Source organism: Pseudomonas sp. NPDC088322 (assembly GCF_044740745.1).
GTDB lineage: Bacteria > Pseudomonadota > Gammaproteobacteria > Pseudomonadales > Pseudomonadaceae > Aquipseudomonas > Aquipseudomonas shirazensis.
In genome coordinates this window covers 57,672-112,464 of the sequence record NZ_JBIURK010000009.1, presented here as the reverse complement: position 1 = coordinate 112,464, position 54,793 = coordinate 57,672, and the positions used below count along the sequence as shown (strand labels likewise).

Genomic DNA, 54,793 nt, shown 5'->3' with positions numbered 1-54,793 from the left:
TGTTCGGCGAGCAGGGCCTCTGGGCTTGGCGCTTCATAGCGGCCCTGGTTGGCTACCTCCAGCACCACGCCGCCGGGGCGACCGGTGAGACGCGCCGCACCGCGGCCGAGCGGGCCAGCCAGACGGATGTCGTAGTAATCCTGGCGCTGCAGCCAGAACAAGGTGCCGCTACCGGAGTCCTTGGGCGCGCGGATGCCGACCTTGCCGTTGATCTGCCAGCCGTCGAGGCTGCTCAGCTGTTGTTTGTGTTGACGCCACAGTTGTGGGTCGCCCTGGCCCTGCACGGCTTCACGACTACCAAAGCTGCTGCAGCCAGCGAGCACGGCGATCAGGGTAAAGGTAAGGCAATGACGCAAAAACATGGCTTAGAGAGTCTCTGATCCGGTCAGGCGCAAGACGGTCTTGCGCAGGACACTACTGTCGGGTTGGGTTTCGAAGGCTTTGGCCCAGACCTGGCGCGCTTCGCGGCGCTTGCCATTGGCCCAGAGCACTTCGCCCAGGTGGGCTGCCACTTCGTGATCGGGGAAGCGCACCAACGCCTGGCGCAGGTAGCGCTCGGCCTCATCCAGATTGCCCAGGCGATAGTTCACCCAGCCAAGGCTGTCGAGCACGGCAGGGTCGTCCGGGGTCAGTTGGTGGGCTTTTTCGATCAGGGCTTTGGCTTCGGCATAGCGCGTGGTGCGGTCGGCCAGGGTGTAGCCGAGGGCATTCAGGGCCATGGCGTTTTCCGGCTCGCGGCTGATGATTGCGCGCAGGTCCTTTTCCATCTGGCCGAGGTCGTCACGCTTTTCGGCGAGCATGGCGCGGGTATAAAGCAGGTTGATGTCGTCCGGGTAGCGCTTGATAGCTTGCTGCAGGACCTGGTCGGCCTGCGCCGGCTTGTCGTTGTTGCCGTAGCTTTCGGCCTCGATCAGGTACAGCTGGATGGCGTAGTCGGGCTGTGCTTCGCGGGCTTCGGCGAGCAGGCGCGAGGCCTCGCGGCCGCGGCCGTTGGCGATGAGGATGTCGGCCTGGCGCAGTTGCGCCGGCAAGTAGTCAGCGCCTGGGCCCACCAGTGCGTATTCGCGCAGTGCCGCTTGCGGGTTGTTGCGCTGCTCGCGGATCCGGCCCAGGTTGAGGTGCGCGGCATCGACGTTGCTGTCGCGTTCGACCAGCTCTTGCAGATAGCCTTCGGCCTCGTCCCAGTCCTTGTTTTCCAGGCATACCAGCGCCAGGGAATAGCGCAGTTCGTCATCCTCCGGGTACTGCTGGAGCATGCTTTCGAACTCGGCCTTGGCGTCGCCGATGCGGTCCTGTTCGACCAAGGTGCGCGCATATGTCAGGCGCAGGCGCTTGTCTTCCGGGTTGTCGCGGATTGCTCGGCGCAGCAGTGGCAGTGCTTCAGGGCCGCGGTCGAGGGCTTGCAGCAGGCGTGCACGGAGCAGGATCGGAGCGATTTCGCCATTTTGCGGTGGGTGCTGCTCCAGCAGAGCCAGCGCTTGCTCCGGTTTGTCGTCCTGATTGAGCAGCAGCGCCTTGCCGAAGATCAGCTGGCCGTTCTCGGGGTACTTCACCAGCAGGCGCTCGAAGCTCTGCATCAAGCCATCCCGGGTGCTTTGATCGGTTTCGGCTGCAGACAGGGCGAGGAAGTCGAAATGGGTATCGCCCTGACCTTGCAGGACCTTTTCCATGAATACCATCGACTCGTCGTAGCGCCCGCCACGCGCCAGCTGGATCGCGGCGGCGCGTTGGGCGTCGAGGTTGTCCGGGTCGTTGCGGGCCCAGATCAGCGCGGTATCCAGCGCCGGTTCGTCGGCACCAAGGTACTCGGCAATGCGGAAGGCCCGCTCGGAGACGCCTGGGTCCTGGGTTTTCTCGGCCTGGTCCACGTAGTTGGCCAGGGCGATATCGAAACGGTTGCGCTGGCCGGCCAACTCGGCGACGAGCAGGCTGTAGAGGGTTTCCGGCTTGAACGATCCGTACACCACGGGCTTTTCCTGCGCAGCCTTGGCGGCCTCTGCAGCAGGCGGCTCGGCGGCGTTCTGCGGGGCCAGGCTTTGGCAGCCCTGCAGCAGGGCGAAGGTGAGCAGCAGTGCGTGGGATCTATTCATAGATAAGGTATAAAAGTGCTATCCGGCGGTCGCAGCATGATGACACAAGCGCAGTGGCAAACCCACCTGCGAAGCCATACCGCGTGATTAAGAATCAGGCGCGTGTAGTGGCCATCATGGCCACGATCTATTACGACAATAGTGAACGGTGGTTGTTCTGGAACCTGCGAAGTAGGACAATTATCGGCTTCACGTCACAACCAGCGACCTTGCATGGCCTTTCTTGCACTTGGTATCAACCATAAGACTGCCTCGGTAGACGTACGCGAGCGCGTGGCGTTTACGCCCGAGCAGCTGGTCGACGCCCTGCAGCAGCTCTGCCGACTGACCGCCAGCCGCGAGGCAGCGATCCTGTCGACCTGCAACCGCAGCGAGCTTTACATAGAGCAGGACCAGTTGACCGCCGACGCGGTGTTGCAATGGCTGGCCGACTACCACCAGCTCAGCGTAGATGAACTGCGCGCAAGCGCCTACGTGCATGAGGAACATGACGCCGTGCGGCACATGATGCGGGTCGCCTCCGGGCTGGACTCGCTGGTGCTGGGCGAGCCGCAGATCCTCGGCCAGATGAAGTCGGCCTACGCCGTGGCGCGTGAGGCCGGCACCATCGGGCCGCTGCTGGGGCGCCTGTTCCAGGCCACCTTCAGCGCCGCCAAACAGGTACGGACCGACACCGCGATCGGCGAAAACCCAGTGTCGGTGGCGTTTGCCGCGGTCAGCCTGGCCAAGCAGATCTTCAGTGACCTGGGCCGTAGCCAGGCGCTGCTGATCGGTGCTGGCGAAACCATCACCCTGGTTGCCCGCCATCTGCATGAGCAGGGCGTGCGCCGTATCGTCGTGGCCAACCGTACCCTGGAGCGGGCAAGCATGCTCGCCGAGCAGTTCGGCGCCCATGCCGTACTGCTGGCGGACATCCCTCAGGAGCTGGCACACAGCGATATCGTCATCAGTTCCACTGCCAGTCAGTTGCCTATTCTGGGCAAGGGCGCGGTCGAAAGCGCGCTGAAGCAACGCCGGCACAAGCCGATCTTCATGGTCGACATTGCCGTGCCGCGGGATATCGAAGCGCAGGTCGGCGAGCTGGATGACGTCTACCTGTATACCGTTGATGACCTGCACGATGTCGTCGCCGAAAACCTCAAGAGTCGCCAGGGCGCGGCGCAAGCTGCCGAAGAGCTGGTTGCGGCCGGCGCCGGCGACTTCATGGTTCGCCTGCGCGAGCTGGCTGCGGTCGACGTGCTCAAGGCCTACCGCCAGCAAAGTGAACGGCTACGCGATGAAGAGCTGCAGAAGGCCCAGCGGCTGCTGGCCAACGGCGGCAACCCGGAGGACGTGCTGGCCCAGCTGGCCCGAGGGCTGACCAACAAATTGCTGCACGCACCCAGCGTGCAGCTGAAAAAGCTCTCGGCCGAGGGCCGCGTCGATGCGCTGGCCATGGCCCAGGAACTCTTTGCCCTCAACGAGGGCTCCACGGACAAACCCCCGCAATGAAAGCGTCGCTGCTGAATAAACTGGATATCCTCCAGGACCGCTTCGAGGAACTGACTGCTCTGCTCGGTGACGGCGAGGTCATTGCCGACCAGACGCGCTTCCGGGCCTATTCCAGGGAATACGCCGAAGTCGAGCCGGTGATGAGCGCCTACCAGGAATGGCGCAAGGTCCAGGCTGACCTCGAGGGCGCGCAGGCGCTGCTCAAGGACAGCGACCCGGACATGCGCGAGATGGCCGTCGAGGAAGTCCGCGAAGCCAAGGAGCAGTTGGTCGAGCTGGAGTCGCAGCTGCAGCGCATGCTGCTGCCCAAGGACCCCAACGACGGTCGCAACGTGTTCCTGGAAATCCGTGCTGGCACCGGCGGCGACGAGGCGGCGATTTTCTCCGGCGACCTGTTCCGCATGTACTCGCGGTATGCCGAGAAGCGCGGCTGGCGCCTGGAGATTCTGTCCGAGAACGTCGGCGAGCACGGCGGCTATAAAGAGATCATCGCCCGCATCGAAGGTGATAACGTCTACGCCAAGCTCAAGTTCGAGTCCGGCGCGCACCGTGTGCAGCGGGTGCCGGAGACCGAATCGCAAGGGCGTATCCATACCTCCGCCTGCACCGTGGCAGTGCTGCCCGAGCCCGACGAGCAGGTGGCGATCGAGATCAATCCGGCTGACCTGCGTGTAGACACCTACCGGGCCTCCGGTGCTGGCGGTCAGCACATCAACAAGACCGACTCGGCGATCCGCATCACCCACTTGCCGACCGGCATCGTGGTCGAGTGCCAGGAAGAGCGTTCCCAGCACAAGAACCGCGCCCGCGCCATGTCCTGGCTGTCGGCCAAGCTCAACGACATCCAGACCAGCGCTGCGCAGAACGCCATTGCCAGCGAGCGCAAGCTGTTGGTCGGCTCGGGTGACCGCTCCGAGCGCATTCGCACCTATAACTATCCACAGGGACGGGTGACCGATCACCGCGTCAACCTGACCCTGTACTCCCTGGATGACATCCTCGCCGGCGGCGTCGATGCCGTGATCGAACCGTTGCTGGCCGAATACCAGGCCGATCAATTGGCTGCCCTGGGGGACTGATGACCATTATTGCCAGCCTGCTGCGCAACGCACAGTTGCCAGATTCGCCGACCGAACGGCTCGATGCCGAGTTGCTGCTGGCGGCTGCCCTGGGCAAGTCGCGCAGCTTTCTCCACACCTGGCCTGAGCGCATCGTCAGCAGTGAGGCCGCGCAGGTGTTTGCCGACTACCTCGCGCGCCGCCGTGACGGCGAGCCGGTGGCTTATATTCTCGGTCAGCAGGGGTTCTGGAAGCTCGACCTCGAGGTTGCGCCAGACACCCTGATCCCGCGGCCCGATACCGAGCTGTTGGTTGAAACCGCCCTCGAGCTGCAAGCCGGCGGCCCGGCGCGGTTGCTCGATCTGGGCACTGGCACCGGCGCGATCGCCTTGGCCCTGGCCAGCGAACGCCCGGTTTGGCAGGTGGTCGCCGTAGACCGGATCGACGCCGCCGTGGCGCTGGCCGAGCGTAATCGTCAGCGCTTGCAGTTGAGCAACGTCGAGGTGCGCAAGAGCCACTGGTTTGATGCCCTGGCTGGCGAGCGCTTCGCGATGATTCTGAGCAACCCGCCGTATATCCGTGCTGCCGATCCGCATCTGGTCGCTGGCGATGTGCGCTTCGAGCCGAGCAGTGCCCTGGTGGCAGGTGACGATGGCCTGGATGATCTGCGCGTGATCATCGCCCAGGCGCCTGAGCACCTCGTCGAAGGCGGCTGGTTGTTGCTTGAGCACGGCTACGATCAGGCTGATGCTGTGCGTGAACTGCTCAGCCAACAGGGCTTCACCGAGGTCGCCAGCCGGCGTGACCTGGGCGGCCACGAACGCATCTCGCTGGGGCGCCTGCCATGCTGAGTGATCAGGAACTGCTGCGCTACAGCCGGCAGGTCCTGCTGGCTCAAGTGGATATCGACGGCCAGTTGCGGCTCAAGCAGAGCAAGGCGCTGGTGGTCGGCGTCGGCGGCCTCGGCTCGCCGGTGGCGTTGTACCTGGCCGCGGCGGGGGTTGGCGAGCTGCATCTGGCCGACTTCGACACGGTCGACCTGACCAACCTGCAGCGGCAGATCATCCATGACACCGACAGTGTCGGCATGGGCAAGGTCGACTCGGCGATCAGGCGGCTGCAGGCGATCAACCCGGAGATCAAGCTGGTTGCGCACCGCTTGGCGCTGGACGAGGATTCCCTGGCAGCGGCTGTGTCAGCGGTCGATGTGGTGCTGGATTGCTCGGATAACTTCACCACTCGCGAGGCGGTCAATGCCGCGTGCGTAGCTGCGGCCAGGCCTCTGGTCAGCGGCGCGGCGATTCGCCTCGAAGGCCAGTTGTCGGTGTTCGACACCCGGCGCGATACCAGCCCTTGCTACCACTGCCTGTATGGCCACGGCAGCGAGGCCGAACTGACCTGCAGCGAAGCCGGTGTGATCGGCCCGCTGGTAGGCCTGGTCGGTAGCCTGCAGGCACTTGAAGCACTCAAGCTGCTGGCCGAATTCGGCGAGCCGCTGGTCGGTCGCCTGCTGCTGATCGATGCGCTGACTACGCGCATGCGCGAACTGCGGGTCAAGCGTGACCCGGCCTGCGCCGTGTGCGCTCAGCGCCATGGCTGAGCGCTCGGCGCCGGTCGGCGTGATGGACTCGGGGGTCGGCGGTTTGTCGGTGCTCGCCGAGATCCAGCGCCGACTGCCCAACGAATCACTGCTGTACGTGGCCGACAGTGGTCACGTGCCCTACGGCGAAAAATCCCCTGACTACATCCGCCAGCGCTTGCGCCATATCGCTGAGTTTTTTCAGCAGCAAGGTGCCAAGGCGATGGTGCTGGCCTGTAATACCGCGACCGTGGCCGCCGTAGCCGATCTGCGCGAGCAGTACCCGCAGTGGCCGTTGGTGGGGATGGAACCTGCGGTCAAACCGGCGGCGGCGGCGACTCGTTCAGGCGTAGTGGGAGTGCTGGCCACCACCGGTACTCTGCAAAGTGCCAAATTTGCCGCCTTGCTCGACCGCTTCGCCAGCGACGTCCGCGTCATCACCCAGCCCTGCCCGGGGTTGGTCGAGCGGATCGAGGCGGGTGACCTGATCAGCGCCGAGTTGCGCCAGTTGCTCGCAGGCTATGTTCAACCGCTGCTGCAGGCGGGTTGTGACACGCTGATTCTGGGCTGTACGCATTATCCCTTCTTGCGCCCGCTACTGGCCGAACTGGTTCCGGCAGATGTAGCGATCATCGATACCGGCGCTGCGGTGGCCCGGCAACTTCAGCGTTTGCTCGGCGAACGCGACCTGTTGGCAGAGGGGCCGGCGCAGCAGACCGCCTTCTGGACCAGCAGTGATCCGGACAATCTGAGAAAAATCCTACCTTTGTTGTGGAAGAAGTCCGACAGTGTGCGAAGCTTCCCACTGTAAAAAAAATGTGAAAAGCCACCTAGAAAGCTGAACTATCGTACAAGCTTTGATTTCTACTAGGTGCCGATGAGGCATAACACTTAAAACAGCAAATGAAAGGGATGTTTCTCATGAAGAAACTGCTTGGTTTGGCGGCGGCTGCCGCTTTGGCGATGGGGCAAATGACAACGGCGCAGGCGGCGGACGTGTCGCTGTCGGTAGGGCAGACCGGCGACTCCACCATGGTCTACCGCCTGGGCCTGCAATCGAACTGGGATGCCAGCTGGTGGCAAACCAGTGTTGGTCGGGTAACCGGCTACTGGGATGGCGCCTATACCTTCTGGGACGGCGACACCACTGCCAGCAACCACAGCCTGTCGTTCGCGCCGGTATTCGTCTATGAATTCGCCGGTGACAGCGTCAAGCCGTACATCGAAGCAGGTATCGGTGTCGCTGCGTTCTCGCGCACCAAGCTGGAAAGCAATGACCTGGGCTCTTCGTTCCAGTTCGAAGACCGCATCGGCTTCGGCCTGCGCTTTGCTGGCGGCCACGAGATCGGCGTGCGCGCGATCCACTACTCCAATGCCGGGATCAAGCAGCCCAATGATGGTGTAGAGAGCTACTCGCTGCATTACCGTATGGCGCTGTAAGCGCGCCGTCAGGTAGCCGGGGCCGCCAGGCGGCCCCGGAACCGCTCTAGCGCGGTAACGGCCACAGGCTGCTCAGGCTCCACACTTCCAACACCAGTTCCGACTCCCGTTCAGGCAGGCTGCTGACCAGCACTTGCGCTGCGGTTTCGGCTGTCCATTGTTCGGGAATGGCATGCGCGGCTGTGACCGGCGCCTGCAGCGATTGTGGTGCGACCACGGTCAAATCGATGCTATGCGCCTGCAGTGCCTGGCGCTGCTCGCGGAACCAGTGCGTCAGGCTGTTGCTGGCGTTGAGAGGCTGATTGGGATGGTGCAGCTGCATTGCAGAATAGCGGCTGAGAATGGCCATGACCTGAGGCGAATTGCCGTTGGCCAACAGAGGCGCAGCTGCCACCAGGCAATTGCTGCTGGCTTGCCGATTGCTGGTGACGATCGCCTCCAACACCTTGTCATCAGGAAGCTCGGGCGCGAGGTAATCAAAGGTTCCGGCATTGATGATCAGAGCATCCAGCGCGCCCCAGACCGCTTGCACCTGTGCAGCGGCCTCGGTGGCCTGGGCATGGTCATGCAGCTGCCACGGCAGCGGCAAAAAGCGCTCACCGTGGTCTTCTGTCAGCGTATCTAGCAGATGGCTGTCGTTGCAGCTGGCCGCAACCCGATGGCCTTGCTTGAGCAACTCAATCACCAGTGCCAGACCAAGCCCATTGGTAGCACCGGTGATCCAAAAACTGCCTGTGTGTGTCACACACTGCCCTCTAATCCTGCCGAGCGGGTAAGCCCTTGAAGGCCTCCAATGCGCGCTGGCGACTGCTTGCGAGATCCACAATTGGACTCTGATAAGAGGTTGTAGCAAAAAGATCAGCAGATTTCATGGGCAAATGAATGGATTTATCGTCGCGGGCCTTCAATTGGGGGAGCCACTGACGAATAAAGCGCCCTTTGGGATCAAAACGTTGCGATTGCGTCACCGGATTGAAGATGCGGAAGTACGGTACCGAGTCGGTGCCGGTCGATGAGCTCCACTGCCAGCCACCATTGTTGGCGGCCAGGTCGCCGTCGATCAGATGACGCATGAAGTGCCGCTCTCCGTGGCGCCAGTCGATCAGCAGGTTCTTGCTCAGAAACATCGCGACGATCATGCGCAGGCGGTTATGCATCCAGCCAGTTGCCAGCAGTTGCTGCATCGCTGCGTCGATGATGGGGAAGCCGGTGCGGCCTTGTTCCCAGGCCTTCAAATCTTCCGGTGCATTGCGCCAGGGCAGGGCAGCGGTGTGTGCGCGGAATGGTTGGTGGCGGGAGACCTGTGGATAACCGACCAGGATGTGTTTGTAGAATTCACGCCAGAGCAGTTCGTTGATCCAGGTCTGCACGCCGGCACTGCCGCTGTCGAACTCGCCGCGATTGGCCGACAACGCCGCATGCAGGCACTGCCGAGGGGAAATTACCCCCGCTGCCAGGTATGCGGACAACTGGCTGGTGCCGGGTTCGGCCGGTAAATCGCGCAGTTGCAGGTAATCATCGATGCTGTGTTCGGCAAACTCGGCGAGGCGCCGCTGCGCTTCTTTTTCACCGGCGGGCCACAATTCCCGCAACGCCTGAGTGGGCTCGGCAAATCCGTCGAAGCCAGATGGGATCGGGTCGCTGGCGATCTTCGTCGCAGCTTGTTTCGCAACTCTGCTGGCCATGACAGGCATGCCATGCTGCAGACGCTCGAGGCAGGCACGCTTGAACTGGCCGAACACCTGAAAATACTGGCCGGCCTTGGTCAGCACGGTGCCGGGGTTGAGCAGCAACTGATCAAGGTAGCGATGCACGCTGATGTCGCTGCTGCGCAGCAGGGCCTCTGCGCACTCATCGCGGAGTTGCTCGTTGACGCCATATTCGTCATTCCAGTGCACTGCTTCCACCGCGTGCTCCCGGCAGATATCGAGCAGCACTTGCGGCACCTGAGCCCAGTCGTCGGTGTGGCGAATCAGCAGCGGGATGTTCAGTTGCTGCAGTGATTGGCTTAACTCGCGCAGGTTGCGCAACCAGAAGTCGACCTTGCACGGGGCATCGTCATGCCTCAACCATTGCGCGGGGCTGGCTATCCACACGGCCACGGTGGGGCCGCGTTCACAGGCAGCGCTGAGGGCGCTGTTGTCATCGATGCGCAGGTCGCTGCGCAGCCACATCAATTGCATGAAGAAGTCGTCTCTGGCGGGGTGAGCGCAAGTTGCTGAAGCAGGCGCAAGGCGGCCTGCGGTGTGTCGAACAGGGACAGGCCGGGTCGCTGCATGGCTTCCAGTTGGGTCTGGTGCAGGGCAATTGTTTCGCCACCCAGTAGTTTTGCCGCATCGATGCCATGCAGTGCGCGCTCGAGGGCGGCATAGTCAACGCGCGGGCCGAGCAGCAGTACCAGTACCTGCGCTTGCAGCTCGCTCACGGCGCGTTGCAGCTGCGCGCCGGCGACCGCGAACTCGAGCACCTCGACGGCGCGGCCACTGCTGGTAAACAGCCAGGCGCACAGCCACAGATGCGCGTCGAAGCCGCGATCGCTGTCGACCACCAACAGCACCGGCGGCCCTGCAAGCTGCTGATTGTCGTGATACACCCGTGCGCCGAACTTGCTGCGCAGCCAGGTGTGAAAAAACGCCTGCTCGAGGCGGGCGTTGAAATGCGTTTGCCAGCGCCGGGCGAGGCTGTGCAGCAACGGCAGCAGCAGCTGTTCACAGAGCGTGACGGCTGGGTACAGCGCCATGGCCTGATTGAGCTGCTGGTCGAGGGTGCGCTGGGACAAGTTACCCACCGCTTCGATCAACGCCTGCTCGCGAAACTGCCAGTCCCCTTGTGGGGCAACGCTTGGGGCGTGTTCAAGCAGCTCACGGACCTGGCCGACCGAAGCACCACGCTCGAGCCAGCGCAGGATCGCCTGCACCTGCTCGACTTGGTCGGAGCCGTACAGACGATGCCCCTTGGCCGTGCGTTGCGGCTTGAGCAAACCATAGCGCCGCTCCCAGGCGCGCAAGGTGACCGGGTTTACCCCAGTGCGGCGAGCAAGCTCGCCGATGGGCATCAAATCTTCAGACTGCATTGCGTAAACCTAGGCTTTCGGGGTGGGGCTGCAGATAGGCCTGCTGGCTGAGGTAGGGGTCTGGATGTACCCGCAGGTGGTGTTTGAGCAGGGTCATCGGTACTACCAATGGCACGATCCCTTGCTGATATTGGCCGATCACCTGCTGCAGCTCGGCGCGGTCACCCTGGTCCAGCGCATCGCGCAGATAACCGCTCAGGTGCAGCAGCACGTTGCAATGCGTGCCACGGTTTGCCGGGCGGCGCAGTGCCTGCATCAGGAGGCTGAAGTACTGCGCGCCGACCTGCTGCGGGTCGGCATCCTTGCGCATGCTGCCCAACATCCGGCCAAGCTCGCGATAGGCTTTGGGGTTGTTGGCCATCAGCAGGTATTTGTACCGCGAATGGAAACTCACCAACGCACCCCGGCTCAGCCCCGCAGCCAGTTGCTGCTGCCAGTCGGCGTAGGCATACACGCGGCTGATGAAGTTCTCCCGCAGTACCGGATCATGCAGGCGGCCCTCCTCTTCGACCGGCAGATCGGGGCGGCGCGCACAGAAAGCGTCGGCGTAGGCACCGCGGCCACCTTTGAGCGCAGGGTGGCCGTTGTCCTGATAGACCTTGACCCGCTCCAAGCCGCATGAGGGCGACTTCTGCATGAAGATATAACCGCAGACATCACCGATTTCATCAGCCATCTGCTCGCCGTAGGCGCGCAGTGGGGCAGAGTAGTTGGCGCCGGGGTTGCGCGTGGCAACCACTTCGGGCTGCTGCGGATCACCTACCAGGCGGATAGGATCGCGCGGAATACCCAGGCCGATGGCGACCTCAGGGCACAACGGTACCCAGTCGAAGTGCGCTTCGAAAGCACTCAAGCAGAGTTCGGAAGCCTTGTGCCCGCCGTTGTAGCGCACGTTCTCGCCGAGTAGGCAGGCACTGATGCCAATGCGGGGTTTCGCCGACGCGTTCATCGCTGCCTCCAGAAAAACTTGTACAAGGTTGCTCCTTGTGTACAAGTCTATTCCAGCACAGCCACGCACTTATGCAAACAGTTTTTTCTGTACAGATTTACAGCCAGGTCTATTCCAGATGTTCGAGCAAGCGTCTTGCCGCTTCCTGGCCACTCAACCAAGCGCCTTCGACCCGGCCAGACAAGCACCAGTCGCCACAGGCGTACAAGCCAAGGTCAGCATCCGCGAGCGCCCCCCATTCATGGCCAGCGGCAGGGCGGGCATACAGCCAGCGGTGGGCCAGGGCAAAGGTTGGGGCCGGCACCGCGCAGCCAATCAGCTCGGCAAATTCACCGCTCAACTGCTCGATCACCAGTTCTTTGCTCAGGTCGATGTGCTGCTTGCTCCAGTCTGACGTGGCATGCAGCACCCAGGTGTCGAGCTGCTCGTCGCGCCCTGGTTTGCTGCGGTTGCGCGCCAGCCAGTCGAGTGGGTTGTCCTGCACGAAGCAACCTTGCATGGGTGTTTGCAGTGGCGTCTCGAAGGCTAGGGCGATGGCCCAGGTGGGTTCCATCTGCACGCCGGCGGCGACCGCTGCCAATTTTGGGGTTGCTGCCAGCAGTGGCGTGGCTTGCGGTGCGGGCACGGCAATCACGACCCGGCTGAAGGGGCCGTGGCTGCAGCCTTCGGTATCCTGCAGGTGCCAGTACTGCTTGCCGCGAAACACCTCGGCGATGCGGCAGCCGAAATTGACTGTGACGTCCTTGAGCAGGCCGCGAGTGATGGCGCTCATGCGCGGCACGCCGACCCAGCGCACTTGCTCATCTGGGGAAGGGCTGAGGACGCCATCGCGATAGTTGTACAGCTGCGGCTTCCATTGCGCGGCATGGCCAGCGGCTTCCCACTGTTGCACCTGCTCGACGAAGCGCCGGTCGCGGGCAGTGAAGTACTGCGCGCCCAGGTCGAGCGCACCGGCATCGCTGCGCTTGCTGGCCATCCGCCCACCACTGCCGTGGCCTTTGTCGAACAAGTGCACAGTCTGGCCGGCGGCCTGCAGGGCCTGGGCTGCGGAAAGGCCGGCAATGCCGGCACCAATGATGGCAATAGGTACTGTCATGATGGCCTCTTCTAACCTTGCTCGAAGCAGATTACGCGGTCTTGCAAACCTGTACAATGCGTAAAGTTTGTATAAGGTTATTCCGCTCTATAGGCTAGCTTGGCCTATGTTTATCCGAGAGCGTGCGGTCAAGAAAGTGCCTTGTTGTTAAAAATAGACCACCCCGACGATCTGCGAGGACACAGCCATGCATATATTGCTGACAGGCGGTACCGGTTTGCTCGGCAGGCATCTTTGCCGTCTGTGGACTGGCCAGGGCCATCGGTTGACGGTCTGGAGCCGGCGCCCGGAACAGGTGCCGATGCTTTGTGGCAGCGGCGTACGCGGTATCGCCCAGCTGGATGATCTGGATGGCGATGACCCAATCGACGCAGTGATCAATCTGGCCGGCGCACCGATTGCCGACCGGCACTGGACCGCAGCGCGGCGCAACCTGCTTTGGGCCAGCCGCATTACTTTGACCGAGCAGTTGCTGGCGTGGCTGCAAAAGCGCGAGCAGCGCCCTGAAGTGCTGGTGTCAGGCTCAGCAGTGGGCTGGTATGGCGATGGCGGTGAGCGCGAGCTGACCGAGGCTGCGCAACCGGTCAAGGAGGACTTCGCCAGCCAGCTGTGCATCGCCTGGGAAGAGACTGCGCAGCGTGCTCAAGCGCTTGGCATACGCGTGGTGCTGGTGCGGACCGGGTTGGTGCTGGCCAGCGATGGCGGCTTTTTGTCGCGCCTGCGCCTGCCGTTCAAACTCGGCCTGGGCGGGCCGCTGGGCAGTGGTCGGCAGTGGATGCCGTGGATCCATATAGATGATCAGATCGCTCTGATAGATTTTCTCATGCGCCACAACGACGCCAGCGGTCCTTATAATGCCTGCGCGCCAGAGCCTGTGCGCAACCGTACCTTTGCCAAATGCCTGGGCAAGGCGCTGCATCGACCGGCGTTGTTGCCCGTGCCGGCGTTGGTGTTGAAGGCCGGGCTGGGCGAGCTGTCGACTTTGCTTCTCGGTGGCCAGCGCGCGCGCCCGACGCGCTTGCTGGCGGCTGGCTTCACCTTCCGTTTCAACGATCTGCAATCGGCGCTGGACAACCTGTCCGGGCGCCTCTGACATAGGACGCTGCATGACCGATCATGCCCTGCTGCTGGTCAACCTGGGTTCGCCAGCCTCCACTTCGGTAGCCGACGTGCGCCGCTACCTCAACCAGTTTCTGATGGACCCGTACGTGATCGACCTGCCGTGGCCGGTGCGGCGCTTGCTGGTGTCGCTGATCCTGATCAAGCGCCCTGAGCAGTCGGCTCATGCCTACGCGTCGATCTGGTGGGATGAGGGCTCGCCACTGGTGGTGCTGACCCGTCGTCTGCAAGCCGCCATGCATGCGCATTGGCCGCATGGCCCGGTGGAAGTGGCCATGCGCTATGGCCAGCCGGCGCTACCGGAGGTGCTCAAGCGCCTGGCTGCGCAGGGCGTACGCAAGGTGACGCTGGCGCCGCTCTATCCGCAGTTCGCTGACAGCACGGTAACCACCGTGATCGAACTGGCGACGCAGACCATTGCGCAGCACCAGTTGCCGCTGGAGATGCGGGTGTTGCAGCCGTTCTATGATCAGCCGAGCTATATCGATGCGTTGGTGGCCAGTGCGCGGCCGTATCTGCAGGATGACTATGACCATCTGTTGTTGAGCTTCCATGGGCTGCCTGAGCGGCATCTGAAGAAGCTTGATCCGACCGGCAACCATTGCTTCCAGAGTGCCGATTGCTGCCAGCAGGCGTGTGCCAATGTGCGGGCCGTGTGCTATCGCTCGCAGTGCCTGGCCAGTGCGGCGGCGTTTGCCAAGGCGATGGGCATTGCGGATGGCAAGTGGTCGGCTTCGTTCCAGTCGCGGTTGGGGCGGGCCAAGTGGATCGAGCCTTATACCGAGACGCGGCTTGATGAGTTGGCCAAGGCTGGGGTGAAGCGGTTGCTGGTGATGTGCCCGGCGTTTGTTGCTGACTGTATCGAGACGCTCGAGGAGATCGGGGATCGGGGGCGGGAGCAGTTTATCGAGGCTGGGGGGGAGGAGTTGGTGCTTGTGCCTTGCTTGAATGATCATCCGCAGTGGGCTCGGACGTTGGCTCGGCTTTGTGAGGATGCCTGATGTAAGGGGCTGGTGATTGGGGGGATCCGTTTGATGTGTGGGTGTGCGGTTTTAGCACTATCCATTTGATTTAGCGGCTGCTCTGGCCCTTTTCGCCCTTACGGCGAGTCACTTTTTTGGCAAACGCCCCAAAAAAGTAACCAAAAAAGGGCTTGGCTCCACATCCGGCCCCTTCGCTGCGCTGCGGGGTTCCCTCGCTCCGGCCTTGCTCCCGGGAGGACCGCGCTGTACGGGCCTCCTGGCCCGCAGCGCTTGCCGGCCATCCATGGCCGTCACCTCCCTTCGCAATACCTGCGCTCGGCCTCCTGAGTCGCCGGTGGATCAAGATCAAGATCAAGATCAAGATCAAGGGCACGCCTCGCTGCGCTGGCGCAGATCAAGGGCCACAGTCAAAAGCTTGCGAAGTGCTGCGGTCCCGGCAACCTCAAGTCAGGTAAAAAAAATACCGGATAAGCCCCAACAAAGCTGGGTCACCCAATCACCTCTCAAGGCAACTGATCATCAAGCTTGTTGTTCTTCCACCCATCATTCCCAGGCAGCAACAGATTCAACACAATCGCCACAATGGCACACAGCGCAATCCCCTTCAGACCCCAGTCATCCGGCCCATCACCGCTGCCAATCAGTACCCCGCCAATCCCGAACACCAACGTCACCGAAACAATCACTAGGTTACGCGCCTCGCTCAGGTCGATCTTGTGGCGGATCATGGTATTCATCCCCACCGCCGCAATCGAGCCAAACAGCAGACACAGAATCCCACCCATGACCGGCACCGGAATGCTCTGCAGCAGCGCACCAAACTTGCCGACAAACGCCAGGGTGATGGCAAACACCGCCGCCCAGGTCATGATCTTCGGGTTGTAGTTCTTGGTCAGCATCACCGCACCGGTCACTTCCGCGTAGGTCGTGTTGGGCGGCCCGCCGAACAGGCCGGCAGCAGTAGTGGCCAGGCCATCGCCCAGCAACGTGCGGTGCAGGCCGGGCTTTTTCAGGTAGTCGCGACCAGTCACGCTACCGACAGCAATCACTCCACCGATATGCTCGATTGCCGGCGCCAGGGCCACCGGAACGATGAACAGAATCGCCTGCCAGTTGAACGCTGGCGCGGTGAAATGAGGGATCGCCAGCCAGGGCGCCGCAGCGATCCTGGCAGTGTCGACCACGCCAAAGGCAAAGGCCATGGCAAAACCGACCAGGACCCCGGCAATGATGGGCACCAGGCGGAAGATGCCTTTGCCGAACACGGCCACGATCAGGGTGGTAAGCAGGGCCGGCATGGAAATCAGCATCGCGGTCTGGTACGGAATCAGCACGGCGCCATCGCCGCCCTTGCCCATGGCCATGTTGGCGGCAATCGGCGCCATGGCCAGGCCGATTGAAATGATCACCGGGCCGATCACCACCGGCGGCAGCATGCGGTCGATGAAACCGGTGCCTTTGATCTTCACCATCATGCCCATGAAGGTGTAGACGAAGCCTGCCGCCATCACTCCGCCCATGGTCTCGGCCAGGCCGAACTGACCCTTGGCGAGGATGATCGGGGTGATGAAGGCAAAGCTCGAGGCGAGAAACACCGGTACCTGACGGCCCGTCACCAGCTGGAACAGCAAGGTGCCGATGCCGGCGGTGAACAGCGCCACGTTAGGGTCGAGGCCGGTGATCAGCGGCATCAGCACCAGCGCGCCAAATGCCACGAAGAGCATCTGCGCGCCCGAGACGACCTGGCGCCAGAGCGGGTCGTTGAAGCCGTCCTGCATGATCAGGCGTCCTTCTGCTTGGTGCCGAAGATCTTGTCACCGGCATCGCCCAGGCCTGGGATGATGTAGCCGTGCTGGTTGAGGCGCTCGTCGATCGAGGCGGTGTAGATGCTCACATCCGGGTGGGCCTTCTCGACTATGGCGATACCCTCGGGGGCCGCCACCAGCACCATCGCGCGGATCTCCTTGCAGCCGGCTTTTTTCAGCAGATCGATGGTGGCGACCATCGACGCACCGGTGGCCAGCATCGGGTCGATGATCAGTGCCAGGCGCTGGTTGATGTCCGGTGCCAGTTTCTCGAGGTAGGTGTGCGCTTCGAGGGTTTCTTCGTTGCGGGCGACGCCCACGGCGCTGACCTTGGCGCCCGGGATCAGGCTGAGCACGCCGTCGAGCATGCCGATGCCGGCACGCAGGATCGGTACTACAGTGATCTTCTTGCCGGCGATTTTCTCGACCTGGACTTTACCGCTCCAGCCGTCGATTTCGTAGGACTCCAGTGGCAGGTCTTGGGTGGCCTCATAAGTCAGCAGGGCGCCGACTTCCTGGGCGAGTTCGCGAAAGTTCTTGGTGCTGATATCGGCACGGCGCATAAGGCCGAGCTTGTGGCGGATCAGCGGATGGCGGATCTCACGAGTAGGCATGGGGGAGGGCTCCGGAAGGCGGGCAAAAAAACCGCGCTAGATTAATCTATTCAGCCTGAGCTGTCGCTTTGTCATTGTGCACGTTAGTCCATAAACGCTTGATCTGAGGCCAGCGGATGCGTACCTTTGCCCGCTTTTCCGATTCCGACCCCTGGGGAGCGCCATGTCCGCCGATCTCGAGCACATCCGCCAAGTCATGCGCGAAGCTGACTGCCTGTACAACGAAGCCGAGGTCGAAGCGGCCATCGCCAAGGTAGGCGAGCACATCAGCCGCGAGCTGCATGAGAAGAACCCGGTCGTGTTCTGCGTCATGAACGGTGGCCTGATTTTCGCCGGCAAGCTGCTTACCCATCTGCAGTTCCCGCTGGAAGCGTCCTACCTGCACGCCACCCGCTACCGCAACCAGACCAGCGGCGGTGAGCTGTTCTGGAAGGCCAAGCCGGAAGTATCGTTCATTGACCGCGATGTGCTGATCGTCGATGACATTCTCGACGAGGGCCACACCCTCAGCGCGATCATCGAGTTCTGCAAGCACGCCGGCGCCCGTGAGGTGTATACCGCCGTGCTGATCGACAAGGAGCATGACCGCAAGGCCAGCCCGGACCTGAAAGCCAACTTCGTCGGCTTGCCATGCATCGACCGCTACATCTTCGGCTACGGCATGGACTACAAAGGCTACTGGCGCAACGCCAACGGCATCTTCGCCGTCAAGGGCCTGTAAGCCATGCGCGCGCCGGCATTCATCGACCAGTCCTTGTTTGCCGGCCTGGCCGAGCAGGCTGCGGCCAACCCGCGCGGGCGTCAGCACCATAACTTTCATGCCATGGCCGAACCGTGCCACCGCATGGCGGTTGGCTTGCAGCCTGACACCTACATCCCGCCGCATCGCCACCTGAGCGAAGACAAGGCCGAGACCTTGCTGGTGCTCAAAGGGCGCCTTGGCCTGCTGCTGTTCGACGAGGAGGGCGGGGTTATCGAAAAACGCCTGCTCGAGGCCGGTGGCGAGTGCCTCGGTGTCGACCTGCCACCGGGCGTCTATCACGCGCTGGTGGTGCTCGCCGCCGACAGCATTCTGTTCGAGTGCAAGGCCGGCCCTTATCGCCCGGTGGGTGAGGGTGAGCTGGCGCCATGGGCCCCGCGTGAGGGTGAGCCAGGGGTTGCCGCATACCAGGTGTGGATGCGCGCGCAGTTCGCCTGAGCGGGCATGCTAGAGTGCGGCTTCATGCCAAGGAGCCTCACATGCGTGCGTTCATTCCCTTGCTGTTGGCGCTGAGCCTGCCGTTGTCTGCGGCGCCCCTGCACAGCCAGTTTCTGCCACCTGATGACCAGTCGCTGCGCCAAGAGGCGCCGACCAGTCAACAGTTGCTGCAAGTCACCGACTACTCGGTAGTGGTCGGCACCCAGCGTCAGTCTGACCAACAACCGATCCCGATCACCGCCTCGCTGCAGATGCGCCTGAAAGGCAAGCCGCTGAGCAAGGGCGCGACGATTACCCAAGTATTGCTCAGCTTCGATGGTGAAGGTGGCAAGAGCCTGAAGAAGCCAGTCTACGACGACAAGACCCGCACCCTGAGCCTGAACTACCCGATGGCCGACTACCGGGTGATCATCGACCTGCTGCGCAACGAGACCCTCTACGTGCAGTTTCTGACTTACGCCAACGGCCATGTCTGGGCGGATCTGCATACCGGCACCGTACGTACGCGTTGAGGCCTGCGCATTGGCGGGGGTACACTGCCGCCCTGCGAAATTTGGTGATGGCTTAGGTGGAGTCGGCAATGCGTAAAGACAAGAAGCAAGTGATTGGTGACGAGATCAGTGACGACTACATCAAGTCGTTTCTGCAGTACGACCCGGCCGACGGCGTGACATCGCCGTCCGCGCACAAGCTGGTCAAAGCCTATCGTGGCCTGCGCATCGATGACTTCGAGCGGTTTGTCGGGTTCTTCGTCGAGGCGGGTTATGAGCTGGACGGCAAGGACGAACACGGTCAGACCTTCGTCGAGCAGATCGCTGATCAGCGTAATGCGGCGGAGTACATCGAGATCATCAACAACGCCCGTGGTTGAGTGATCTGAGTCTGGAGTGATTTGGGGCCGCAGAGCGGCCCCTAGACCGGTCAGGCGTAATGCTGAGCCGGGCTGCTTTCAACCATCTGCAATACCTGGTCGTTATGCTCGCTGACCTTGCGGTACAGCGCTGCATCGCTGGCCAGGACACTTTCCCGAGCAGGGAAGATCTCGTGCAGCTTGCTCGCCCAGGCACCCTTGGCTTGCTCAGGGAAGCAGCGTTCGATCAGATCAAGCATGATCGACACCGTCACCGAAGCACCAGGCGATGCGCCCAGCAGGGCCGCCAGGCTGCCGTCGGCCGCCGCAACCAACTCGGTGCCAAATTGCAGCACGCCGCCTTTTTTCGGGTCTTTCTTGATGATCTGCACGCGCTGGCCGGCCACTTCCAGGCGCCAGTCTTCGGCTTTGGCTTCTGGGTAGAAGCGGCGCAGCGAGTCCAGGCGTTGCTCCATCGACTGCATCACTTCACTGACCAGGTACTTGGTCAGGTCCATGTTGTCGCGCGCTACTGCCAGCATCGGGCCGAGGTTGCCCAGGCGTACCGACAGTGGCAGGTCGAGCAGCGAACCGTGCTTGAGGAACTTGGTGGTGAAGCCGGCGTAGGGGCCGAACAGCAGCGAAGTCTTGCCGTCGACGACACGGGTATCCAGGTGCGGCACCGACATCGGCGGAGCGCCTACAGCAGCCTGGCTGTAGACCTTGGCCTGGTGCTGCTTGACGATTTCCGGGTTGTCGCAGCGTAGCCACTGGCCGCTCACCGGGAAGCCGCCAAAGCCTTTGCTCTCGGGGATGCCCGAAGCCTGCAGCAATGGCAATGCCGCGCCACCAGCGCCGAGGAAGACAAAGCGTGCATCGACTTCACGGCTACCGCCGCTATTGACGTCCTTGATGCTGACGGTCCAGCCGGCGCCGTTACGGCGCAGGCCGACGACCTTCTTGCTGTACTTGACCTGGCTGTCCGCGGTGTTGCCGAGCATTTTCAGCAGCTTGTTGGTCAAGGCGCCGAAGTTGACGTCGGTGCCTTTCATCACGCGGGTTGCGGCGATGTGCTGGTCGGCCGGGCGGCCGGGCATCATCAACGGCATCCAGTCGCGCATCACCGCCTTGTCTTCGGTGTACTCCATCTCGCTGAAGGCGTGGTGCTGCTTGAGCAGCTCGAAACGCTTCTTGAGGAAGGACACGCCCTTGTCACCTTCGACGTAGCTCAGGTGTGGCACGGGATTGATGAAGTCACGCGGCGCGCCCAGGCCGCCCTTGTTGATCAGGTACGCCCAGAACTGCCGTGACACCTCGAACTGGGTGTTGATGTGCACGGCCTTCTTGATGTCGATGCTGCCATCGGCGGCCTGCGGCGTGTAGTTCAGCTCGCACAGGCCGGCATGGCCGGTCCCAGCGTTGTTCCAGGGGTTCGAGCTTTCTGCAGCCCCGGAGTCCATCGCCTCGACGACCTCCAGTTTAAGGGCCGGGTCGAGCTCCTTGAGCAGTACGGCCAGGGTGGCACTCATGATGCCCGCGCCTACCAGTACTACATCAACCGATTCGTTCTGCGCCATTAACGCGTCTCCACAATCTACAGCACCTAATTGACAGCATAGGATCCCTGGGGTTGCCAGGCTCGCCATGTCCGACTCTTCGCAGTTCTTGCAACTTCGCGAACACCGCCAATCAGTCTCAGGGTTCAGCTATTGAACGCTGATTGCCACGGCTGCGGCAATTCGACTTATGGTCAAGGTGTCCGACGTGCGTTATGGACCGGCCTCAGTGACTCATCATGGATGAGCGCCAATACCGGCCATCAGGGGCTGTTGGGGACACATCTGCTGCTGTTGCACATGCCAGACTGTTCATTTGCTCGCCACACTCTTGTGAAGTTGTGAAAACCTGGTTTTTTCCACGCTCTTTTGGAGACGTGAACCTCAAAAAGGGACTGCGCGATGGCAACCCACAGGTTCATGCAGTGCAGAAGGCCAGAAAAAGCAGGCGCAACAGCCGGATGCAAGACCTGAAGTGGAAGGCTCTCTGTGGGCGAGGCGGTGAAGGTGCCGGGGTCAATCGGCAGGTGCGGGGCCCGATCAGGAGACGTCCTTATAATCGGGGGGAGATTATAGCGATGTCGCGGGCAGAAAGGTCGTTAATCGCGGTTTTTATTGCAGCATTTGTCAGGCGGGCAGGCTGCGTTGCTGCCAACGACGGCTTGCACGGGCGCAAACCCGGGCGCTGGCAGGCAAGGTCCGGCCCAGCCAGGCAAGCTGCATGTCACTGACCTGAACCCAGCCGCTACCGCTGGGCGGCAGGCTGCACTGCTTGAAACCCAAGCAGCAACCGGTGCTGTCGAGGCGAGCATAGATAAGCTGGGGCGAGCGCTTGAACAGCAGGTTCCAGAGCGAGGCCATGGCGGCGAATCCTGTATGGAGTGGGTTGGGCCAAGGATAACGGCGCGGCCATGAAAGCATTATGACAAGCGGATATAGCCGATAGCTGGCGTTCAAGCGGCTGGGTATACTGTGGGCCTTTGCCGCATTTTCTGGAGAAACGCGCATGTTGCAACGTCTGCTGTTCGGTTTGCTCGCGGTGGCCAGCCTGAGCCTGGTCGGCTGTGCCCACAGCCCGCAACAACTCAGCCCGCAACCCAAGCTGACCACTCAGCTCAATCCGGTCGGTCGCGGCCAGCCAGTCGTGGTACGGGTGGTCGATGGTCGTCCTTCGCAGTCGCTCGGCACCCGTGGCGGCATGTACCCGGAAACCAGCACCATCAGCGTCAACGGCAACGATGTCGTGCCCAAGCTGCAGGCTCAGGCCGAAGCTGCGGTGCGTCTGCTCGGTTTCACCCCGACCCAGGGCGGCTCCAATGCGCCGCAGTTGACCGTGACCCTGGCCGAACTGAAGTACCAGTCGCCCAAGGACAAGATGTATGTGACCGAGGCGACCATCGGCGCGACCTTCCGTGCTGACGTAGCCAATGCCAACCGCCGTTACAGCGGCCGTTACGGCGCTTCGCTGGATCAGCGCTTCGGCATGGCGCCGAACCAGGAAACCAACACCAAGCTGGTCAGTGATGTGCTCAGCGATGCCTTGACCCGTCTGTTCAAGGACCCGACCATCGGTCAGGTGCTCGGCGAATAAGCGTTCGTCACAGCCAGGTCATAAAAAAACCGCTGCCTGAATCTCAGGCGGCGGTTTTTTTTGCTTCAGGACCAGGCGATAGCGCAGCGCAGAGAACAAAGGGTATGGCAGATGAAATCCGTCGGCAGTTGGTCGTAAAGCCGCAGCCAACGCGACCGGCTTGGGTAGAATGCTCGGCTTTGCTGTCGCGACTGCGAGGTCTGTAATGTCTGTGCAAGTGCTCTGGGGGCTGCTGGCGGCCCATCCGGCCAAGCTGATCAACCTGCTGGCCCTGCTGATTACCTGCCCTGGCGGCCTGCTGCTGCAAAGCGCCCGGCGCCGGGCGGCGCTGACGCGGCGCAGCCTGGCGGTCGACGAAGGCCTGGTCGACGCCTTTGATCGGCGCGTGCCGCGTTACTACTACACCCTCGGCTCGGCGTGCCTGGCGCTGGCGCTGCTGTTGTCCTGGTTGAGTACCTGGGTCTGACGGCGGGGCTGCTGCCAGCCCCACCGCGGTTCAGGCAACCTGGCTCTGGACCTTGACCTGATACTGATTGCGTACCGGCGTTGCGTACTGCAGCACCAGGTACGGCTGCTGTTCGACCGGGCAGGCGTCGAGGCGGCGTTGCCATTCCTGCTTGGCTTTGGCCAGCTCTTCAGCCTGGAACAGCTTCTCGGCAGGCGGCACGGCCAGTGCCGGGTCGGCATCCTGCCACATTGCGTAGGCCAGGTAGTGCACCGGGAACAAGCGGTAACCACCCAGGATCTGCCGGTCAACTTCCTGCGCCAACAGCTTGGTATCGGCAAAGAACTCCCTGACCGGTGCAGCGAAGTGGATATGCACGCGGCCTTTATAGCCGGTGATGCCCGTAGCGATGCTCTTGTCGTCTTCACCGGGCGCCTTGGTATAGCTGCCGGTGGTGGCGCGGATGTACAGCTCGCGCGCCTTGGCCTGATCGCAAGGGTCATACTCGTAGCTGATCGATACCGGCGTCAGGTTCAGGCCCTGGATCACCGCGCCGAATGGCTCGTCCTTGCGGCTCATGTGGAACATCTTGAGGATCGCCGAATCGGTACGGTCATCGCCGTCCTTGGCCCGGCCTTCAGCCTGGGCGATCCAGATCGACGCGCCATCGGTGCGGATCGAATGATTGATGTAGGCCGAGAGCAACTGATAAGCCGCCAGCTTCTCGCGCCGCCCGGTCAATGAGCGGTGCACGATGAAGCTCTTGTTCAGGCGCATCATGTCGCTGACAAAAGGCTTTTGCAGGAGGTTGTCGCCAATGGCGATGCGCGGCGTTGGCAGGCCGGCGTGGTACACCGCGTAGTTGACGAAGGCCGGATCCATGACGATGTCGCGGTGGTTGGCCAAAAACAGGTAAGCCGTACCTGCCTTGAGCTGCTCGACACCTGAATAGGTGACGCCGTCGGTGGCGCGATCGATGGTCTGGTCGACGTAATACTCGACTTTGTCCTGCAGGGTCGCGACGCAACTGACGCCGGCGAACTCTTTGCGCAGGCGGCGCGCGATCAACGGCTTGAGCAGCCAGCCGAAGGCACCGGCCGCCCGCGGGAAGCGGAAGTGGGTGAGGATATCGAGGAATGCCGGGTCGCTGAACAGGCGCGCCAGCACCGCCTGCACCTCAGCATCGTCATACGGTCGGATGGCATCGAATTCGCCCATCATGCTCTCTTGTTGGAAACGACTAGGGTAATAGATAGGGGGCGGCTCCGAAAAACGGCTCGGACGCGCGCAGGTCCCGTAAACAGACCGACAATTATACGCATAAGTCACCCTGGAGGCCGCGATGCTGGAAACTGCATTCTACGATTGCCCTTACTGTGGAGAGGGGGTGGAGACCACGGTTGATCTGTCCGGCGGTGATCAGCGCTACATCGAAGACTGTCAGGTCTGCTGCCGGCCGATCGTGTTCGACCTGCAGGTGCATGGCGACGAGTGGATGCTCGATGTGAAAAGCGAGGATGACGCCTGATGCGACGAATCTACGAGCCAGAGAACTTGCTGGAGGCCGAGCTGCTGGTGGCGGTGCTGGCCAGCGAGGGCATCGAGGTGCACCTCGTCGGCCGCGACCTGGTCGGCGCCGCCGGTGAGCTGCCATTGCACGGTTTGCTCGGCCTGGCGGTGGCCGATGAGCAGGCCGGCTACGCACGCGAGCTGATCGATGCGTACAATGTTGCCCAGCCAGTTGCTGGCGACGAACCGGAGAGTTACCCCGGGACACTGATTTGCTAGGTTGTATATCGCATGTGTGGACGCTACGCCCTGTTTCGCTGGACCCCGGCCTTTGCCGCACTGCCGGGCTACCCCGCCGACCAACAGGCGCAATGGAACATCGCGCCCGGCGCCTCGGTGCTGATCCAGCGCCAGCTTGACGGCCAGGTACAGGTGGCCAGAGCGCGCTGGGGGCTGACCCCGCCGTGGCTAACCGACTTGTCCAAGACGCCGGCGCAAGCGCGGGCCGAGACCCTGGCCGAACAGCCGATGTTTCGCCAGGCGTTTACCCAGCGCCGTTGCCTGATGCCGGCCAACGGTTTTTACGAATGGCGTGGCAGTGTGCGCAAGCGGCCTTACTGGCTGACGCCGGGCGAGGGCGCGGCGCTGTTCTTTGCAGCGATATGGGAGGCATACCCGGTGCAGGAGCAAGTCTGGCTAAGCTGCGCAGTGGTCACCCAGGCGGTGGTCAATCAGCGCCGGCCACTGATCCTCGACGAAGCCGGGCAGGCTGCCTGGCTTGATCCAGAGACGCCTCTGGCGCGTTTGCATGAGTTGCTTGCTGGCCCACCGGCTGCGCTACGCGAGCGGGCGCTGGCCAATTTCGTCAATGATCCCAAGCTGGATGCACCGGAGTGTCTGACGCCGGCTTGACGTGGTACAGATAAGCCTCGGGTTAAATCTTCCCTATGGCTCTGGCGGCGCCGGGCGTCTGCGCCTAGGATACGCGGCACGTACCCAGGGAGTGTTTTATGCGTAAGTCATTTGTTCTCAGCCTGCTCGCTGCCGGCGTCCTGCTGAGCGGCTGTCAGGCGGTGAATACCACCAGTGGCGGCGCCGTCGGCGTTGAGCGCAAGCAGTACATGTTCAGCATGCTGTCGACCGACGAGGTCAACAACATGTATGCCCAGTCCTATCAGCAGACCTTGAGCGAAGCCTCGAGCAAGGGCGTGCTGGATAAAAGCAGCGCCGAAGCCAAGCGCGTGCAGGCCATCGCCGATCGCCTGATCGCCCAAGCGCCGCAGTTTCGCCCGGATTCTGCGCAGTGGAAGTGGGAAGTCAACGTCATCAAGAGTGACGAACTCAACGCGAACTGCGGCCCTGGCGGCAAGATCATCGTCTACACCGGCCTGATCGATCAGCTCAAGCTGACCGACGCTGAAATCGCCGCCGTGATGGGCCATGAGATCGCTCACGCCCTGCGTGAGCATGGTCGTGAAGCGATGTCCAAGGCCTATGGGATCGAGATGGCCCGCTCCGGGGCTGGCGCCCTGCTGGGCCTGGGCCAGGACAGCATGGCCCTCGCCGACACCGTAGTGAACTACTCCATGACCTTGCCCAACAGCCGTGCCAACGAGAACGAGGCGGATCTGATCGGTCTTGAGCTGTCGGCCCGTGCCGGCTACGACCCGAACGCCGCGATCACCTTGTGGAACAAGATGAGCAAGGCGTCCGAGGGCGCCCCGCCTGAGTTCATGAGCACTCACCCGGCTTCGTCCAGCCGGATCGCCTCGTTGCAGGCTGCCATTCCCAAGGTGATGCCGTTGTATCAGGCTGCCAAGAAGTAAGCGGTATTGGGGCTGCGAAGCAGCCCCAAAATCCCTGCTGAATCAGCCAATCCAGCCACTGCTCTTCATCGCCGAATACACCGCGACGATCGCCAGCACCACAAACGCCGTGGCAGCCAGGCGCCGAATCAGTGTCAGCGGCAACTTCTCCGCCGCAAAGTTACCCGCCAATACCACCGGTACGTTGGCAATCAACATGCCCAGGGTGGTACCGATAATCACCATGATCAGGTGCGGATACTGCGCCGCCAGCATCACGGTGGCGACCTGAGTCTTGTCGCCGATCTCGGCCAGGAAGAACGCAATCAAGGTCGTCACGAACGGCCCGAAGCGGCGTGCTGCGCTGCTTTCGTCGTCGTCCATCTTGTCCGGCACCAGGGTCCACAACGCGGTTGCGACAAAGCTTGCGGCGAGCACCCAGTGCAACACCGACTCGGTGAAGAAACCACTTACCCACGCCCCAACTGCACCTGCCGCAGCGTGGTTTGCCAGGGTGGCGACAACGATACCGGCGATGATCGGCCAGGGTTTGCGAAAGCGGGCAGCAAGAATGAGCGCGAGCAGTTGCGTCTTGTCGCCGATTTCGGCGAGCGCAACGATGGCGGTTGGTACGAGAAGGGATTCCAGCATCAGGGTTCCTACGGGGGCGGGTCGACACGGCTATGACACGTACAGCCTTCCCGCCCCGGGTAAGGTGTGCGTGTCATAGGTCTTGTCAAACCCTGGGTCCGTCTGTGCGGACCGTGGGTCGTACGCGCCATGGTCTGAGGACCAAGTATGTTGACGCGTACCGGGCAAGCTTGAGTGCTTGCGGGAGACTACTCCCCTAGGACGGAGCGGATTCTGCCTAGGCAAATCCGTTTGAGCAAGCGCTATTTTCTATCCGCGTTTTGCCTGGTAAATCCTGAAACCCTGTTCTTCGATCAGCGTCTTGCAGTTGCCCAGGGCCTGCTGGATGTACGGTTGATAGCGCAGAAAGGTGTTCGCAACAAGGCGAAGTTCGCCACCTGATCGCAGATGTTCAGCCGATTTTTTCAGCAGTGTTTCCGAGGCATTGTAGTCAGTGTGGACGCCGGTATGGAACGGCGGATTGCTCAGGATTACCTGCAGATCACGCGGTGCAGCATCGATCCCATCGCCACTGATGACTTCAGCTTGCAAGCCGTTGGCGGCAAGGGTGAGGCAGCTGCTGGCCACCGCGAAGGCATCGACGTCGAGCATGGTTACCTGGCTGTCCGGGTAACGGCGCTTGACGATCGAGCCGATTACGCCCGCGCCGCAGCCGAAGTCGAGTACCGGGCCAACCGCCAGGCCGTCCAGATGCTCAAGCAACAGGGCGGTGCCGCGGTCCAGCCGGCCATGGCTGAACACCCCGGGCAGGCTGACGATCTGCAGCGGACCATCGGCCAGCGGCAGTTCGAAGCGTTCAGCCAGGCTTTCCAGTGGGGTGGCGGCCGGGGCGTTGTCGACGGTTACCTGCCACAGCTGGCAGTGGCGTGCACTGTCGAGCTTGCGCGGCTTGCCGAAGGCTTGCAGCAGCTTGGCGCCGCCTTCGATCCCGCCGCGCTTTTCACCGACCAGATACAGCTCACGGCCAGCCAGGCGCGAAGCCAGGGCGTTGAGCAGGTAGGCGGCCAGTTCGCGCGACTTGGGCATGAACACTACCGCGGCATCGAACGGCACCTGCGGCGGCTCGACGCCATGCTGGTTGCGCCCGGCAAAGCGCGCTTCGAGCAGGGCCTGGTCGCCGGCGTGCCAGGTCCAGCCGTGGGCCTGCGGCAGTTGGCCGAGCAGATCGTCGGCGGGCAGGCCGGCAAGCAGCACCGAGCCCTGGAACAACTCCGCCTGACGGAGCAACACTTCACTGCGCGGGTCCATGGACGACGCCTCCTGAAAAAAGTCGCGCAGTGTAGCAGAGGCTGGCTTGGCTCAGCTGACCACGCGGCGCGGCGCGCCGGCAAAGAACGCCTGGGCGTTTTCGCTGAGCTGCGCAACGATGCGCTGCCGTGCCTCGACCGCGCCCCAGGCACTGTGTGGAGTCACGATCAGGCGTGGCACGTCCGCCTCCAGCAGTGGGTTGCCGTTGACCGGTGGCTCGACGCTGAGCACGTCGGTCGCCGCGCCGCCCAGATGACCGCTGCGCAGGGCGTCGGCCAAGGCCTGTTCATCGATCAGGCCGCCGCGGGCGGTGTTGACCACCAACGCGCCGGGCTTGAGCAGGGCCAGTTCACGGTGGCTGATCATATGCCGGGTGTGTTCATTGAGCGGGCAATGCAGGGTCAACGCATCGACCTGCGGCAGCAGTTCGTCCAGCGGCAGGCGCTCGGCACGTGCAGGGCGACCGGGGATCTGCCCGCTCAGAACGCGCATACCAAAGGCCTCGGCCAGGCGTGCCACGGCGCCGCCCAGCTCGCCGTGGCCGAGCAGGCCGAGGGTCTTGCCTTCAAGTTCGACGATAGGGAAGTCGAGCAGGCAGAACTGGCTGGCCTTGGCCCATTGACCGTCGGCGACCGCGCGCTGGTAGTCGCACAGGCGGGTCGCCAGCGCCAGCAGCAAGGCCAGGGTGTGCTGCGCCACCGAGGGAGTGCCGTAGCCCTGGCAGTTGCACACGGTAATGCCCTGGGCACGCGCGGCGTTCAGGTCGACGTTGTTGGTGCCGGTTGCAGCCACCAGGATCAGTTGCAACTGCGGGTTGGCCGCCAGTACGTCCGCACCCAGCAGCACCTTGTTGCTGATTGCCACAGTAGCGCCCTGCAGGCGTTCGGCAACCTGCTCCGGCGCGGTCGCGCCGTGTAGCGTAAGAGCGCCGAAGCAGGCCCTGAGCGCGCTTAGGTCGAGGTCGCCGAGGTCCAGTGAGTCATGGTCAAGAAATACAGCAGTGTGGCTGGAGGTCATGGTCTGTCCTGTGCTCTGGCAGCGTGCGCGAAGGGGAGGGTAATAGACCCTACAGAATCAGGTGAAAAAACGCATGTCGACTAGTTGAAATCTGTCATGCGACCTTGGCCGCTGCCCCGATCTCTGGCTGCAGCGTGCAGAGGGCGTCAGCAGTTTCGTGCTCGAATGCTTCCAGCGCCGCGTGCAGCCCTTGCAAGGAGGTGATCTGTGCGCGAACTGCAGCTTTCTTGTCGGCGAGCGCCTGTTGCACCTGCAGCCAGGGAATCTGACCGTCTGGGTAAGGCTGCAGGATGGCCTGCATCTCTTTCAGCTTGAATCCAAGTTGCTGCGCGCATTTGATCAGGCGCAGGCGATCTACGCTCTGTTCGCTGTAGATCCGGTAGTTGCCTGCGCGTTGCGGCTCGGGCAGCAGGCCGAGCTTCTCGTAGTGACGGATCGATTTGACGCTGGTGCCCGCAAGTTGGGCTGCTTTTCCGATGTACATGGGGGCTTCCTTGCGTGATCGATGCGCCAGCCTGGGCTGGCGATTCATCTTACACAAGCAGCTGAACGCGTCTACGTGGCTAGCTGGCGGCCAGCTTGCGGGCCTGCAGCACCCAACGCTCGCGCTGGCTGGTACTGGAGCCGAGTACCGGCCCGAACGTCAGGGTGCGGGTCGGCTTGACGCCGCAGAAGGCCAGGGTGGTCTTACGCATCTGATGCAGGCCAGGCATGCGATAGACCCAACGGTAGTACCAGGGCGGCGTGTCCATGGTCACCAGCAAATGGGCGGTGCGGCCCTTGAGCAGTTGCTCAGGGAATGGCGAGTCTTCGCGGTACTTGAAGGCAAAGCCAGGCAGGAAAGTACGGTCGAAAAAGCCCTTGAGCAACGCCGGGGTAGCGCCCCACCAGATTGGAAAGACAAACACCAGTTGTTCGGCCCAGAGGATGTCCTCCTGGGCCTGGCGCAAGTCCGGTTCCAGCGGCTGGATCTGCCGATAGCCGTGGTGCAGTACCGGGTCGAAGGTCGCTTTCGGCAGGTCAAGAATACGCACGGCATGCCCGGCCTCGCCGGCGGCGAGGATGTAGGCCTGGCCCAATGCGGCGCAAAAGCTGTCCGCGGCGGGGTGGCCGAGGATCACCAGAATACGTTTGCTCATGTCAGCTCCACTCAATCAAGCCAACGAGGCTAAGGCCTGCCCCTAGCGGTAGAGTCAACAGCGGCACTCATACCCGCGCCGCGCAAATCATTCCTTCGGCTGATTTGGCTGTCACATCTGCGCTCTAGAGTAAGCGCCTGACCTCGCCCGACTCGAAAAAGGGATAACCATGCTGCAGACGCGCATCATCCAACCCGCTGAAGGTGCTTACCAATTCCCGCTGCTGATCAAGCGGCTTCTGTTGTCTGGCAGCCGCTACGAGCGCACCCGCGAGATCGTCTACCGTGACCAGTTGCGCCTGACCTATCCACAACTGGTCGAGCGCATCGCGCGCCTGGCCAATGTGCTTAGCGAGGCCGGGGTCAAGCCGGGCGACACCGTCGCCGTGATGGACTGGGATAGCCATCGTTACCTGGAATGCATGTTTGCCATCCCGATGATCGGCGCGGTGGTGCACACCATCAATGTGCGCCTGTCGCCCGAGCAGATCCTCTACACCATGAACCACGCCGAGGACCGGCTGGTGTTGGTCAACAGCGATTTCATCGGCCTGTATCAAGGCATCGCCGGGCAGCTGACCACGGTTGAAAAGACCCTGCTGCTGACCGACGGCCCGGACAAGCGCGCCGAACTGCCGAACCTGGTCGGCGAGTACGAACAACTGCTGGCCGCCGCCAGCCCGCAGTACGCCTTCCCTGATTTCGACGAGAACTCGGTGGCGACCATGTTTTACACCACCGGCACCACCGGCAACCCTAAGGGCGTGTACTTCACCCATCGGCAACTGGTGTTGCATACCCTGGCGGAAACTTCGGTACTGGGCAGCATCGACAGCGTGCGTCTGCTCGGCAGCGATGACGTGTACATGCCGATCACGCCGATGTTCCACGTTCACGCTTGGGGTATCCCGTACGCAGCCACGCTGATGGGCATGAAGCAGGTCTACCCTGGCCGATACGAGCCGGACATGCTGGTCAAGCTCTGGCGTGAAGAGAAGGTCACTTTCTCCCACTGCGTACCGACCATCCTGCAGATGCTGCTCAATTGCCCGGCGTCCCAGGGCCAGGACTTCGGCGGCTGGAAGATCATCATTGGCGGCAGTGCGCTCAACCGTGCGCTGTATCAGGCCGCGCTGGCCCGGGGCATTCAGCTCACTGCAGCCTATGGTATGTCCGAAACCTGCCCGCTGATCTCCGCGGCGCACATCAACGAAGAGCTGCAGGCCGGCGGCGATGACGAGCGGGTCAGCTATCGGATCAAGGCCGGCGTGCCGGTGCCGCTGGTGGAAGCCGCGATTGTCGACGGCGATGGCAATTTCCTCCCGGCCGATGGTGAGACCCAGGGCGAACTGGTGCTGCGGGCGCCGTGGCTGTCGATGGGGTATTTCAAGGAGCCGGAAAAAAGCACCGAGCTGTGGGCTGGCGGCTGGCTGCATACCGGAGACGTCGCCACCCTCGACGGCATGGGCTATATCGACATCCGCGACCGCATCAAGGATGTGATCAAGACCGGCGGCGAGTGGATTTCCTCGCTCGACCTTGAAGACTTGATCAGCCGCCATCCGGCGGTGCGTGAAGTGGCAGTGGTCGGTGTCGCCGATCCACAGTGGGGCGAGCGTCCGTTTGCCCTGCTGGTTGTTCGCGACGGGCAGAGCCTTGACGCCCGCGCGCTCAAAGAACATCTCAAACCCTTCGTCGAGCAAGGTCATATCAACAAGTGGGCGATTCCCAGCCAGATTGCCGTTGTTACGGAAATTCCCAAGACCAGCGTCGGCAAGCTGGACAAGAAGCGCATCCGCCTCGACATCGTCGAATGGCAGGCCAGCAACAGCGCGTTCCTGTCGACCCTGTGAAGCGCAGCGGGTCATCGGCGAATTAGGCGCGACCCGCATTGCAGAGAGGATGGCGCCTTGTCAAATGGGAAAATTGGGCCATGCTAGAGCACTGTCAGCTCGCACACCGGACCAGATCGGGGCGAGCGACGGGCACGGAACGCAAATCACACTTTAGAGGGATCTAGCGTCCGAGCCTGCTGGCTATAGTCGGGGCCAGGGGTTTTCAGAAACGGAGGGGGAGCGCTGCGTGCAACTCGCAGCGTCGCAGGTGCAAGCCTGCCTACCGGTCAGCCGGACCGTTTCTGCAAGGACTCACTGCCATAACAAAAAAGAACATGGAGTAGCGTCGATGAAATCTGCACACCCGTTCTGGCGTCGGGCAAGACTGCCCTTTGCCGTCAGCCTCGCTTCTACGCTCGCAAGCCCTGCATTCGCGGTCAGTTTCAACATCGGCGAAATCGAAGGCCAGTTCGATTCGTCGCTGTCGGTCGGTGCCAGTTGGTCGACAGCCAGCCCGAACAAGAACCTGATCGGCGTCAACAATGGTGGCAAAGGGCTTTCGCAGACCTCCGACGATGGCCACCTGAACTTCAAGCGCGGTGAGACCTTCTCGAAAATCTTCAAGGGCATCCATGACCTCGAACTGAAGTACGGCGACACCGGCATCTTCGTCCGGGGCAAGTACTGGTATGACTTCGAGCTCAAGGATGAACACCGCGAGTTCAAGGACATCAGCGACTCCAATCGCAAGGAAGGCGCCAAGTCTTCCGGGGCCGAGCTGCTCGATGCGTTCGTCTATCACAACTACTCGATTGCCGACCAACCCGGTTCGGTGCGTTTCGGCAAGCAGGTAGTCAGTTGGGGTGAAAGCACCTTCATTGGCGGTGGCATCAACTCGATCAACCCGATTGACGTGGCTGCCTTCCGCCGTCCAGGCGCCGAGATCAAAGAAGGCCTGATCCCGGTCAACATGTTCTATATCTCGCAGAGCCTGACCGACAACCTCTCGGCCGAAGCCTTCTACCAGCTGGAATGGGACCAGACGGTTGTCGATAACTGCGGCACCTTCTTCTCTCAGCCGGACATCATTGCCGACGGCTGTACCGACAATCTGCGGGTGCTCAGCAGTGGGCGAACTTTGAGCGGGCTGCCACCTATAGCGCAGGGCATCCTGGCCGGGAGCGGGGTGGACTACAACAACGAAGGCGTGCTTGTGCGGCGCAGTGCTGACCGCGATGCCCGTGACAGTGGCCAGTTCGGGGTCGCGCTGCGCTACATGTTCGAGCCATTGGACACCGAGTTCGGCGCCTACTTCATGAATTATCACAGCCGTGCGCCGATCTTCAGTGCCACCGGTGCCGATCCATCGGTGTTCGCTGGCCTCGCCGGTTTGCCGCCACCGCTGCAGGGTCTGGCGCCGCTGATCGTTGCGGGCAACTCGAAGTACTTCGTCGAGTACCCGGAAGACATCCGCCTGTACGGTTTGAGCTTCTCCACCACGCTGCCAACCGGTACCGCCTGGAGCGGTGAAGTCAGCTACCGGCCAAACGCGCCGGTGCAGCTCAACACCACCGACATCCTGTTCTCCGGCGTACGTCCGATCGGCGGCGGGTTGACCAACGCATCGTTGCTCACTGGCACACCTGGGCAGGACCTGCACGGCTACCGTCGCAAGGAAATCACTCAGTTCCAGACCACCCTGACGCACTTCTTCGATCAAGTGATGGGCGCCAGCCGCATGACTGTGGTCGGCGAAGTCGGCGTGACTCACGTTGGCGGCCTGGAGAACGCCCGCGAAATCCGCTATGGCCGTGACCCGGTCTATGGCCCGGGGCCGCTGCCAGCGACCGGTGGCGCGGATACCTGTGTGGCGCTCAATAACAGCACAATCGGTGGCGCCGGCGCGGGCGCATCCACCGCCAACCTCAGCCGCAAGTGCGAAAACGATGGCTATACCACCAGTACTTCGTGGGGCTACCGAGGCCGCGTGATCTGGGACTACAACGACGTCTTCGCTGGGGTCAACCTCAAGCCAAGCGTGGCCTGGTCGCACGACGTGTCCGGCTACTCACCTGGCCCCGGCGCCAACTTCGAAGAAGGGCGCAAGGCCGTCAGCCTGGGTCTTGACGCCGAATACCAGAACACCTACACAGCGAGCCTGTCGTACACCAACTTCTTTGACGGCAAGTACACCACCGTGGATGACCGCGACTTCGTTGCGCTCAGCTTCGGCGTGAACTTCTAAGCCCATTGATCCAGGACGACCAATAATGAACAAGACCAGAAGTCTGCTGAAGGCCGGTGTACTGGGCATGTCCCTGCTGGCAACCAGCGTCATGGCTGCGGTTTCCGCTGACGAGGCGGCCAAGCTCGGCAGCACCCTGACGCCGATGGGGGCGGAAAAAGCCGGTAACGCCGACGGCTCCATCACGGCCTGGCAACCGCTGTCGAAAACCGCTGGCAGCGTCGATGCCAAGGGGTTCCTGTCTGACCCGTATGGCAGCGAGAAGCCCAAATTCACCATCACCGCGCAGAACGTCGAGCAGTACAAGGACAAGCTTTCGCCTGGCCAGTACGCGATGTTCAAGCGCTACCCGGAGACCTACAAGATTCCGGTCTACCCGACCCATCGCGGCTCGACCGTGCCGGATGAAGTGTTTGCCGCGATCAAGCGCAACGCTACCAAGACCAATCTGGTTGCGGGCGGCAACGGCCTGGAGAACTTCGAGACGGCTATTCCGTTCCCGATTCCCAAGAGCGGCGTCGAAGTGATCTGGAACCATATCACCCGCTATCGCGGTGGCAGCGTGACGCGCCTGGTTACCCAGGTCACGCCGCAACCCAACGGCTCCTACAGCCCGGTATCGTTCTCGGACCAGTTTGTGTTCCGCGACAAGCTGAAAGATTACGATCCAGCCAACCCGGGCAACGTGCTGTTCTACTTCAAGCAGAAGGTCACCGCGCCTTCGCGCCTGGCGGGCACCGTGCTGCTGGTCCACGAAACCCTTGACCAGGTCAAGGAGCCGCGCAAGGCCTGGGTCTACAACGCCGGCCAACGCCGCGTGCGCCAGGCACCGCAGGTGTCCTACGATGGTCCGGGTACTGCGGCGGACGGGCTGCGTACATCCGATAACCTCGACATGTTCAACGGCGCGCCAGATCGCTACGACTGGAAGCTTGAAGGCAAGAAGGAGATGTACATCGCCTCCAACACCTACAGGCTCGATTCGCCAAGCCTGAAATACGCCGACATCGTCAAGCCCGGCCACATCAACCAGGACCTTAGCCGCTATGAGCTGCGCCGAGTCTGGCATGTGGTCGCGACCTTGAAGCCGGGCCAGCGGCATATCTATGCCAAGCGCGACTTCTATATCGATGAGGATACCTGGCAAGCCTCGGTGATCGACCAGTACGACGGTCGCAACCAGTTGTGGCGCGTGTCCGAAGCGCATGCTCAGGACTATTACAACAACCAGGTACCGTGGTACACCCTCGAGGCGATCTATGACCTGCAGTCGGGTCGCTACCTGGCCCTGGGCCTGAAAAACGAAGAAAAACGTGCCTATGACTTTGGCTTCACCGCCAGCAAGGCCGACTTCCAGCCAGCAGCGTTGCGCCAGGACGGTATTCGTTAATCAACGCAGTTAAAACTCCGCGTGACTCCCAGAACGCCCCGGCCCGCCGGGGCGTTTTGATTTCCGGTGCGCACTGATGGGTTGCCGTAAATCAGCTCTGTCGTTTTTTGTCGTAGTCTTTTACCGGATAAACACACCCATCATCTTCAAATAGGCTGCGATACCCGCTAGTCTCGCAACAACCTGCTGTGCTGATGTCTCCCTCATAACGAGCCGGCCATGACTGATCTGTCCCGTACGCATGGATACACCAGCCAGGCCCTTGGCCTGCTGGACGGGCGTTTTTTCCGGCCACCGTTGCCCGATGGCCACGTGCCCCGTGGGCGCTTGTGCCAGCGTCTGCATGCGGGGCTGTCTGGCAGGCTGTTGCTGATCAACGCGCCAGCCGGCTTCGGCAAAAGCTCACTGGCGATCGAGTTCTGCGAGTCCCTGCCTGATCACTGGCGCAGCCTGTGGCTGGGGTTGAGCCAAAGGGATGCCGACCCTGGGCGCTTCCTCGAGCGCCTGCTGGAAGGTTTGCAGCAGTACTGCCCGGCCTTGGGCGGGCAGGCCATGGGGCTGTTGAAGATGCGCCAGCGTCATCAGCCGTTCGCCTTCGAAGAGTGGCTCGACGGCCTGCTCGACGAGCTGGCGCTGTACCTGCAAAGCGATAGCCCGATCCTGCTGGTGCTTGACGACTACCATCTGGCGCAGGGGGCCGTGCTCGACCGGTGTTTGCAGTTCTTCCTCAATCATCTGCCAAACGGCCTGGTGCTGATGATTACCAGCCGCCAGCGCCCCGATTGGCACCTGGCCCGTCTGCGCCTGTCGCGCCAACTCAGCGAACTCAACGAGCAGGACCTGCGCCTTACTGCCGACGAAGCGCTGGCGGTGCTCGGCCGACAGCCCACCGGCTTGCGCGGGCAGGCACTGGACAACCTGATCCAGCGCAGCGATGGCTGGGTAGCGGGGCTGCGCTTCTGGCAGCTGGCAGCCAGCGAGTCGGGCGACGAACATGCCTTGCCGCAGGCATTGCATGGCGGCGAAGGGCTGATCCGTGACTATCTGCTTGAAGAAGTGATCGATATCCTGCCGGCCGACGTGCAGGCGTTTTTGTACGAAACCGCCTGCCAGGAGCGCTTCTGCGCCGAGCTGTGCGACGCCCTGCGCGCACGTCAGGACAGCGCCGGCATCCTGCGCTACCTGCAAGCGCATCAGGTGTTTCTGGTGCCGCTGGATGAACACGGCCATTGGTATCGCTACCATCATCTGTTCTCTGATTTGCTGCGCAGCCGCCAGCACAGCGCGCCGCTGGCTGATCTGCACCTGCGCGCCTGCCGCTGGTTTCAGGCCCAGGGCCTGCTTGACGAAGCGGTCGAGCAGGCCCTGCGCGCCGGTCATCTGGATGTGGCGGCGGACCTGGTGCAGAGCCTGTCCGAGGAGCAACTGCTGGCCGAGCAGAACGTCGGCATGCTCCTGCGCTGGAAGATGGACCTGCCCGACAGCCTGTTGATCAGCACGCCACGGCTGATCGTGCTGTACAGCTGGGCGTTGGGCCTGGCCTGCCAGTTGGACGCTGCCGAAGAACTGGCGGCGCACCTCAGCCGGTTTTTGCCGGCGCCCTCGGCCACCGCCCAGCGCTCGATGCTGGCGCAGTGGCTGGCGCTCAGTGGCGTGATCGCTCGCGGCCGCGGCGACCGTGAACGCACCCTGAGTTATTGCAGCGAAGCGCTGCAGAGCCTGCCCAACAAGCGCTACGGCCAACGTCTGGTGTGCCTGTCGACGCTGTCCAACATGGCCATTGCCGACGCCGACTTCTGGCGCGCGCGTGGCTGGAACCGCGAAGCGCTGGAGTTGGCCCAGCGGGTCGGCAACCCGTTGTTCGAGGCACTCGCCCATTACGATCGGGCGCGGGTGCTGCACGCCCGTGGTGAAATCCGCCGGGCGCTGGATGAAGTCCGTCAGGGCTTGTTGCGCCTGCAGGATCTGTCAGCGCAGCGGCTGTACGCGGTGCGCGCCAGGCTGACCTTGTACGAGGGCCATCTGCTCGCGGCGCACCTGCAACCGGCCCAGGGCCGCGCGCGCTTGCGCGCGGGCCTCAGTGAGGCCCGCGCCTGTCGCGATATCAGCGTGCTGATCGGGCACTGCGTGATTGCCTCGCTGGATGGCCGCGAAGGGCAGTATGCCGAAGCCTTCGCCGAACTGGCCGAAGCCGAGCGCTTGATGCATATCTGGGACGTACCGCCAATCTTCTACCTGGCGATGATCACCCTGGTGAAGTGCGAGCTGTGGCTGGCCCAGGGCCGAACCGACCTGGCCGAATCATGGCTGCTGCGGCTCGCTCAGACCTATGGCGGCGAGCAGCCCGCTGCGGCGCCGGAGTTTCACCCATTACTGCCATTGCACATCGAGCTGCAACAGGCGCTGCTGGAGCGCGTCCAGGGCCGTTCCGCGCAGGCTGTCGCGCGCCTGCAGAGGCTGGTCGAGCGCGGCCAGGCCAGTGGCGGTCAGTTGCTGGCGGCCAGCGCCTTGTGCCAGCTGATTGCCCTGCATCTGGCCGAGGGCCGCGAGCAGTCCGCTGCCAGCCTGTTGCCGCAAGCGCTACTGGCCGCCCAGGGTGGCGCCTTGCAAGCGTATCAACGGTTGCTGGATGAACAGCCGCTGTGGCTGCGCGAGCAGCTGTCGACGCGCCCCGCCAGCAGCGTCCAGCTCGACCTGCTGGCGCGCCTGCCGCAGCCGCAGGTGGTTGCCAGTGGCACCGGCGAAGCCCTGAGCGGGCGGGAGTTGGCGGTGCTTGAGTTGATCGCCCAAGGCTGCTCGAACCAGCAGATCAGTGAGCGCCTGTTCATCTCGCTGCACACCGTCAAGACCCACGCCAGCCACATCAACAGCAAGCTTGGCGTGGAGCGCCGCACCCAGGCGGTAGCCAAGGCCAAGGCGCTAGGCCTGCTGCCCTGAGCCTGCGCCACGGCCTGCGAATTCGCCCTCAGCTTTCTCTACCTGCTGCCGATAAACAGGTCGGCGACACGCATCGCCTCGGGTCATTTTCCATCCTCTGCCATGACAGGTCGTGTTGATGCTGCAGTACGGGCAAAAAAGCTTTCTGATCGTCGACGACTTCACCGACTTTCGCACCTCGGCCCGCTCCATGCTCCGCGAGCTGGGCGCGCGCGATGTGGACACCGCTGACAGCGGCGAACAGGCGCTGCGCATGTGCGCGCAGAAACGCTATGACTTCATCCTGCAGGACTTTCACCTGGGCGATGGCAAGAAGAACGGTCAGCAGGTACTCGAGGACCTGATCCTCGACAAGTTGATCAGCCACGAGTGCGGGTTCCTCATGGTCACCGCCGAGAGCAGTCAGGCCATCGTTCTCAGCACCCTCGAGCACGAGCCGGATGCCTACCTGACCAAGCCGTTCAACCGTGTCGGTCTGGCCCAGCGCCTGGAAAAACTGCTGCAGCGCAAAACCCTGCTCAAGCCGATTCTGCAGGCACTTGATCGCGGTCGTCCGGCCGAAGTGATGGCCGCCTGTGCTGCCCTGTGCAAGCAGGACCCGCGCTTTGCCCCGCTGTGCCTGCGCTACCGCGCCGATGCCCTGCGCGATCTCGGCCGCTTCGAAGAGCTGGAGAAGTTTCTCTCGTCGATCCTCGCCAGCAGGCCGCAGCCGTGGGTCTACTCGATGCTCGGCAGCGTGCTGCACAAGCGCGGCCAGAACGATCAGGCCAAGGGCGTGTACGAGCAGGCGCTGAAAGCCTTCCCGATCATGCCGGGGCTGTATGACGGCATGGCCGATGTGCTGGTCGCCCAGGGCGATAACAAGCGTGCCCAGCACATGCTCGAGGAGGCCGTGCGCCTGTCGCCACTGGCGGTACGCCGGCAGGCCGCGCTGGGCAAGCTGGCGATGGGCAACGACGATTTCGAAAGCGCGTCCAAGGCCTTCCGTCATGCTGTCAGCCAGGGCCAGAGCTCGCGCTACAAGGACGCCGAAACCAACCTTGGCCTGGCTCAGGCGCTGATGAGCAAGAACGCAGGTTTTGGCCTCGACGCACGCACCCGGGTCGAGATCAACACCGTGCTCAGTGAGGTAGCCAAGGAGAACGGCGAGGACCAGGGCCTGCAAGTGCGTGCCCGGTTGATGAAGGCGGCCAGCCTGCAACAAGCCGGCGACCCTGAAACCGCCGCCAAGTTGACCGAGCAGGCCATGCAGCGGCTGGACAACATGGACCAGTTCTTCTCGGTCGACGCCGCCCTGACCGTGGCCAAGCAGCTCCAGCAACTGGGCCAGGAGGCAGCCGGCACCAGCATCCTCAAGGGTTGCGTGGAAACCTACGGCGATGACCCCAAGGTCATGCAGAGCGTCGCCAAGATGACCGACGACCCAACGGTGCTGGGCGCCGTGACCGAAGCGGTCGATCTCAACCGCCAAGGGGTACGCTGCTATCAGACCGGCCAGCTCGACGAGGCCTTGGGCATGTTCCGCCGAGCGCTGTCGCTACAGCCAAAAAATATCAGTATCGCCTTGAACACGGCTCAGGCCCTGTTGCGTATCGCCGGTGAGTCGCCTTCGCCCGAATACATGCTGGAGTGTCGCAGCTGCCTGCAAAGCGTGGCCGGCATCCCCGCCAGCGACAGCCGCTACGAGCGTTATCGAAAACTGCATATGCGGGTGTTTGGCGCATGAACCAGGAAAACCCGGGGCTGGATTTCTCGACAGTGATCGCCTCCACTGTCCACGACATGAAAAACTCACTGTCAGCGTTGATCCAGGCGCATAACCAATGGCTGGCGCGGCTGCCCGAAGCGCAGCGGCAAGGCACCGAGCAGGGCGTCATTGAGCACGAATTCGGCCACCTCAACGGCATGCTGGTGCAGATGCTCGGGCTGTACAAGCTGGGCGTCAATCAGCTGCCGATCTGCCCTGGCTACCACGAGCTGGAAGATTTCATCGAGGCGCAGTTGGCGGCGCATCAGGAGATCCTCAAGCACCGCGATATCCTCGCCACCTGGCGTATCGAAAGCGCCAGCCCGCTGGGCTTCTTCGACCGCGAGCTGGTGGCTTCGGTGATCTCCAACGTGCTCACCAACGCCATTCGCTACGCCGGCCACGCCTTGCTGATCGGTATTGAAGAAGACGGCGAGCAGTTGATCATCAGCGTCAACGACGACGGCCCGGGTTATCCCGAGCGCATGCTCGAGCGGCAGCAGGATTACATTCAGGGCCTCGACGCCAGCACCGGCAGCACTGGCCTGGGCCTATACTTCGCGGCGCGGATTGCGGCCCTGCATGAGCGCAATGGCGTTACCGGCCGAATCGAAATCAGCAACGGTGGCGCCCTCGGTGGCGGTTTGTTCAGGCTCTATCTGCCTTGAGTCGAGGTATCATGCTCAGCATTCTTCAGCTGAGCACAACCCCCATGACCAGCGCCGCCCCAAGCCTTATCCGCGAAACCTTCCCGGTCGGGCCGTTGCAGTGTAACTGCACCCTGATCGGTGATCCGCTGAGCAAGAAAGCCATCGTCGTCGACCCGGGCGGTGATCCAGAGAAGATCGTCGCCCGCTTGCAGGCCCACGGCCTGACGCTGGTCAGCATCATCCACACCCATGCCCACCTTGATCACTTTCTCGCCTCTGGCCGGCTCAAGGAGCTGACCGGCGCGACCTTGCACCTGCACAAGGACGACCAGCCGCTGTGGGACAACCTGGAGATGCAGTGCCAGATGTTCGGCGTGCCGTATACCCCCGCACCACCACCGGATCGCTGGCTCGCCGATGAAGAGGAGCTGGCCTGCGGCTGTGGCGTCGCGCTGCACACGCCTGGGCATAGCCCGGGCTCGATGAGCTTCTGGTTTGCCGATGCCAAGCTGCTGATTGCCGGCGACACCTTGTTCCGCCGCGGGATTGGCCGCACCGATTTGTGGGGTGGCGACCAGCGCACTATCGTTCGTTCGATCAAGGACCGTTTATACCGGCTGGATGAAGACGCGGTGGTGGTGGCCGGGCATGGCCCAGATACGCGCCTGGGCGATGAGATGCGCGAGAATCCTTTCGTACGCGCTTGAATATTCATGGAATTATTCAGCCCAGCAATGATCCAAACCCAGCATGGGTCAACGTACGATCACTGCACACTTGAATTTCTGTAGGAGCTTTCCATGATGCGTCGTCTGATTATCGTCGCTACTGCCGCTGCCCTGATGGCAGGTTGTGCTGGCCAGAACCCTTATGACAACCAAGGCCAGGGTTCTGGCGGCATGAGCAAGACTGCCAAGTACGGCGGCCTGGGTGCTCTGGCCGGTGCTGTAGCCGGCGCTGCGATCGACCACAACAACCGCGGCAAGGGCGCGCTGATCGGCGCGGCTGCGGTAGGTGCTGCCGCTGCCGGTTACGGTTACTACGCCGACAAGCAGGAAGCTGCGCTGCGCGAGAGCATGGCCAACACCGGCGTCGAAGTGCAGCGTGAAGGTGACCAGATCAAGCTGATCATGCCAGGCAACATCACCTTTGCCACCGACTCGGCGAACATCTCGCCAAGCTTCTACACCCCGCTGAACAACCTGGCGGGCTCGTTCAAGCAGTTCAACCAGAACACCATTGAAGTGGTCGGGTTCACCGACAGCACCGGTAGCCGCCAGCACAACATGGACCTGTCGCAACGTCGCGCGCAGGCGGTCAGCACTTATCTGACCTCGCAGGGCGTGGATGCTTCGCGGGTGTCGGTACGTGGCCTTGGCCCGGATCAGCCGATTGCGAGCAACGCCGATGCCAACGGGCGTGCGCAGAATCGCCGGGTTGAAGTCAACCTGAAGCCGATTCCTGGGCAGCAGTATCAGCAGTAATCTGCGTTTGCGTTGAGATTTTTGGGGCCGCGTTGCGGCCCTTTCGCGACACAAGGCCGCTCCTACAAGGACCGCGCGCGTCTGTAGGAGCGGCCTTGTGTCGCGAAAGGGCTGCAAAGCAGCCCCAAGATCCACTCAAATATTCCTGCTGGCCTGAATCGCCGTCAGCGCAATGGTATGCACAATGTCATCCACCTGCGCCCCGCGCGGCAGGTCGTTCACAGGTTTACGCAAACCCTGCAGCATCGGCCCCAGGCTCACCCCGTCAGTGCTGCGCTGCACCGCCTTGTGGGTGGTATTGCCAGTATTCAGGTCAGGGAACACGAACACCGTCGCGCGCCCAGCCACCGGGCTTTGCGGTGCGAGTTGGCGGGCGATCTCCGGGTTGGCGGCAGCGTCATACTGCAACGGCCCATCGATCACCAGACGTTGTTCGGCCTGCTGCGCCAGACGCGTTGCCTCACGCACCTTGTCGACCTCCTCGTCACTGGCCGAATCACTCGAATAGCTGATCATCGCCACCCGCGGCGCAATGCCGAATGCCTCGGCTGACTGCGCGCTCTGCTGGGCGATCTCGGCCAGCTCGGCGGCGCTCGGGTGCGGGTTCATCACGCAGTCGCCGTACACCAGCACCTGTTCCGGAAACAGCATGAAGAACACCGACGACACCAGGCTGCTGCCCGGCGCGGTCTTGATCAGCTGCAGGGCCGGGCGAATGGTGTTGGCGGTCGAATGCACCAGGCCAGAGACCAAACCGTCGACTTCATCCAGCGCCAGCATCATGGTACCGATCACCACCGGGTCTTCCAGCTGCTGTTCGGCCATCGGCGCATTGAGGTTCTTGCTCTTGCGCAGATTGACCATCGGCTCGACGTAACGCCCACGGATCAAATCAGGGTCGAGAATTTCCAGATCCGGCGGCAGGGTAATGCCCTGCGCGCGGGCGACCGCCTGGACTTCTTCGGGCTTGGCCAGCAGCACGCAGCGGGCAATCCCACGCGCCTGGCAAATCGCGGCCGCTTGTACCAGCAGCGGCTCGGCGCCCTCGGGCAGGACGATACGCTTGTTGGCCTGCTGGGCGCGCTGGATCAGCTGATAGCGGAACACCGCCGGCGACAGGCGCAGTTCACGCGGCGTGCCGCAGCGCTGGTGCAGCCAGGCGGCATCGAGTTGGCCGGCGACAAAGTCGGTGATGAATTCGGCGCGCTCGCGGTCGTCGACCGGGATCTCGCGGTTGAGCGAGTTGAGCCGGTTGGCGGTGTCGTAGGAGCCGGTGCTCACCGACAGGATCGGCAGGCCGGCCTGCAGTGCGCCTCGACACAGTTCGAGAATGCGTGGGTCAGGCTTGCTGTCGCTGGTCAGCAACAGGCCCGCCAGCGGCACGCCGTTGATTGCCGCCAGACTTACGGCAAGGATGATGTCGTCGCGATCGCCAGGGGTCACCACCAGCGTGCCGGGCTTGAGCAGCGGCACTGTGTTGGCCACGGTGCGGGCGCAGATGATGATGGTGTTCATCCGCCGTTGCTCGTAGTCACCGGCGTTCACTACCTGAGCGCCGAGCAGATCGGCCACATCGCGGGTGCGTGGCGCGTTCAGCTCGGGTTGATAGGGGATGCAGCCGAGCAGGCGGAAGTCATTGCCGCGCAGCAGCGGCGAATGCTCACGCAGGCGGCTGGCGAACTCGCTCATGCTCTCTTCGGTGCGGACCTTGTTGAGGATCACCCCAAGTACCTTCGGATCACGCGGGCCGCCGAACAACTGCGCCTGCAGCTCGACACGGCCGGACAGTTCGCTGAGCACTTCGTTTTCCGGCGCCGACACCAGAATCACCTCGGCATCCAGGCTTTTCGCCAGATGCAGGTTGACCCGCGCCGCGTAGCTGGCATGCCGGGTCGGCACCATGCCCTCGACCACCACCACGTCCTTGCCGACGCATGCCTGTTGGTACAGGCGAATGATTTCTTCAAGCAGTTCGTCGAGCTGGCCGTCGCCGAGCATCCGCTCGACCTGGCCCAGGCTCAGCGGCGTCGGCGGCTTCAGGCCGTGGGTGCGCGCCATCAGCTCGGTCGAGCGCTCCGGGCCGGTGTCACCCGGATGGGGCTGGGCAATGGGCTTGAAGAAGCCGACCTTGAGGCCGCCGCGCTCGAGCGCGCGGACCAGGCCGAGGCTGATGGAGGTCAGGCCGACACCGAAGTCGGTCGGTGCGATGAAAAATGTCTGCATGCGTGCTTCTCGAAATAAGCGGTGCAAAGAACCAATCGCCAAGGGTATCGCTAATCGGCGCCTTGTGCGCACCATCCACACGCGAATGTCTGGCCGATGCGCTGTTCGCGCTCGGCGGCCTCGAGCACCCACGGGCGTGCTTGCCAGGGTGGTTGATGGCGCAGGTGCTGGGTATGCCCGCACGTCAGCTCGACCACCCAGTGGCCCTGTTCATCCTGATGAAAACCGCTGACCCGACTGACGGGGCGGGCATCGCCTGCAGTGCGTTCGCAATCGGGCGATGCGTTGGTTACACTTGTCCGCTCTACATTCTTTTGCAAAAGGTCTCGCCCCCATGCCGATCGCCGCCAACAAGGCCGTCTCCATCGACTATACCCTGACCAACGACGCCGGGGAGGTGATTGACAGCTCCTCTGGCGGCGCGCCGCTGGTTTACCTGCACGGTTCCGGCAACATCATCCCAGGCCTGGAAAAAGCCCTGGAAGGTAAAGACGTCGGCGAAGAACTGAACGTTACCATCGAGCCGGAAGACGCCTACGGCGAATACCTGGCCGAGCTGGTCAGCACTCTCAACCGCAGCATGTTCGAAGGTGTCGACGTGCTCGAAGTCGGCATGCAGTTCCACGCTTCGGCGCCGGACGGCCAGATGCAGATTGTCACCATCCGTGACCTGGACGGCGACGACGTAACTGTCGACGGCAACCACCCACTGGCCGGTCAGCGCCTGACCTTCCAAGTCAAGGTCGTTGCGGTCCGTGATGCCAGCGAAGAAGAAGTTGCCCATGGCCACGTCCATGGCGAAGGCGGCCATCAGCACTGATATCTGCGCTAAGCTCAGACAGTCGCCAGGCGCTCGGGCAAGCCGTACTTGCCCTCCATGGGAGGGTTGACGGTTGGCCCGCGCGCCTTTTTAGTGGGCGCCGTTTGCTCCAGCGACAATCAGAACGCAGGAAGGGGAGTCATCATGAGTGCATTTCACGAGCTGACGTTGCATGCGTTGGACGGCGAGGATCTACCCCTTGCGCCGTTCAAGGGCCAGGTGGTGCTGGTGGTCAATGTGGCCTCCAAGTGTGGCCTGACCCCGCAGTACGCCTCGCTTGAATCGCTGCACCAGCTGTACAAGGCCAAGGGCTTCAGCGTGCTCGGCTTGCCGTGCAACCAGTTCGCCGGCCAAGAGCCGGGCAGCGAGCGTGAAATTCAGGAATTCTGCAGCCTCAACTACGGGGTGAGTTTTCCGCTGAGCAGCAAGCTTGAAGTCAATGGTCCTCAGCGCCACTCGCTGTATCGGCTGCTGGCGGGCGAGGGGGCCGAGTATCCGGGCGATATCAGCTGGAATTTCGAAAAGTTTCTGGTGGGCAAGGACGGCCGCGTGCTGGCTCGCTTCGCCCCGCGTACTGCACCGGATGACCCTGCACTGGTGCAGGCGATCGAAAAAGCCTTGGCTTAACGGCGCTGTTGCGAGCGGCCGGGGCTGGCTAACCGGCCCAGCGCGGGCAATGGCAGCGGCGCTCTGGCGCTGGTTGCGTCGCAGGCCTGCTGCCAGGCATCGCACAAATACCCTTCGAACTGCTCGACGATGGCTGGCCAACCTTGGCGGCTGGCATGCTGTCGCGCATTCAGGCGAACCCGGCGCAGGGTTTCGCTTTCCTCCAGTAACCAGCACGCTGCATCGATGAACCCGATCTGATCCCCTGGCATCGCCACGGCCCCGCTGTGCCCATGACGCACGTGCTGAGCCGCTGCGGCTTGGTCATAAGCGACCACGGCCAGGCCTGAGGCCATGGCCTCGAGGACGACGTTGCCAAACGTCTCGGTCAGGCTTGGGAATAGGAACACATCGCCGCTGGCGTAGTGCTCGGCAAGGTGTTGACCACGCTGCGCGCCGCAGAAAACCGCGTCTGGCAGTTGCTGCTCAAGGCTGGCCCGCTGTGGGCCGTCGCCGACCATGATCAGGCGCAGGCGCCGTTGTGGATAACGCTGCTGGAGGGCTTGCAGGCACGGCTTGAGCAGGTTCAGGTTTTTTTCCGCAGCCAGCCGGCCGACATACATTATCGCCAGGTCTTGCTCGGCCAGGCCCCATGCTTCACGCAGCATCTGGCTGCGGCGGGCGGGATTGAACAGGCAGGCATCGACTCCGCGTGCGAGCAAGGCCAGTTGGGTAAAACCGCGTCGTTCGAGATCCACCCGTTGGCTGATGCTTGGCACCAGCGTTACCGCGCTGCGCCGGTGGAACCAGCGCAGGTAGTGGGTCAGCAGCCGGGCCAGCAGGCCAAGCCCGTACTGGCCTGCATACTGCGGGAAATTGGTGTGAAAGCCGCTGACCACGGCAATCTTCAAACGGCGTGCGGCGCGCAGCGCACTCAGCCCCAACGGGCCCTCGGTGGCGATATAGATCACATCTGGCCGCTGCCTGCGCCAGCGCCGCAGCAGCTTGTGCAGGGAAATACCGCCCCATTGCAGGTCGGGGTAACCCGGCAGCGGCCAGCCTTTGCACAGCAGCAGGTCAGCATCGTCAAGGCGCAGTGGATCGTGGGCCTGGCGCGGGCGCACCAGCTCAACGCTGTGGCCGCGCTCGCGCAGACCATCACTGAACCGGCCGAGGGTATTGGCCACGCCATTGACTTCAGGGGCAAATGTCTCACTGACAAAGGTGATGCGCAGGCTTGGAGTGTTCATGACAGAAGTTTCCGCCTGCCCGATTGCGTTCCCATGACCACTTTATGACCGGCAAGTGACGTCTGGTTGCGCAATGCCTAGTGCGCTGAATATTTCCCCGCAGGCCGCTCAAGAACGCCTATATATCTGCCGATGCAGATGGATTCGGATGGCCGGTGCGCTCCAGGAGTGCGGTAATGTTCAACAGCAAGCTCAAGAAAGAAAACCAGCAACTGCGCGAGGACTTGATGTCCATGGAGCAGGTCAAGGACAGCCTCGACAGCGAAATGCTGGTGCTGCAGCTCGACCCGCAGGGGCGCATCGAAACGGTCAATGCCAACTTTGAGCGTGAAATGTTCTATCGCGCTGACCAGTTGCTCGGCCGCAGCCTTGAAGAGATCGTTCCGGCGCACGTCAAGAAACTCGATTTCTATGAGCGCATGAAAGCCGCCATCAGCACCGGCGCCCACCTCAATGGCGCTTTCCGCCTACTGCGTGGCAATGGCGAAGAGGCGTGGCTGCGCTCGATACTGCAGCCGGTGCGCGATTTCGAGGGCCGCATCAAGTACTTCACGCTGCACTCCAGCGACCTGACCCGGACCATTGCTAGTTCGCGTGAGCACGAGAGCCTGATCAATGCACTGATGCGCTCAACGGCTGTCATCGAATTCAGCCTCGATGGCCATGTACTGACCGCCAACGAGCGCTTCCTGCAGACCATGGGCTATCGCCTGGAGCAGGTCAAAGGCAAGCATCACCGCCTGTTCTGCGAGCCTGAAGAAGCCAACTCAGCCGGTTACCAGGTGTTCTGGGAAAAGCTGCGCCGTGGCGAGTTTGTCGCTGACCGGTTCAAGCGGGTAGATGCCAATGGCCGCGTGGTGTGGCTGGAAGCGTCCTACAACCCAATCATCGACGCCCACGACGTGCTCTACAAAGTGGTCAAGTTCGCCACAGTGATTACCGACCAGGTCAACCAGGAGCAGGCTGTCGCCCAGGCAGCCGATATCGCCTACAGCACCTCGCTTGGTACCGATGCCAGCGCCTGCAAGGCCAATGATGTGGTGACTCAGACCGTCAGCGTGATGCGCGGCCTGGAAGCCTCGATGCAGCAGGCTGCCGAAGGTATTCAGGCGCTGGATACCCAGTCACGGGTGATTGGCTCGATTATCAAGACCATCAGCGATATCGCCGGGCAGACCAACCTGCTGGCGCTCAACGCCGCCATCGAAGCGGCCCGCGCCGGTGAGCAGGGTAGGGGCTTTGCCGTGGTCGCCGATGAAGTACGCCAGTTGGCTTCGCGCACCAGCACCGCCACCGAAGAGATCGCCCGGGTCGTGCAGCAGAACGAGCAGTTGGCGTTGGCCGCGGTGGCTATCATCGACACCAGCAAGCGCCAGGCCGAGCAGGGCCTGAGCCTGGCCGGCGAGACTGGCGCGGTGATAACCGAGATTCAGGATGGCGCCAAGCGCGTGGTCGAAGTGGTGGGGCAGTTTTCCAGCCAGTTGGGTTCTTGAGCCTTGCTCTGGGGCCGTGCACCGGCCCCAGAGCCGATCAGCTGCGCTCGCGCACCCAGAACAACGTGGCCCCGGCCACCGCTGCCGGCATCATTACGATGTTGACGAATGGGATCATCAGCGCCAGGTAGGTGATGCCGCCAAAGCCCATGCTCTGCCAGCGCTTCTGGCGCAGCCAGGCGAGCATGTCCTGCCAGCTCATCTTGTTGTTGTCGGCCGGATAGTCGATGTACTGGATGGCCATCATCCACACGCCGAAAATCAGCCACAGTGGTGCGGCAATGACGTTCACCACCGGGATGAACGAGAGAATGAACAACGCCAGTGCGCGCGGCAAGAAGTAGCCCAGCTTGCGCATTTCGCGGCTCAAGGTGCGCGGCACCATGGCGATCAGCTCGCCCCAGCTGAACGGCGGGAAGGTGTCCTGGCCGCGCACCACCACTTCGACCTTTTCTGCCAGAAAGCCGTTAAACGGCGCCGCGACAATGTTGGCCACAAGAGTGAAGGTGAAGAACACCATCAGCACCACCAGCGCCACGAACAGCGGCCAGATGATGTAGGTGAGAAAGCTCAGCCACTCCGGCAGAGTTGGCATCAGCGTGTCGACCCACAGGCTGAACTGATGCGCGGCCAGGTACACCAGACCACCGAACAGCAGCAGATTGATCGCCAGCGGCAGCAGCACGAACAGGCGCAGGCCGGGGGTCAGGATCAGCTTGAGGCCTTCACGCAGGTATTGCGGGCCGGATAGAACAGGGGCTTGCATGGAGACGCTCCGCAGAAGGTAAACGCGCTGACCTTACCGAGTTTGCTGGCATGACGGAAGCCGGCTGAGCAGCGCGCAACCGGCTGTAACAAAACCTCGCGGGACCTCTCTATCGATTTTGCTGGTGGATAGAGCGTGTCTATAAGGTGGATTGTCTGAGGATATTTCCTTAATCTCTGCGACCTCGCTACAGTGCGCTCAACTTTAAAGGTTTCGGACTTGCGCGTTATAGCCTTCCCCAAGTGCTGCGTAGGTCCATTTTATTTCCAGCCGCCGCCGGCGCTTTGCAGCCGAACCCGTGCGGCCCGCTCGACAGGAGTTCGACATGTCTGAAGTACGTCATTCGCGGGTGATCATTCTCGGTTCCGGCCCTGCCGGCTACAGCGCTGCGGTCTACGCTGCGCGTGCCAACCTCAAGCCGCTGTTGATTACCGGCATGCAGGCCGGTGGCCAGCTGACCACCACCACCGAAGTCGACAACTGGCCGGGCGACCCCCATGGCCTGACCGGCCCAGCGCTGATGCAGCGTATGCAAGAGCACGCCGAGCGCTTCGAGACCGAGATCGTCTTCGACCACATCAACGCGGTTGACCTGGCCAACAAGCCGTTCACCCTGCAGGGCGACAGCGGCACCTACACCTGCGACGCGCTGATCGTCGCCACCGGTGCCAGTGCGCGTTACCTGGGCCTGCCGTCGGAAGAAGCGTTCATGGGCAAGGGCGTGTCTGCCTGCGCAACCTGCGACGGCTTCTTCTACCGCAACAAGCCGGTAGCGGTCGTCGGCGGCGGCAACACTGCCGTTGAAGAGGCGCTGTACCTGGCCAACATCGCCAGCAAGGTGACCCTGGTGCATCGCCGCGAAACCTTCCGCGCCGAGAAGATCCTGGTCGACAAGCTCAACGCGCGGGTTGCCGAAGGCAAGATCGAGCTCAAGCTCAACGCCACCCTCGACGAAGTGCTGGGCGACAACATGGGCGTGACCGGTGCGCGTCTGAAAAACAACGACGGCAGCAGCGACGAGATCACCGTTGACGGCGTGTTCATCGCGATCGGTCACACCCCGAACACATCGCTGTTTGAAGGCCAGCTGACCTTGAAGGACGGCTACCTGGTAGTCAGCGGCAGCCGTGAAGGCAACGCCACTGCAACCAACGTCGAAGGTGTATTCGCCGCCGGCGACGTGGCCGACCACGTTTACCGTCAGGCGATCACCTCGGCGGGTGCTGGTTGCATGGCTGCACTGGACGTCGAGCGGTACCTGGACGGCCTGGCCAACGCTTCGTTCTAAGCCGCCAGCGTCAAAACGCGGGGCAATGGGCACGGTTCGCAACCGGCGCCCATTGCCCCGCGTTGCGTTTACAGGCTCAAGCGCATCGACAGGTCGACCGCTTTGACGTCCTTGGTCATTGCGCCGATCGAGATGTAGTCGACCCCGGTCTCGGCGATCACCCGCAGGGTGCTTTCATTGACACCGCCGCTGGCCTCGAGCTTGGCCTTGCCGGCATTGATCCGCACCGCTTCGCGCATTTCATCCAGGCTCAGCTCGTCAAGCATGACGATATCGGCCCCGGCCGCTAGCGCCTGGCGCAGCTCATCCAGACTCTCCACTTCGATCTCGACCGGCTTGCCTGGCGCGATGCGGTGCGCTGCGGCTACTGCTTCGGCAACGCCACCGCTGGCGGCTATGTGGTTTTCCTTGATCAGGAACGCGTCATACAGTCCGATGCGGTGGTTGTGGCAGCCGCCACAGGTCACCGCGTACTTCTGCGCCAGGCGCAGGCCGGGTAGGGTCTTGCGGGTATCGAGCAAGCGCACCTGGGTGCCTTCGACCAGGTCCGCAAGGAACCGCGCCCGGGTGGCCACGCCTGACAGCAGCTGGAGGAAGTTAAGCGCTGAACGTTCGCCGGTCAGCAGCGAGCGGGCTGGGCCTTCGAGATGAAACAGCGGCTGGTTGGCCTTGGCCAGGTCGCCATCGACCACTTGCCAGTGCACCGCGACCCGCGGATCGAGCTGGCGAAACACCGCATCGACCCAGGCACTGCCGGCCACCACGCAGTCTTCGCGAGTGATGATGGTGGCCTTGGCCAGGCGCTCGGCCGGGATCAGTTGCGCGGTGATATCGCCATTGCCGACGTCCTCAAGCAACGCGCGGCGCACGTTGGCTTCGATTTCGGCAGTCAGGTCGGCGAGGCGTAGGTTCGGCATGGTCGGCTCCACAAGCTAGATGCCGGCGATTATAGGGCAGGGGGGCGGTGTGTACAGTCATGCCGCTGATGACCTTTGGTCAGAACAGGGGAGCATTTCGTCTGATTAGTGGTCTTTTCACCGGGACATGCACTACGTGCTGGCAGCTGTAAGACTTTTTGTCGATAATAGCGTCCAGTATTTGGCGTCATGGCTTTGACGATTTCCTGCAAGGAGTTAGGGATGCATACAGAAGGCAAGGTGGTGCCCTTGGTGGCTGCCGCCGACAGAGGTGCGCGCGTGCCCTCGCTGAGCCTTCCGATCGTGCTCCTGCAGGTACGGGACAAGGCTGTCCTGCAATTGCGCCAAGGCCTGCAGGCGTTGTTCGACAATGCTGACGACAGGCTGTTCGAGATGGCCGACCGGGCCGGTGAGCGGGTCGATCAGAACCTCTACTTCGAAGCGATGCGCGACCTGCGGCTGAAGCGCAAGAGTATCGAGCGGGAGTTTCTCGATGCGTTCTATGACGCCTTCGCCCGTATCGGCCAGGCCGAGCGCGTACCTTATCTGGCGATTACCGAATCGCTGCGCAACGCTGCTCAACCGGAGCGGGCGGCGGCCATCGAGGGCATGCTGGCGCGGGTGTTGTCGCGTGATGGCTTTGCCCTTGATCAGCTGGGCTTGCGCTTTCAGGCGCTGCTGGAGATGCCCCTTGAACTGCGCCGCAATCCGTTGGGCCCGGAGTGCCTGTGCGGGTTCTTTCTGGATGCCGGGCGCAGCCTGGGGGTTGGCCCGCAGGTCAAGCTGATCCTGCTCAAGCTGTTCGAACGCTATGTGCTGCGTGATCTTGATCTGCTGTACGGCGAAGCCAATCAACTGCTCGCTGCAGCCGGCATCCTGCCCGAACTGATGCCCGCGCCGAGGCGCCGCGCCGAAGACCGGCCGCTGACCCACCTGCACAGCGCTGACTGTCACGCCCAGGCCGATCCGGCCGACGGCGACATTACTGGCCAGGACTTCTTCGCCAGCCTGCAACCGCTGCTGGCGCCTGCTCGCGGGCGTTTCGCGCCGCGCCTGCAGAGCGTGGCAACTGCCGAGCCAATCAATACCGCCGATCTGCTGCGGCTGCTGTCGCATTTGCAGCACTACGTGCCCGGCGTGGCTGATGCCGACGACTTCAACCTGAGCCAGCAGCTGGAACAGTTGCTGCTGCGGGTCGGCGTACGCAGCGGCAGCCGCCGGCGGATCGGCAACTACGACGAAGATGTGATCAACCTGGTCGGCTTGCTCTTCGACTTTATCCAGACTGACGACAACCTGCCGAGCAACCTGCGCGAACTGCTCGCGCGTCTGCATATTCCGCTGCTGAAAGTGGCCATGCTCGACAGGGGCCTGTTCAGCCGCGCCAACCACCCGGCGCGGCGCTTGCTCGACGAGATTGCCGCCGCGGCGCTGGGCTGGGAGGCTGACGAACAGGTCTCGCGTGGCGGGCCGCAGCAGCGAGTCGAGCGCATCGTCCAGCGTTTGCTCAACGATTACGCTGAAGATCCGCAGTTGTTCGCCGAGCTGCTCGAGGATTTTCTCGCCTTCAATCAGGATGAGCGCCGTCGCAACGAACTGCTCGAGCAGCGCACCCGCGATGCCGAGGAGGGTCGGGCGCGCACCGTGCAGGCGCGACGGCGCGTGCAGCAGGAACTGAACCTGCGCCTGCACGGGCGGGTGCTGCCGCAGACGCTGGTGCAGATGCTGGTGCAGTCCTGGAGCCAGGTGCTGTTGCTGGCATGGCTCAAGCATGGCGAAGCCTCACCGGCCTGGCGCCAGGGCCTGGCGACCATGGACAGCTTGCTTGCCAGCATCAGTGCGCATCGCAGTGCCGAGGCCTGTGCGCAGTTGCTCGAACAGGTGCCGGGGCTGCTCAAGGCGTTGCGTGATGGGTTGGCCAGTGTCGCCCAGGACTCGACCGCGGCTCGGGAGTTCTTCGCCGAGCTTGAGCAGTTGCACCTGCGGGCGTGTGGTGGTCTGAGCCAACTTGATCAAGGGGCGCTGATCAGTGAGGTGTTGGTGGCTGATGAGATTGTTCTCGCCGTCGCTGACGAGACTACCTGTGATGCGCCTCTTGACGACAGCAGCGAATATGCTCGGCAAGTTCGCCAGTTGCGTGTTGGTAGCTGGTTGGAAGTGCTTGAAGAAGCCGGCCCGCTGCGCTGCAAGCTGGTGGTCAGGATCGATAGCTGCGATCGGTTGGTGTTTACCAGTCGGACCGGGATCAAGGTGCGTGAATGGAGTCGAGGTGGGTTGGCGTTGGCGCTGGCCAATGGGGATGTGCGGGTGCTTGATGATGGGCCTCTGTTTGAACGTGCGCTTGATGCGGCGTTGCAGCAGTTGCGTGGGTCGCTGACGCACAGTCATTGAGCAAGGCCGCACAGCGGCCCTGGCTATCTTGAGTGCCGGTTTCATGGCTGGCTCATTCATCGGATTAAAGCCCCCCGGATGCGCAAGACGAAACAAATTGGCTAGATAACCGAATCACCCTGCCGGACCACTAGGGCATACTGAACGCCCCTGGTTGATGATATTCAGGATCTGCCCGATGCAACTGGACCCCGCGACCGGCTGGTTTGCCGGCGTCACTCACTGCCCTTCGCCAAACTTCAACGAACGCCCTGCGGGCGAGGCTATCTCGTTGCTGGTGATCCACAACATCAGCCTGCCTCCGGCATGCTTCGGCACCGGCAAGGTGCAGCAGTTCTTCCAGAACCAGCTCGACCCGACCGAGCATCCTTATTTTCAAGACATCTGCCATCTGACCGTCTCCGCTCACCTGTTCGTCGAGCGTGACGGTGACGTTACCCAGTTCG

53 protein-coding genes, 2 pseudogenes and 1 riboswitch (2 of these 56 only partly in view) are annotated in these 54,793 nt (G+C 62.6%); of the genes and pseudogenes, 33 read left to right on the top strand and 22 right to left on the bottom strand.

Features of this window, described 5'->3' with window-relative positions; translation table 11 throughout:
* Positions 1–362 carry the 5' portion of a lipoprotein insertase outer membrane protein LolB gene (gene lolB / locus ACIOAU_RS22010; protein WP_103436032.1) on the bottom strand. It extends 256 nt beyond the left edge of the window, so 362 of the gene's 618 nt are visible here — the first part of the coding sequence; the start codon lies at positions 360–362; the stop codon falls past the left edge of the window.
* Positions 363–365: 3 nt separating this feature from the next.
* Positions 366–2,090, bottom strand: coding sequence for a tetratricopeptide repeat protein (locus tag ACIOAU_RS22005; RefSeq protein WP_401184611.1), 1,725 nt, complete (start codon positions 2,088–2,090; stop codon positions 366–368).
* 213 nt (positions 2,091–2,303) lie between these two features.
* Here ACIOAU_RS22005 and hemA point away from each other — a divergent pair, with 213 nt between their 5' ends.
* From hemA to ACIOAU_RS21975, 6 genes are all read left to right on the top strand, one after another.
* On the top strand, positions 2,304–3,581 hold the full coding sequence (gene hemA / locus ACIOAU_RS22000; RefSeq protein WP_101316492.1) for a glutamyl-tRNA reductase: 1,278 nt from the start codon (positions 2,304–2,306) through the stop codon (positions 3,579–3,581).
* Positions 3,578–4,660, top strand: a complete 1,083-nt coding sequence (gene prfA / locus ACIOAU_RS21995) for a peptide chain release factor 1 (RefSeq protein ID WP_101316494.1) — start codon at positions 3,578–3,580, stop codon at positions 4,658–4,660. Before hemA ends, prfA begins: the two co-directional genes overlap by 4 nt.
* Positions 4,660–5,490: a peptide chain release factor N(5)-glutamine methyltransferase gene (gene prmC, locus ACIOAU_RS21990; RefSeq protein ID WP_101316496.1), complete on the top strand. Its 831-nt coding sequence runs from the start codon at positions 4,660–4,662 to the stop codon at positions 5,488–5,490. Before prfA ends, prmC begins: the two co-directional genes overlap by 1 nt.
* Positions 5,484–6,239 (top strand): molybdopterin-synthase adenylyltransferase MoeB, encoded by a 756-nt coding sequence (locus ACIOAU_RS21985; protein WP_101316498.1) that lies wholly within the window; start codon positions 5,484–5,486, stop codon positions 6,237–6,239. The genes prmC and ACIOAU_RS21985 overlap by 7 nt, the downstream gene beginning before the upstream one ends.
* The gene (murI, locus tag ACIOAU_RS21980; protein WP_220633084.1) at positions 6,232–7,029 is read left to right on the top strand and encodes a glutamate racemase; all 798 of its coding nucleotides are present in this window, start codon (positions 6,232–6,234) and stop codon (positions 7,027–7,029) included. The genes ACIOAU_RS21985 and murI overlap by 8 nt, the downstream gene beginning before the upstream one ends.
* Positions 7,030–7,130: 101 nt before the next feature.
* Entirely contained in the window at positions 7,131–7,658 is a 528-nt protein-coding gene (locus ACIOAU_RS21975) for an acyloxyacyl hydrolase (protein ID WP_101316502.1), read from the top strand.
* 46 nt (positions 7,659–7,704) lie between these two features.
* Here the strand turns inward: ACIOAU_RS21975 and ACIOAU_RS21970 are convergent, their stop codons facing one another.
* The 5 genes from ACIOAU_RS21970 to ACIOAU_RS21950 form a co-directional block, all read right to left on the bottom strand.
* Positions 7,705–8,403, bottom strand: a complete 699-nt coding sequence (locus ACIOAU_RS21970) for an SDR family NAD(P)-dependent oxidoreductase (RefSeq protein ID WP_401184604.1) — start codon at positions 8,401–8,403, stop codon at positions 7,705–7,707.
* A gap of 10 nt (positions 8,404–8,413) precedes the next feature.
* Positions 8,414–9,841 (bottom strand): deoxyribodipyrimidine photo-lyase, encoded by a 1,428-nt coding sequence (phrB, locus tag ACIOAU_RS21965; protein WP_401184601.1) that lies wholly within the window; start codon positions 9,839–9,841, stop codon positions 8,414–8,416.
* Entirely contained in the window at positions 9,832–10,731 is a 900-nt protein-coding gene (locus ACIOAU_RS21960) for a MerR family transcriptional regulator (protein ID WP_401184598.1), read from the bottom strand. The genes phrB and ACIOAU_RS21960 overlap by 10 nt, the downstream gene beginning before the upstream one ends.
* Complete coding sequence (locus ACIOAU_RS21955) at positions 10,721–11,680, bottom strand: DUF523 and DUF1722 domain-containing protein (RefSeq protein WP_101316510.1); 960 nt, start codon at positions 11,678–11,680, stop codon at positions 10,721–10,723. The genes ACIOAU_RS21960 and ACIOAU_RS21955 overlap by 11 nt, the downstream gene beginning before the upstream one ends.
* 109 nt (positions 11,681–11,789) lie before the next feature.
* Positions 11,790–12,776 carry an NAD(P)/FAD-dependent oxidoreductase gene (locus tag ACIOAU_RS21950; protein ID WP_101316511.1) on the bottom strand — a complete coding sequence of 329 codons (987 nt, stop codon included), beginning with the start codon at positions 12,774–12,776 and terminating at the stop codon, positions 11,790–11,792.
* 187 nt (positions 12,777–12,963) lie between these two features.
* On the opposite strand from ACIOAU_RS21950, the gene ACIOAU_RS21945 reads away from it, so the two are divergent.
* Both ACIOAU_RS21945 and hemH read left to right on the top strand, forming a co-directional pair.
* Entirely contained in the window at positions 12,964–13,869 is a 906-nt protein-coding gene (locus ACIOAU_RS21945) for a TIGR01777 family oxidoreductase (RefSeq protein WP_150570055.1), read from the top strand.
* A gap of 13 nt (positions 13,870–13,882) precedes the next feature.
* A complete protein-coding gene (gene hemH / locus ACIOAU_RS21940) occupies positions 13,883–14,896 on the top strand; it encodes a ferrochelatase (RefSeq protein ID WP_259077810.1) in 1,014 nt (337 codons plus the stop codon).
* A gap of 485 nt (positions 14,897–15,381) precedes the next feature.
* Here hemH and ACIOAU_RS21935 read toward each other — a convergent pair whose 3' ends face one another.
* Together ACIOAU_RS21935 and upp are read right to left on the bottom strand one after the other, a co-directional pair.
* A complete protein-coding gene (locus ACIOAU_RS21935) occupies positions 15,382–16,656 on the bottom strand; it encodes a uracil-xanthine permease family protein (protein ID WP_101316517.1) in 1,275 nt (424 codons plus the stop codon).
* 2 nt (positions 16,657–16,658) lie between these two features.
* Positions 16,659–17,297 (bottom strand): uracil phosphoribosyltransferase, encoded by a 639-nt coding sequence (gene upp, locus ACIOAU_RS21930; protein ID WP_401184593.1) that lies wholly within the window; start codon positions 17,295–17,297, stop codon positions 16,659–16,661.
* A 163-nt stretch (positions 17,298–17,460) separates the two neighbouring features.
* Here upp and ACIOAU_RS21925 point away from each other — a divergent pair, with 163 nt between their 5' ends.
* From ACIOAU_RS21925 to ACIOAU_RS21910, 4 genes are all read left to right on the top strand, one after another.
* The gene (locus tag ACIOAU_RS21925) at positions 17,461–18,018 is read left to right on the top strand and encodes a hypoxanthine-guanine phosphoribosyltransferase (RefSeq protein ID WP_103436045.1); all 558 of its coding nucleotides are present in this window, start codon (positions 17,461–17,463) and stop codon (positions 18,016–18,018) included.
* Between the two features lie 3 nt (positions 18,019–18,021).
* Positions 18,022–18,495 (top strand): WbuC family cupin fold metalloprotein, encoded by a 474-nt coding sequence (locus ACIOAU_RS21920; protein ID WP_101316523.1) that lies wholly within the window; start codon positions 18,022–18,024, stop codon positions 18,493–18,495.
* Between the two features lie 41 nt (positions 18,496–18,536).
* Positions 18,537–19,007 (top strand): hypothetical protein, encoded by a 471-nt coding sequence (locus ACIOAU_RS21915; RefSeq protein ID WP_103436047.1) that lies wholly within the window; start codon positions 18,537–18,539, stop codon positions 19,005–19,007.
* A gap of 68 nt (positions 19,008–19,075) precedes the next feature.
* A complete protein-coding gene (locus tag ACIOAU_RS21910; RefSeq protein ID WP_101316527.1) occupies positions 19,076–19,366 on the top strand; it encodes a PA4642 family protein in 291 nt (96 codons plus the stop codon).
* A gap of 50 nt (positions 19,367–19,416) precedes the next feature.
* Here ACIOAU_RS21910 and mqo read toward each other — a convergent pair whose 3' ends face one another.
* Together mqo and ACIOAU_RS21900 are read right to left on the bottom strand one after the other, a co-directional pair.
* Positions 19,417–20,922, bottom strand: a complete 1,506-nt coding sequence (mqo, locus tag ACIOAU_RS21905) for a malate dehydrogenase (quinone) (protein ID WP_101316529.1) — start codon at positions 20,920–20,922, stop codon at positions 19,417–19,419.
* 606 nt (positions 20,923–21,528) lie between these two features.
* Positions 21,529–21,762 carry a hypothetical protein gene (locus ACIOAU_RS21900; protein ID WP_150570058.1) on the bottom strand — a complete coding sequence of 78 codons (234 nt, stop codon included), beginning with the start codon at positions 21,760–21,762 and terminating at the stop codon, positions 21,529–21,531.
* A gap of 145 nt (positions 21,763–21,907) precedes the next feature.
* On the opposite strand from ACIOAU_RS21900, the gene ACIOAU_RS21895 reads away from it, so the two are divergent.
* The gene (locus ACIOAU_RS21895) at positions 21,908–22,492 is read left to right on the top strand and encodes a YajG family lipoprotein (RefSeq protein WP_101316532.1); all 585 of its coding nucleotides are present in this window, start codon (positions 21,908–21,910) and stop codon (positions 22,490–22,492) included.
* 205 nt (positions 22,493–22,697) lie between these two features.
* Positions 22,698–22,958: a hypothetical protein gene (locus ACIOAU_RS21890; RefSeq protein WP_101316534.1), complete on the top strand. Its 261-nt coding sequence runs from the start codon at positions 22,698–22,700 to the stop codon at positions 22,956–22,958.
* 30 nt (positions 22,959–22,988) lie between these two features.
* On the opposite strand, the gene ACIOAU_RS21885 is transcribed toward ACIOAU_RS21890, so the two are convergent.
* On the bottom strand, positions 22,989–24,158 hold the full coding sequence (locus ACIOAU_RS21885; RefSeq protein WP_188035358.1) for a 1-acyl-sn-glycerol-3-phosphate acyltransferase: 1,170 nt from the start codon (positions 24,156–24,158) through the stop codon (positions 22,989–22,991).
* 121 nt (positions 24,159–24,279) lie between these two features.
* On the opposite strand from ACIOAU_RS21885, the gene ACIOAU_RS21880 reads away from it, so the two are divergent.
* From ACIOAU_RS21880 to ACIOAU_RS21865, 4 genes are all read left to right on the top strand, one after another.
* Positions 24,280–24,465 (top strand): CPXCG motif-containing cysteine-rich protein, encoded by a 186-nt coding sequence (locus tag ACIOAU_RS21880; protein WP_101316538.1) that lies wholly within the window; start codon positions 24,280–24,282, stop codon positions 24,463–24,465.
* On the top strand, positions 24,465–24,725 hold the full coding sequence (locus tag ACIOAU_RS21875; protein ID WP_101316540.1) for a putative signal transducing protein: 261 nt from the start codon (positions 24,465–24,467) through the stop codon (positions 24,723–24,725). Before ACIOAU_RS21880 ends, ACIOAU_RS21875 begins: the two co-directional genes overlap by 1 nt.
* 12 nt (positions 24,726–24,737) lie before the next feature.
* Positions 24,738–25,358 (top strand): SOS response-associated peptidase, encoded by a 621-nt coding sequence (locus tag ACIOAU_RS21870; RefSeq protein WP_101316541.1) that lies wholly within the window; start codon positions 24,738–24,740, stop codon positions 25,356–25,358.
* A gap of 98 nt (positions 25,359–25,456) precedes the next feature.
* On the top strand, positions 25,457–26,272 hold the full coding sequence (locus ACIOAU_RS21865) for a M48 family metallopeptidase (RefSeq protein ID WP_101316543.1): 816 nt from the start codon (positions 25,457–25,459) through the stop codon (positions 26,270–26,272).
* 42 nt (positions 26,273–26,314) lie between these two features.
* Here the strand turns inward: ACIOAU_RS21865 and ACIOAU_RS21860 are convergent, their stop codons facing one another.
* The 5 genes from ACIOAU_RS21860 to ACIOAU_RS21840 form a co-directional block, all read right to left on the bottom strand.
* Positions 26,315–26,899: a TMEM165/GDT1 family protein gene (locus tag ACIOAU_RS21860; protein ID WP_178080814.1), complete on the bottom strand. Its 585-nt coding sequence runs from the start codon at positions 26,897–26,899 to the stop codon at positions 26,315–26,317.
* Positions 26,900–26,990: 91 nt separating this feature from the next.
* Positions 26,991–27,111, bottom strand: a riboswitch (yybP-ykoY riboswitch).
* A gap of 40 nt (positions 27,112–27,151) precedes the next feature.
* A complete protein-coding gene (locus ACIOAU_RS21855) occupies positions 27,152–28,150 on the bottom strand; it encodes a methyltransferase (RefSeq protein WP_401184584.1) in 999 nt (332 codons plus the stop codon).
* Positions 28,151–28,201: 51 nt separating this feature from the next.
* Positions 28,202–29,167: a 2-hydroxyacid dehydrogenase gene (locus ACIOAU_RS21850; protein ID WP_401184582.1), complete on the bottom strand. Its 966-nt coding sequence runs from the start codon at positions 29,165–29,167 to the stop codon at positions 28,202–28,204.
* A gap of 94 nt (positions 29,168–29,261) precedes the next feature.
* Entirely contained in the window at positions 29,262–29,651 is a 390-nt protein-coding gene (locus tag ACIOAU_RS21845) for a MerR family transcriptional regulator (protein ID WP_150573439.1), read from the bottom strand.
* A gap of 79 nt (positions 29,652–29,730) precedes the next feature.
* The gene (locus tag ACIOAU_RS21840) at positions 29,731–30,306 is read right to left on the bottom strand and encodes an NAD(P)H-dependent oxidoreductase (protein WP_401184579.1); all 576 of its coding nucleotides are present in this window, start codon (positions 30,304–30,306) and stop codon (positions 29,731–29,733) included.
* A 169-nt stretch (positions 30,307–30,475) separates the two neighbouring features.
* On the opposite strand from ACIOAU_RS21840, the gene ACIOAU_RS21835 reads away from it, so the two are divergent.
* The 8 genes from ACIOAU_RS21835 to ACIOAU_RS21800 all read left to right on the top strand — a co-directional run bounded on the left by ACIOAU_RS21835 (position 30,476) and on the right by ACIOAU_RS21800 (position 42,593).
* The gene (locus tag ACIOAU_RS21835) at positions 30,476–32,158 is read left to right on the top strand and encodes a fatty acid--CoA ligase (RefSeq protein WP_220633096.1); all 1,683 of its coding nucleotides are present in this window, start codon (positions 30,476–30,478) and stop codon (positions 32,156–32,158) included.
* 331 nt (positions 32,159–32,489) lie between these two features.
* A complete protein-coding gene (locus ACIOAU_RS21830) occupies positions 32,490–34,385 on the top strand; it encodes a DUF1302 domain-containing protein (protein ID WP_150570065.1) in 1,896 nt (631 codons plus the stop codon).
* A 25-nt stretch (positions 34,386–34,410) separates the two neighbouring features.
* A complete protein-coding gene (locus tag ACIOAU_RS21825) occupies positions 34,411–35,775 on the top strand; it encodes a DUF1329 domain-containing protein (protein ID WP_101316558.1) in 1,365 nt (454 codons plus the stop codon).
* 219 nt (positions 35,776–35,994) lie between these two features.
* Positions 35,995–38,712 (top strand): LuxR C-terminal-related transcriptional regulator, encoded by a 2,718-nt coding sequence (locus ACIOAU_RS21820; RefSeq protein WP_401184575.1) that lies wholly within the window; start codon positions 35,995–35,997, stop codon positions 38,710–38,712.
* Positions 38,713–38,830: 118 nt separating this feature from the next.
* Positions 38,831–40,438, top strand: coding sequence for a tetratricopeptide repeat-containing response regulator (locus ACIOAU_RS21815; protein WP_101322940.1), 1,608 nt, complete (start codon positions 38,831–38,833; stop codon positions 40,436–40,438).
* On the top strand, positions 40,435–41,127 hold the full coding sequence (locus ACIOAU_RS21810; RefSeq protein ID WP_150573622.1) for a sensor histidine kinase KdpD: 693 nt from the start codon (positions 40,435–40,437) through the stop codon (positions 41,125–41,127). Before ACIOAU_RS21815 ends, ACIOAU_RS21810 begins: the two co-directional genes overlap by 4 nt.
* 44 nt (positions 41,128–41,171) lie before the next feature.
* Positions 41,172–41,816 carry an MBL fold metallo-hydrolase gene (locus tag ACIOAU_RS21805; RefSeq protein ID WP_101322941.1) on the top strand — a complete coding sequence of 215 codons (645 nt, stop codon included), beginning with the start codon at positions 41,172–41,174 and terminating at the stop codon, positions 41,814–41,816.
* A 93-nt stretch (positions 41,817–41,909) separates the two neighbouring features.
* Positions 41,910–42,593: an OmpA family protein gene (locus ACIOAU_RS21800; protein WP_178080745.1), complete on the top strand. Its 684-nt coding sequence runs from the start codon at positions 41,910–41,912 to the stop codon at positions 42,591–42,593.
* 135 nt (positions 42,594–42,728) lie between these two features.
* Here ACIOAU_RS21800 and pta read toward each other — a convergent pair whose 3' ends face one another.
* The gene (gene pta, locus ACIOAU_RS21795) at positions 42,729–44,816 is read right to left on the bottom strand and encodes a phosphate acetyltransferase (protein ID WP_101316566.1); all 2,088 of its coding nucleotides are present in this window, start codon (positions 44,814–44,816) and stop codon (positions 42,729–42,731) included.
* A 50-nt stretch (positions 44,817–44,866) separates the two neighbouring features.
* A pseudogene (locus ACIOAU_RS21790) lies at positions 44,867–45,182 on the bottom strand (DUF3565 domain-containing protein).
* Between ACIOAU_RS21790 and ACIOAU_RS21785 the strand changes: the two are divergent.
* Positions 45,151–45,636, top strand: a complete 486-nt coding sequence (locus tag ACIOAU_RS21785; protein WP_101316570.1) for a peptidylprolyl isomerase — start codon at positions 45,151–45,153, stop codon at positions 45,634–45,636. The pseudogene ACIOAU_RS21790 and the gene ACIOAU_RS21785 sit on opposite strands and share 32 nt — an antisense overlap.
* 144 nt (positions 45,637–45,780) lie before the next feature.
* Complete coding sequence (locus ACIOAU_RS21780; RefSeq protein ID WP_101316572.1) at positions 45,781–46,263, top strand: glutathione peroxidase; 483 nt, start codon at positions 45,781–45,783, stop codon at positions 46,261–46,263.
* Here the strand turns inward: ACIOAU_RS21780 and ACIOAU_RS21775 are convergent.
* Positions 46,260–47,492 carry a glycosyltransferase family 4 protein gene (locus ACIOAU_RS21775; RefSeq protein ID WP_401184569.1) on the bottom strand — a complete coding sequence of 411 codons (1,233 nt, stop codon included), beginning with the start codon at positions 47,490–47,492 and terminating at the stop codon, positions 46,260–46,262. The genes ACIOAU_RS21780 and ACIOAU_RS21775 overlap by 4 nt on opposite strands.
* A gap of 176 nt (positions 47,493–47,668) precedes the next feature.
* Between ACIOAU_RS21775 and ACIOAU_RS21770 the strand changes: the two are divergent.
* Together ACIOAU_RS21770 and ACIOAU_RS21765 are read left to right on the top strand one after the other, a co-directional pair.
* Positions 47,669–48,445: pseudogene (locus ACIOAU_RS21770) on the top strand (PAS domain-containing protein); the annotation flags it as partial.
* Positions 48,446–48,553: 108 nt separating this feature from the next.
* Positions 48,554–48,985 (top strand): methyl-accepting chemotaxis protein, encoded by a 432-nt coding sequence (locus ACIOAU_RS21765; protein ID WP_401184781.1) that lies wholly within the window; start codon positions 48,554–48,556, stop codon positions 48,983–48,985.
* A gap of 37 nt (positions 48,986–49,022) precedes the next feature.
* Here ACIOAU_RS21765 and cysZ read toward each other — a convergent pair whose 3' ends face one another.
* A complete protein-coding gene (cysZ, locus tag ACIOAU_RS21760) occupies positions 49,023–49,751 on the bottom strand; it encodes a sulfate transporter CysZ (protein ID WP_101316579.1) in 729 nt (242 codons plus the stop codon).
* Positions 49,752–50,076: 325 nt separating this feature from the next.
* Between cysZ and trxB the strand changes: the two genes are divergently transcribed.
* Positions 50,077–51,039: a thioredoxin-disulfide reductase gene (gene trxB / locus ACIOAU_RS21755; RefSeq protein ID WP_101316581.1), complete on the top strand. Its 963-nt coding sequence runs from the start codon at positions 50,077–50,079 to the stop codon at positions 51,037–51,039.
* Positions 51,040–51,107: 68 nt separating this feature from the next.
* On the opposite strand, the gene nadC is transcribed toward trxB, so the two are convergent.
* The gene (gene nadC / locus ACIOAU_RS21750; protein ID WP_101316583.1) at positions 51,108–51,956 is read right to left on the bottom strand and encodes a carboxylating nicotinate-nucleotide diphosphorylase; all 849 of its coding nucleotides are present in this window, start codon (positions 51,954–51,956) and stop codon (positions 51,108–51,110) included.
* A 222-nt stretch (positions 51,957–52,178) separates the two neighbouring features.
* Here nadC and ACIOAU_RS21745 point away from each other — a divergent pair, with 222 nt between their 5' ends.
* Positions 52,179–54,347, top strand: coding sequence for a DUF1631 domain-containing protein (locus ACIOAU_RS21745; RefSeq protein WP_401184565.1), 2,169 nt, complete (start codon positions 52,179–52,181; stop codon positions 54,345–54,347).
* Between the two features lie 178 nt (positions 54,348–54,525).
* Positions 54,526–54,793, top strand: the 5' portion of a protein-coding gene (gene ampD, locus ACIOAU_RS21740) for a 1,6-anhydro-N-acetylmuramyl-L-alanine amidase AmpD (protein ID WP_401184562.1). It continues 299 nt past the right edge of the window; the window shows 268 of its 567 coding nt (coding positions 1–268); its start codon is at positions 54,526–54,528; its stop codon lies off the right edge, out of view.

Excerpts from the sequence above, each read along its gene's own strand:
- ACIOAU_RS21825 (WP_101316558.1), top strand. The coding sequence starts at position 34,411 with ATGAACAAGACCAGAAGTCTGCTGAAGGCCGGTGTACTGGGCATGTCC.
- trxB (WP_101316581.1), top strand. The coding sequence starts at position 50,077 with ATGTCTGAAGTACGTCATTCGCGGGTGATCATTCTCGGTTCCGGCCCT.
- ACIOAU_RS21885 (WP_188035358.1), bottom strand. The coding sequence starts at position 24,158 with ATGATGGGCGAATTCGATGCCATCCGACCGTATGACGATGCTGAGGTG.
- phrB (WP_401184601.1), bottom strand. The coding sequence starts at position 9,841 with ATGCAATTGATGTGGCTGCGCAGCGACCTGCGCATCGATGACAACAGC.
- ACIOAU_RS21895 (WP_101316532.1), top strand. The coding sequence starts at position 21,908 with ATGTTGCAACGTCTGCTGTTCGGTTTGCTCGCGGTGGCCAGCCTGAGC.
- ACIOAU_RS21815 (WP_101322940.1), top strand. The coding sequence starts at position 38,831 with ATGCTGCAGTACGGGCAAAAAAGCTTTCTGATCGTCGACGACTTCACC.
- ACIOAU_RS21820 (WP_401184575.1), top strand. The coding sequence starts at position 35,995 with ATGACTGATCTGTCCCGTACGCATGGATACACCAGCCAGGCCCTTGGC.
- ACIOAU_RS21945 (WP_150570055.1), top strand. The coding sequence starts at position 12,964 with ATGCATATATTGCTGACAGGCGGTACCGGTTTGCTCGGCAGGCATCTT.
- ACIOAU_RS21850 (WP_401184582.1), bottom strand. The coding sequence starts at position 29,167 with ATGACCTCCAGCCACACTGCTGTATTTCTTGACCATGACTCACTGGAC.
- ACIOAU_RS21780 (WP_101316572.1), top strand. The coding sequence starts at position 45,781 with ATGAGTGCATTTCACGAGCTGACGTTGCATGCGTTGGACGGCGAGGAT.
- murI (WP_220633084.1), top strand. The coding sequence starts at position 6,232 with ATGGCTGAGCGCTCGGCGCCGGTCGGCGTGATGGACTCGGGGGTCGGC.
- ACIOAU_RS21910 (WP_101316527.1), top strand. The coding sequence starts at position 19,076 with ATGCGTAAAGACAAGAAGCAAGTGATTGGTGACGAGATCAGTGACGAC.
- ACIOAU_RS21865 (WP_101316543.1), top strand. The coding sequence starts at position 25,457 with ATGCGTAAGTCATTTGTTCTCAGCCTGCTCGCTGCCGGCGTCCTGCTG.
- ACIOAU_RS21875 (WP_101316540.1), top strand. The coding sequence starts at position 24,465 with ATGCGACGAATCTACGAGCCAGAGAACTTGCTGGAGGCCGAGCTGCTG.
- ACIOAU_RS21845 (WP_150573439.1), bottom strand. The coding sequence starts at position 29,651 with ATGTACATCGGAAAAGCAGCCCAACTTGCGGGCACCAGCGTCAAATCG.
- ACIOAU_RS21880 (WP_101316538.1), top strand. The coding sequence starts at position 24,280 with ATGCTGGAAACTGCATTCTACGATTGCCCTTACTGTGGAGAGGGGGTG.
- ACIOAU_RS21830 (WP_150570065.1), top strand. The coding sequence starts at position 32,490 with ATGAAATCTGCACACCCGTTCTGGCGTCGGGCAAGACTGCCCTTTGCC.
- ACIOAU_RS21745 (WP_401184565.1), top strand. The coding sequence starts at position 52,179 with ATGCATACAGAAGGCAAGGTGGTGCCCTTGGTGGCTGCCGCCGACAGA.
- ACIOAU_RS21925 (WP_103436045.1), top strand. The coding sequence starts at position 17,461 with ATGTCCGCCGATCTCGAGCACATCCGCCAAGTCATGCGCGAAGCTGAC.
- ACIOAU_RS21800 (WP_178080745.1), top strand. The coding sequence starts at position 41,910 with ATGATGCGTCGTCTGATTATCGTCGCTACTGCCGCTGCCCTGATGGCA.
- prmC (WP_101316496.1), top strand. The coding sequence starts at position 4,660 with ATGACCATTATTGCCAGCCTGCTGCGCAACGCACAGTTGCCAGATTCG.
- ACIOAU_RS21785 (WP_101316570.1), top strand. The coding sequence starts at position 45,151 with ATGCCGATCGCCGCCAACAAGGCCGTCTCCATCGACTATACCCTGACC.
- ACIOAU_RS21950 (WP_101316511.1), bottom strand. The coding sequence starts at position 12,776 with ATGACAGTACCTATTGCCATCATTGGTGCCGGCATTGCCGGCCTTTCC.
- ACIOAU_RS21920 (WP_101316523.1), top strand. The coding sequence starts at position 18,022 with ATGCGCGCGCCGGCATTCATCGACCAGTCCTTGTTTGCCGGCCTGGCC.
- ACIOAU_RS21915 (WP_103436047.1), top strand. The coding sequence starts at position 18,537 with ATGCGTGCGTTCATTCCCTTGCTGTTGGCGCTGAGCCTGCCGTTGTCT.
- ACIOAU_RS21955 (WP_101316510.1), bottom strand. The coding sequence starts at position 11,680 with ATGAACGCGTCGGCGAAACCCCGCATTGGCATCAGTGCCTGCCTACTC.
- ACIOAU_RS21855 (WP_401184584.1), bottom strand. The coding sequence starts at position 28,150 with ATGGACCCGCGCAGTGAAGTGTTGCTCCGTCAGGCGGAGTTGTTCCAG.
- ACIOAU_RS21765 (WP_401184781.1), top strand. The coding sequence starts at position 48,554 with ATGCGCGGCCTGGAAGCCTCGATGCAGCAGGCTGCCGAAGGTATTCAG.
- nadC (WP_101316583.1), bottom strand. The coding sequence starts at position 51,956 with ATGCCGAACCTACGCCTCGCCGACCTGACTGCCGAAATCGAAGCCAAC.
- ACIOAU_RS22005 (WP_401184611.1), bottom strand. The coding sequence starts at position 2,090 with ATGAATAGATCCCACGCACTGCTGCTCACCTTCGCCCTGCTGCAGGGC.
- ACIOAU_RS21840 (WP_401184579.1), bottom strand. The coding sequence starts at position 30,306 with ATGAGCAAACGTATTCTGGTGATCCTCGGCCACCCCGCCGCGGACAGC.
- upp (WP_401184593.1), bottom strand. The coding sequence starts at position 17,297 with ATGCCTACTCGTGAGATCCGCCATCCGCTGATCCGCCACAAGCTCGGC.
- hemA (WP_101316492.1), top strand. The coding sequence starts at position 2,304 with ATGGCCTTTCTTGCACTTGGTATCAACCATAAGACTGCCTCGGTAGAC.
- ACIOAU_RS21775 (WP_401184569.1), bottom strand. The coding sequence starts at position 47,492 with ATGAACACTCCAAGCCTGCGCATCACCTTTGTCAGTGAGACATTTGCC.
- ACIOAU_RS21975 (WP_101316502.1), top strand. The coding sequence starts at position 7,131 with ATGTTTCTCATGAAGAAACTGCTTGGTTTGGCGGCGGCTGCCGCTTTG.
- prfA (WP_101316494.1), top strand. The coding sequence starts at position 3,578 with ATGAAAGCGTCGCTGCTGAATAAACTGGATATCCTCCAGGACCGCTTC.
- ACIOAU_RS21870 (WP_101316541.1), top strand. The coding sequence starts at position 24,738 with ATGTGTGGACGCTACGCCCTGTTTCGCTGGACCCCGGCCTTTGCCGCA.
- ACIOAU_RS21805 (WP_101322941.1), top strand. The coding sequence starts at position 41,172 with ATGACCAGCGCCGCCCCAAGCCTTATCCGCGAAACCTTCCCGGTCGGG.
- pta (WP_101316566.1), bottom strand. The coding sequence starts at position 44,816 with ATGCAGACATTTTTCATCGCACCGACCGACTTCGGTGTCGGCCTGACC.
- mqo (WP_101316529.1), bottom strand. The coding sequence starts at position 20,922 with ATGGCGCAGAACGAATCGGTTGATGTAGTACTGGTAGGCGCGGGCATC.
- cysZ (WP_101316579.1), bottom strand. The coding sequence starts at position 49,751 with ATGCAAGCCCCTGTTCTATCCGGCCCGCAATACCTGCGTGAAGGCCTC.
- ACIOAU_RS21890 (WP_101316534.1), top strand. The coding sequence starts at position 22,698 with ATGTCTGTGCAAGTGCTCTGGGGGCTGCTGGCGGCCCATCCGGCCAAG.
- ACIOAU_RS21960 (WP_401184598.1), bottom strand. The coding sequence starts at position 10,731 with ATGCAGTCTGAAGATTTGATGCCCATCGGCGAGCTTGCTCGCCGCACT.
- ACIOAU_RS21835 (WP_220633096.1), top strand. The coding sequence starts at position 30,476 with ATGCTGCAGACGCGCATCATCCAACCCGCTGAAGGTGCTTACCAATTC.
- hemH (WP_259077810.1), top strand. The coding sequence starts at position 13,883 with ATGACCGATCATGCCCTGCTGCTGGTCAACCTGGGTTCGCCAGCCTCC.
- ACIOAU_RS21935 (WP_101316517.1), bottom strand. The coding sequence starts at position 16,656 with ATGCAGGACGGCTTCAACGACCCGCTCTGGCGCCAGGTCGTCTCGGGC.
- ACIOAU_RS21985 (WP_101316498.1), top strand. The coding sequence starts at position 5,484 with ATGCTGAGTGATCAGGAACTGCTGCGCTACAGCCGGCAGGTCCTGCTG.
- ACIOAU_RS21810 (WP_150573622.1), top strand. The coding sequence starts at position 40,435 with ATGAACCAGGAAAACCCGGGGCTGGATTTCTCGACAGTGATCGCCTCC.
- ACIOAU_RS21900 (WP_150570058.1), bottom strand. The coding sequence starts at position 21,762 with ATGGCCTCGCTCTGGAACCTGCTGTTCAAGCGCTCGCCCCAGCTTATC.